The sequence below is a fragment of the bacterium genome, from assembly GCA_035691305.1.
In the GTDB taxonomy this organism is placed as follows: domain Bacteria; phylum Sysuimicrobiota; class Sysuimicrobiia; order Sysuimicrobiales; family Segetimicrobiaceae; genus DASSJF01.
Map to the genome: position 1 here is coordinate 1 of DASSJF010000063.1, position 44,631 is coordinate 44,631.

Annotated in this window: 42 protein-coding genes and 1 tRNA gene; 36 read left to right on the forward strand and 7 right to left on the reverse strand. The window is 71.2% G+C overall.

The window, feature by feature from the left end; all coding sequences use genetic code 11:
- The 15 genes from VFL28_11500 to VFL28_11570 form a co-directional block, all read left to right on the forward strand.
- Positions 1 to 441, forward strand: a 441-nt coding sequence (locus VFL28_11500) for a hypothetical protein (protein HET7265287.1), incomplete at its 5' end; no start/stop codon positions are given.
- A gap of 4 nt (positions 442 to 445) precedes the next feature.
- Positions 446 to 1,582, forward strand: a complete 1,137-nt coding sequence (aroC, locus tag VFL28_11505; GenBank protein ID HET7265288.1) for a chorismate synthase — start codon at positions 446 to 448, stop codon at positions 1,580 to 1,582.
- Positions 1,579 to 3,339: a 3-dehydroquinate synthase gene (aroB, locus tag VFL28_11510; GenBank protein HET7265289.1), complete on the forward strand. Its 1,761-nt coding sequence runs from the start codon at positions 1,579 to 1,581 to the stop codon at positions 3,337 to 3,339. Before aroC ends, aroB begins: the two co-directional genes overlap by 4 nt.
- Complete coding sequence (gene aroQ / locus VFL28_11515; protein ID HET7265290.1) at positions 3,332 to 4,336, forward strand: type II 3-dehydroquinate dehydratase; 1,005 nt, start codon at positions 3,332 to 3,334, stop codon at positions 4,334 to 4,336. The genes aroB and aroQ overlap by 8 nt, the downstream gene beginning before the upstream one ends.
- Entirely contained in the window at positions 4,336 to 5,613 is a 1,278-nt protein-coding gene (aroA, locus tag VFL28_11520) for a 3-phosphoshikimate 1-carboxyvinyltransferase (GenBank protein ID HET7265291.1), read from the forward strand. The genes aroQ and aroA overlap by 1 nt, the downstream gene beginning before the upstream one ends.
- Entirely contained in the window at positions 5,613 to 6,356 is a 744-nt protein-coding gene (locus VFL28_11525) for a sulfite exporter TauE/SafE family protein (GenBank protein HET7265292.1), read from the forward strand. The genes aroA and VFL28_11525 overlap by 1 nt, the downstream gene beginning before the upstream one ends.
- A 31-nt stretch (positions 6,357 to 6,387) precedes the next feature.
- The gene (locus tag VFL28_11530) at positions 6,388 to 6,888 is read left to right on the forward strand and encodes a DinB family protein (protein ID HET7265293.1); all 501 of its coding nucleotides are present in this window, start codon (positions 6,388 to 6,390) and stop codon (positions 6,886 to 6,888) included.
- Positions 6,889 to 6,992: 104 nt separating this feature from the next.
- Positions 6,993 to 7,517 (forward strand): pyridoxamine 5'-phosphate oxidase family protein, encoded by a 525-nt coding sequence (locus tag VFL28_11535; GenBank protein ID HET7265294.1) that lies wholly within the window; start codon positions 6,993 to 6,995, stop codon positions 7,515 to 7,517.
- Positions 7,514 to 9,541 (forward strand): molybdopterin-dependent oxidoreductase, encoded by a 2,028-nt coding sequence (locus VFL28_11540; protein HET7265295.1) that lies wholly within the window; start codon positions 7,514 to 7,516, stop codon positions 9,539 to 9,541. The genes VFL28_11535 and VFL28_11540 overlap by 4 nt, the downstream gene beginning before the upstream one ends.
- A gap of 37 nt (positions 9,542 to 9,578) precedes the next feature.
- Positions 9,579 to 10,538, forward strand: coding sequence for a carboxylating nicotinate-nucleotide diphosphorylase (nadC, locus tag VFL28_11545; protein HET7265296.1), 960 nt, complete (start codon positions 9,579 to 9,581; stop codon positions 10,536 to 10,538).
- Between the two features lie 11 nt (positions 10,539 to 10,549).
- Complete coding sequence (nadA, locus tag VFL28_11550) at positions 10,550 to 11,602, forward strand: quinolinate synthase NadA (GenBank protein ID HET7265297.1); 1,053 nt, start codon at positions 10,550 to 10,552, stop codon at positions 11,600 to 11,602.
- Positions 11,603 to 11,658: 56 nt separating this feature from the next.
- Positions 11,659 to 12,846: a GAF domain-containing sensor histidine kinase gene (locus VFL28_11555; GenBank protein HET7265298.1), complete on the forward strand. Its 1,188-nt coding sequence runs from the start codon at positions 11,659 to 11,661 to the stop codon at positions 12,844 to 12,846.
- Positions 12,843 to 13,472: a response regulator transcription factor gene (locus VFL28_11560; GenBank protein ID HET7265299.1), complete on the forward strand. Its 630-nt coding sequence runs from the start codon at positions 12,843 to 12,845 to the stop codon at positions 13,470 to 13,472. Before VFL28_11555 ends, VFL28_11560 begins: the two co-directional genes overlap by 4 nt.
- A 182-nt stretch (positions 13,473 to 13,654) precedes the next feature.
- Complete coding sequence (locus VFL28_11565; protein ID HET7265300.1) at positions 13,655 to 14,413, forward strand: SDR family oxidoreductase; 759 nt, start codon at positions 13,655 to 13,657, stop codon at positions 14,411 to 14,413.
- On the forward strand, positions 14,410 to 15,480 hold the full coding sequence (locus VFL28_11570) for an S-adenosylmethionine:tRNA ribosyltransferase-isomerase (protein ID HET7265301.1): 1,071 nt from the start codon (positions 14,410 to 14,412) through the stop codon (positions 15,478 to 15,480). Before VFL28_11565 ends, VFL28_11570 begins: the two co-directional genes overlap by 4 nt.
- On the opposite strand, the gene VFL28_11575 is transcribed toward VFL28_11570, so the two are convergent.
- Positions 15,477 to 16,142 (reverse strand): class II aldolase/adducin family protein, encoded by a 666-nt coding sequence (locus VFL28_11575; protein ID HET7265302.1) that lies wholly within the window; start codon positions 16,140 to 16,142, stop codon positions 15,477 to 15,479. The genes VFL28_11570 and VFL28_11575 overlap by 4 nt on opposite strands.
- Positions 16,143 to 16,638: 496 nt before the next feature.
- Between VFL28_11575 and aroF the strand changes: the two genes are divergently transcribed.
- From aroF to trpA, 10 genes are read left to right on the forward strand one after another with little or no spacing between them, the layout of a single operon-like run.
- Positions 16,639 to 17,661 carry a 3-deoxy-7-phosphoheptulonate synthase gene (aroF, locus tag VFL28_11580; protein ID HET7265303.1) on the forward strand — a complete coding sequence of 341 codons (1,023 nt, stop codon included), beginning with the start codon at positions 16,639 to 16,641 and terminating at the stop codon, positions 17,659 to 17,661.
- Positions 17,662 to 17,666: 5 nt separating this feature from the next.
- Positions 17,667 to 18,566, forward strand: coding sequence for a prephenate dehydrogenase/arogenate dehydrogenase family protein (locus VFL28_11585; GenBank protein HET7265304.1), 900 nt, complete (start codon positions 17,667 to 17,669; stop codon positions 18,564 to 18,566).
- A complete protein-coding gene (gene trpE, locus VFL28_11590; GenBank protein ID HET7265305.1) occupies positions 18,563 to 20,053 on the forward strand; it encodes an anthranilate synthase component I in 1,491 nt (496 codons plus the stop codon). Before VFL28_11585 ends, trpE begins: the two co-directional genes overlap by 4 nt.
- A 48-nt stretch (positions 20,054 to 20,101) precedes the next feature.
- Complete coding sequence (locus VFL28_11595) at positions 20,102 to 20,782, forward strand: aminodeoxychorismate/anthranilate synthase component II (GenBank protein ID HET7265306.1); 681 nt, start codon at positions 20,102 to 20,104, stop codon at positions 20,780 to 20,782.
- A gap of 4 nt (positions 20,783 to 20,786) precedes the next feature.
- Positions 20,787 to 21,806, forward strand: a complete 1,020-nt coding sequence (trpD, locus tag VFL28_11600) for an anthranilate phosphoribosyltransferase (protein HET7265307.1) — start codon at positions 20,787 to 20,789, stop codon at positions 21,804 to 21,806.
- A gap of 8 nt (positions 21,807 to 21,814) precedes the next feature.
- On the forward strand, positions 21,815 to 22,615 hold the full coding sequence (gene trpC, locus VFL28_11605) for an indole-3-glycerol phosphate synthase TrpC (protein ID HET7265308.1): 801 nt from the start codon (positions 21,815 to 21,817) through the stop codon (positions 22,613 to 22,615).
- Complete coding sequence (trpS, locus tag VFL28_11610; GenBank protein HET7265309.1) at positions 22,612 to 23,685, forward strand: tryptophan--tRNA ligase; 1,074 nt, start codon at positions 22,612 to 22,614, stop codon at positions 23,683 to 23,685. Before trpC ends, trpS begins: the two co-directional genes overlap by 4 nt.
- Positions 23,678 to 24,346, forward strand: a complete 669-nt coding sequence (locus VFL28_11615) for a phosphoribosylanthranilate isomerase (protein HET7265310.1) — start codon at positions 23,678 to 23,680, stop codon at positions 24,344 to 24,346. Before trpS ends, VFL28_11615 begins: the two co-directional genes overlap by 8 nt.
- A complete protein-coding gene (trpB, locus tag VFL28_11620) occupies positions 24,343 to 25,560 on the forward strand; it encodes a tryptophan synthase subunit beta (GenBank protein HET7265311.1) in 1,218 nt (405 codons plus the stop codon). The genes VFL28_11615 and trpB overlap by 4 nt, the downstream gene beginning before the upstream one ends.
- Entirely contained in the window at positions 25,557 to 26,411 is an 855-nt protein-coding gene (gene trpA, locus VFL28_11625; protein HET7265312.1) for a tryptophan synthase subunit alpha, read from the forward strand. Before trpB ends, trpA begins: the two co-directional genes overlap by 4 nt.
- 3 nt (positions 26,412 to 26,414) lie before the next feature.
- On the opposite strand, the gene VFL28_11630 is transcribed toward trpA, so the two are convergent.
- The 3 genes from VFL28_11630 to VFL28_11640 are packed head-to-tail and all read right to left on the reverse strand — an operon-like array spanning position 26,415 to position 30,776.
- Positions 26,415 to 28,037 carry an ABC transporter substrate-binding protein gene (locus VFL28_11630; protein HET7265313.1) on the reverse strand — a complete coding sequence of 541 codons (1,623 nt, stop codon included), beginning with the start codon at positions 28,035 to 28,037 and terminating at the stop codon, positions 26,415 to 26,417.
- 2 nt (positions 28,038 to 28,039) lie between these two features.
- The gene (locus VFL28_11635) at positions 28,040 to 30,310 is read right to left on the reverse strand and encodes a molybdopterin cofactor-binding domain-containing protein (GenBank protein HET7265314.1); all 2,271 of its coding nucleotides are present in this window, start codon (positions 30,308 to 30,310) and stop codon (positions 28,040 to 28,042) included.
- A gap of 1 nt (position 30,311) precedes the next feature.
- The gene (locus VFL28_11640; protein HET7265315.1) at positions 30,312 to 30,776 is read right to left on the reverse strand and encodes a (2Fe-2S)-binding protein; all 465 of its coding nucleotides are present in this window, start codon (positions 30,774 to 30,776) and stop codon (positions 30,312 to 30,314) included.
- 137 nt (positions 30,777 to 30,913) lie between these two features.
- On the opposite strand from VFL28_11640, the gene VFL28_11645 reads away from it, so the two are divergent.
- A complete protein-coding gene (locus tag VFL28_11645) occupies positions 30,914 to 32,080 on the forward strand; it encodes a citrate synthase (GenBank protein HET7265316.1) in 1,167 nt (388 codons plus the stop codon).
- A gap of 29 nt (positions 32,081 to 32,109) precedes the next feature.
- Here VFL28_11645 and VFL28_11650 read toward each other — a convergent pair whose 3' ends face one another.
- On the reverse strand, positions 32,110 to 32,901 hold the full coding sequence (locus VFL28_11650; GenBank protein ID HET7265317.1) for an SDR family oxidoreductase: 792 nt from the start codon (positions 32,899 to 32,901) through the stop codon (positions 32,110 to 32,112).
- Between the two features lie 108 nt (positions 32,902 to 33,009).
- On the opposite strand from VFL28_11650, the gene VFL28_11655 reads away from it, so the two are divergent.
- Both VFL28_11655 and VFL28_11660 read left to right on the forward strand, forming a co-directional pair.
- Positions 33,010 to 34,218, forward strand: a complete 1,209-nt coding sequence (locus tag VFL28_11655) for an FAD-binding oxidoreductase (protein ID HET7265318.1) — start codon at positions 33,010 to 33,012, stop codon at positions 34,216 to 34,218.
- Positions 34,219 to 34,230: 12 nt separating this feature from the next.
- The gene (locus VFL28_11660) at positions 34,231 to 35,064 is read left to right on the forward strand and encodes an SDR family NAD(P)-dependent oxidoreductase (GenBank protein ID HET7265319.1); all 834 of its coding nucleotides are present in this window, start codon (positions 34,231 to 34,233) and stop codon (positions 35,062 to 35,064) included.
- A gap of 91 nt (positions 35,065 to 35,155) precedes the next feature.
- Here VFL28_11660 and VFL28_11665 read toward each other — a convergent pair whose 3' ends face one another.
- Entirely contained in the window at positions 35,156 to 36,484 is a 1,329-nt protein-coding gene (locus tag VFL28_11665) for an amidohydrolase (GenBank protein ID HET7265320.1), read from the reverse strand.
- Positions 36,485 to 36,540: 56 nt separating this feature from the next.
- Between VFL28_11665 and VFL28_11670 the strand changes: the two genes are divergently transcribed.
- Genes VFL28_11670 through VFL28_11700 form a run of 7 tightly spaced genes read left to right on the forward strand, consistent with a single transcriptional unit; the run spans position 36,541 to position 43,666 of the window.
- On the forward strand, positions 36,541 to 37,326 hold the full coding sequence (locus VFL28_11670) for an ABC transporter ATP-binding protein (protein HET7265321.1): 786 nt from the start codon (positions 36,541 to 36,543) through the stop codon (positions 37,324 to 37,326).
- Positions 37,323 to 38,141: an ABC transporter permease gene (locus VFL28_11675; protein ID HET7265322.1), complete on the forward strand. Its 819-nt coding sequence runs from the start codon at positions 37,323 to 37,325 to the stop codon at positions 38,139 to 38,141. Before VFL28_11670 ends, VFL28_11675 begins: the two co-directional genes overlap by 4 nt.
- The gene (locus VFL28_11680) at positions 38,138 to 39,481 is read left to right on the forward strand and encodes an FAD-dependent oxidoreductase (protein HET7265323.1); all 1,344 of its coding nucleotides are present in this window, start codon (positions 38,138 to 38,140) and stop codon (positions 39,479 to 39,481) included. The genes VFL28_11675 and VFL28_11680 overlap by 4 nt, the downstream gene beginning before the upstream one ends.
- Positions 39,478 to 40,278, forward strand: a complete 801-nt coding sequence (locus tag VFL28_11685) for an enoyl-CoA hydratase-related protein (GenBank protein HET7265324.1) — start codon at positions 39,478 to 39,480, stop codon at positions 40,276 to 40,278. The genes VFL28_11680 and VFL28_11685 overlap by 4 nt, the downstream gene beginning before the upstream one ends.
- Entirely contained in the window at positions 40,278 to 41,483 is a 1,206-nt protein-coding gene (locus VFL28_11690) for a CoA transferase (protein ID HET7265325.1), read from the forward strand. The genes VFL28_11685 and VFL28_11690 overlap by 1 nt, the downstream gene beginning before the upstream one ends.
- A 46-nt stretch (positions 41,484 to 41,529) precedes the next feature.
- Positions 41,530 to 42,591, forward strand: coding sequence for an ABC transporter substrate-binding protein (locus VFL28_11695; protein ID HET7265326.1), 1,062 nt, complete (start codon positions 41,530 to 41,532; stop codon positions 42,589 to 42,591).
- A 22-nt stretch (positions 42,592 to 42,613) separates the two neighbouring features.
- Entirely contained in the window at positions 42,614 to 43,666 is a 1,053-nt protein-coding gene (locus VFL28_11700; protein ID HET7265327.1) for an ABC transporter substrate-binding protein, read from the forward strand.
- Between the two features lie 103 nt (positions 43,667 to 43,769).
- On the opposite strand, the gene VFL28_11705 is transcribed toward VFL28_11700, so the two are convergent.
- Positions 43,770 to 44,108, reverse strand: coding sequence for a DUF6616 family protein (locus VFL28_11705; protein ID HET7265328.1), 339 nt, complete (start codon positions 44,106 to 44,108; stop codon positions 43,770 to 43,772).
- Between the two features lie 73 nt (positions 44,109 to 44,181).
- On the opposite strand from VFL28_11705, the gene VFL28_11710 reads away from it, so the two are divergent.
- A tRNA-Lys gene (locus VFL28_11710) sits at positions 44,182 to 44,257 on the forward strand.
- The last annotated feature ends 374 nt before the right edge of the window (positions 44,258 to 44,631 follow it).

A 44,631-nucleotide genomic window follows, 5' to 3' on the forward strand; every position in this document is an offset into this window, starting at 1 on the left:
GCGGCGTCGGTCGTGATCGCGAACCGCAACTGGGATCGCGCGGCCGCGCTGGTCGCGGACCTCCGCCGGGCGCTCCCGGGAGGCGCCGCCGAGGCGGTGCCGCTTGACGGCGCGGCGGCGGCGCGCATCGCCGGCGCGACGCTCCTGGTGCAGGCGACGACCGTGGGCTCCGGCGCGCAGCGAACGCAGTCGGCGGTCCCGGAGGCCGTGCTTCACCAGGGACTCTCCGTCATGGACATGGTCTACGAGCCGCGCGAGACCGTGCTGCTCCGCGAGGCGCGGGCGCGCGGGTGCCGTGCGATCGAAGGGCGGTCGATGCTCGTGTATCAGGGGGCGCGCGCGTTCGAGCTGTGGACGGGGCGGCCGGCGCCGACGGGAGCGATGCGGCGCGCGGTCGGCCTGGCGGACGATACGCCGGTGGCGAAGGTCGGAGGGCGATAGGACGATGCTCCGGTTTCTGACCTCGGGCGAATCACACGGCCGCGGCCTTCTCGTCGTCGTGGAGGGGATGCCGGCCGGCGTTCCGGTGTCGGAGGACGGGATCAACGAGCAGCTGGCGCGACGCCAGCGCGGCTACGGCCGCGGCGGCCGCATGCAGATCGAACAGGACCGCGCCGAGATCTACACCGGCGTGATGGGCGGCACCACCATCGGGGCCCCCATCGGGCTCGCGATCGGCAACAAGGACTGGCGGAAGGACGAACCGCCGCTCACGCGGCCCCGGCCCGGGCACGCCGACCTGGCGGGCGCGCTGAAGTACCATTTCGACGACGTGCGGCGCGTGCTCGAACGCTCGAGCGCGCGCGAGACCGTATCGCGCGTCGCGGCGGGTGCCTTGGCGCGGACGCTGCTCGCCCAGTTTGGCGTGATGCTGTTCAGCCACGTCGTAGAGCTCGGAGGGATCGCCGCGGCGCAGCGGCCGGCGCGGATCGAAGAGATTCCCGCCGTTGCCGAGGCCTCGCCGCTGCGCTGCGCCGATCCCGATGCGGAGCAGCGGATGATCGCCGCCATCGACGAGGCGAAGGCGCGCGGCGACACGCTCGGCGGCGTTTTCGAAGTCGTCGCGCTCGGCGTGCCGGTCGGGCTCGGGACGTACGTGCACTGGGATCGCCGGCTCGACGGGCGGCTCGCCCAGGCGATGATGTCGATCAACGCGATGAAGGGCGTCGAGATCGGCCGGGGCTTCGAGGAAGCGCGTCTGCCCGGGTCGTCTGCGCACGATGAGATCCTCTACGAGGGCGGCCGCGGTTTCTACCGGCGCACCAATCAGTCCGGCGGCACGGAAGGCGGCATGACGACCGGCGAACCGCTTGTCGTGCGCGTGGCGATGAAGCCGTTGAGCACGCTGCGCAGCCCGCTTGCGTCGGTGGATATCGTGACAAAGGAGCGTGTCGAGGCGGCGGTTGTTCGCAGCGATGTGACGGCGGTTCCGGCGGCCGGTGTGATCGGTGAGGCGATGGCCGCGCTTGTGCTGGCCGACGCGATGCTCGAGAAGTTCGGCGGCGATAGTTTGGATCAGATGCGTGTCGCCTATGACGCGCATCGGGAGTGGGTTTTGCGCGGCCCGGGAGGGCGCGCGTGAGCACGGTGCCGGCCGATACCGGTAAAGGGAGCGGTGAGCGCGTGCCGGCGCGGCCCGCCGCGGCGGCACACGGGCGGCACAGCGTAGCGAACGGTCGTTCGCATACGAACACAGATACGGATGCGGTCATCAACATCGTCCTTATCGGGTTCATGGGCACCGGCAAGTCCGCGGTCGGGCGCCGCCTCGCGGAGCGCCTGGGCCGGCGCTTCCTCGACACCGACGCCCTCATCGAGGCGCGGGCGGGCCGCACGATTGCCCGCATCTTCGCCGAGGACGGCGAGCCCGTGTTTCGCGGTCTCGAGGCCGCCGCGGTCGCGGAGGCGGGCGCGTCCCGAGGCGCCGTCATCGCGACCGGCGGCGGCGTGCCGATGCGCCCCGACAACATGCGGCACCTGCGCCGTCACGGAGTGATCGTGGCGCTCACCGCGTCGCCGCGCACGATCCTGGCGCGCGTCGGCGGCGGCGCGGACCGTCCGATGCTCGGCGGCGATCCCGAATCCACCGTCCGCCGGTTGCTCGCCGAGCGGGACGCGGCGTACCGCGACGCCGACCTGGTCGTGGACACATCCGACGTGTCGGCCGAAGAAGCCGCCGATCGTGTGCTCGAATTCGTTCGCGCGCGCGCGTCCGGCCCCGCGCCGTCCGGCGGGTCGGCACACCGGCGGGTTCGCGTCGATCTCGGCGAGCGCGGGTACGACATCCACATCGGTGCGGCGCTCCTCCGCCGGGTGCCGGAGCTGCTCCGGGATGCCGGCGTCACCGGGCGCCTCGCCCTGCTCACGCATCCGCGTCTGGACGAGCGGTACGGCCGTCCGCTGGCGGACGCGCTGCGGGCCGCCGGGCGCGAGGTCGTGGTCGTGACCGTGCCGCCGTCGGAGTCGAGCAAGAGTCTGCGCGCGGCCGCGAAGGTCTACGACGCGCTTATCGACGCCCGGCTCGACCGGGGCTCCGCCGTCCTCGCGCTCGGCGGCGGCGTGGCGGGCGACCTGGGCGGGTTCGTGGCGGCGACGTTCCTCCGCGGCATCCGGTGGGTCGCGCTCCCGACGACGCTGCTGGCCCAGGTGGACGCTTCGATCGGGGGCAAGACCGCGGTCGACCACCCGCGCGGCAAGAACCTAATCGGCGCCGTGCACCAGCCCTCGCTCGTCGTCGCGGACGTGGAGACGCTCGGCTCGCTGCCTCGGCGTCAGCTGCGGTCCGGCATGGCGGAGGTCGTCAAGACCGGCGTGATCGGCGCGGCGGACTTGTTCGAATTCCTGGACGGGAACCTGCGCGCCGTGATGGCTCGGCGCCCGGCGGCGCTCGTCCACACGATCGAACGCTGCGCGGCGTACAAGGCGCGTGTGGTCGCCGCCGACGAGCGCGAGTCCGGCGAGCGGATGGTGCTCAACTACGGGCACACGATCGGGCACGGCATCGAAGCCGCCGCGGGCTACCGGGGCCTCACGCACGGCGAGGCGATCGCGGTCGGCATGACGCTCGAGGCGCGCCTGGCGGTGCGGCTCGGCGTCTGTGAACCCGCGGTCTTGGAAAAGCAGACGGCGCTGCTCGAGGGCGCCGGGCTGCCGGTCACTCTGGCCGCGCTTGGCGCGGCCCGGCCGCGCAGCGCGGCCGCGATCGCACAGGCGATGACGCTCGACAAGAAGGCGCGGGAGGGCCGGCTGCGGTTCGTTCTCCCCGCGTCGATCGGCCGGACGGTCGTCCGCGACGACGTGCCGCCGGCACTGCTCGAGGAGGTGCTCGCCGATGGCTAGAGTGCTCGTTCTGCACGGTCCGAACTTGAATCTGCTCGGCCGCCGCGAGCCTCACCTCTACGGGTCGGCGACGCTCGAGGACGTCGAGCGCGAGCTGCGGGCGCTGGCGCGGGAGCTCGGGGTGGAGATCGAGACCGCCCAGAGCAACCACGAAGGCACGCTGATCGACCGGCTGCAGACCGCCCCGGCGCGGTACGCGGCGGTCGTGTTTAACCCCGGCGGGCTGACGAACACCAGCATCGCCCTGCGGGACACGATCCTGGCGATCGGCATTCCGGTCGTCGAGGTGCATGTGACCAACATTCACGCGCGCGAGCACTTCCGCCACCATTCGATGATCGCCGGCGCGGCGGCGGGACAGGTCGCGGGGTTCGGCGTGCAGAGCTATCTCCTCGGGCTTCGCGCCGCGGCCGCGCTGGCGGCCGCGGCGGCGAAGCAGGCGGCCCAGGCGTCGGGCGACGGTGCCGGCGGGCGCGACGGCGCCCGCGCCAAGCCGATGGCGTCGCGGGCATCGAAGCCCGCCGCGGCCCGGCTCTCGCGCAACGGCGCGCGGCGGCGGGCGCGCCGGGAGCGGCCCGCCCGCGGAGGAGAGATCATGCGGTTTCGCGGCATCCGCGGAGCGATTACGGCCGACGCGAACACCGAGGCGGCGATTCTCGAAGCGACGGCCATCATGTTGAAGGCGATGGCCTCGCAGAACCAAGTCGACGCCGACGACATCGCCGGCGTCGTCTTTACCGTGACTCCGGATCTCAACGCGGTATTTCCGGCCGAGGCCGCGCGGCGGAATCTCGGGTGGCACCAGGTGCCGCTCATGTGCACGCAGGAGATTCCGGTCCCGGGCGCGCTGCCCCGGTGCGTGCGCGCGCTGATGTTCGTGAACACCACGAAGACCGCGGACGAGGTCCGCCACGTCTACCTCCGCGGCGCGGAGCGGCTTCGTCCGGACCTCACGGCGGCCGATGCGAAGGCCGGCGTAACCAAGCCCGGCGCCTGATGCCTCTCGTCGTCGCGCCGGGCGGCGCGCTGCGCGGCGCCGTGCGCGTGCCCGGCGACAAATCGATCTCGCACCGCGCCGTGCTGCTCGGCGCGATCGCGCGGGGCCGGACGCGCGTGGACGGCTTCCTCCGCGCGGAGGACTGCCTCGCGACCCTGCGGTGCGTGCGTGCGCTCGGCGTCGATGTCGAGGACGACGGCGAGCGCCTCGTGGTACACGGCGGGGCGCTCCGCGAGCCCGCGACCGCCCTCGACGTCGGCAACTCCGGCACGACGATCCGCCTGCTCACCGGCATCCTCGCCGGCCAGCCGTTCCCCAGTACGCTCACCGGCGACGCGAGCATCCGGCGCCGCCCGATGGACCGCATCGCCGAACCGCTCCGGCGCATGGGCGCGCGCATTTCCGGCCGCGACGGCGGCCGCCTCGCGCCGCTCACCGTGGAAGGCGGCGGTCTGCGGGCCATCGCGTACACGACGCCGGTCGCGAGCGCGCAGGTCAAATCGGCGATCCTCCTCGCCGCGCTCTTCGCTGACGGCGAGACCGCGGTGACGGAGCCGTCGCTCAGCCGCGACCACACGGAACGTATGCTGAGCGGCTTCGGGGTGGCGGTGGCGCGCGACGGGCTCACGGTGCGGCTCAGGGGTCCCGCCCAACCGGCGGCGGCGCCGGTCACCGTGCCGGGAGACATTTCCTCCGCGGCGTTCTTTCTCACCGCGGCCGCGATCGTGCCGGGCTCCGCGGTGACCGTCCGCGGCGTCGGCCTCAACCCGACGCGCACCGGCCTGCTCGACGTGCTGCGGGCGATGGGGGCCGCGGTCGAGATCGCCAACCGGCGCGACGAGGCGGGCGAACCGGCCGGCGACGTGACGGTCCGCGCCGCCGCGCTGCACGGGACGGCGATCGGCGGCGCGCTGATCCCGCGGCTCATCGACGAGCTGCCGGTGCTGGCCGTCGCCGCGAGCGTGGCGGACGGCGAGACGGTGATCCGTGACGCCGCTGAGCTGCGCGTGAAGGAGTCCGATCGAATCGCGGCGCTGACGCGCGAGCTCGGCGGGATCGGCGCGCGGATCGAGGCGCAGCCGGACGGGCTTGCCATCCGCGGGGTACCGAAGCTGCGCGGCGGCCGCGCGGCGAGCGGCGGAGACCACCGGGTCGCGATGGCGCTGGCGGTCGCGGGCCTCCGGGCGGAGGCGCCCGTGACCGTGGACGACACCGATTGCATCCGCACGTCGTTTCCGGGTTTCGAAGAGACGCTCCGTGCGCTCACCGGCGCCTGATGCCCGACCTCCCGCAGCTGCTCCTGATCCTGGTGGTGATCGCGGGCGCGTCGACGGTGAAGGGCGCGATCGGCTTCGGATTTCCGCTCGTCAGCATCCCGCTCTTGTCGGCGATCATCGGGCCGCGCGCGGCCGTCCCGATGATCGCGATCCCGACGCTCCTCAGCAACGTCATCATGGTAAGCCGCGGCTCGGCGAGCCCCGCCAGCACGCACCTCATGCTGGCGATCGCGGGCCTCGTCGTCGGTACGGTCGCCGGCGCGGCCGCCATCAAGCTGCTCGACCCGCGGCACTTGTCGATCCTCGTGGGCGCCGTCGCGCTCGGCTACGTGGTCGCGACCGCGTTCCGGCTGACGGCGCTCGTGCCCGAGCGGGCCGGCCGCCGCGCGGCGCCGCTGGTCGGGCTCGCGGCCGGGCTCATGGGCGGCGCGACCGGCATCTTCGCTCCGCTGCTCGCGAGCTATCTCCATCTGCTGCAGCTGGCCAAGCGGGACTTCGTCTTCTGGCTCACGATCATGTTCTTCGTGAGCAACGCCGTCCAGGTCGCGAGCTACGCGCACCTCGGCCTCTACGCGGGTCCCGTGCTCGCGCTGGCGCTGATCGGCTGCGTGCCGATGGCGATCGGTACCTGGTCCGGCATGGCGCTCCAAGACCGCCTGGATCCCGAGGTGTTCGGCCGCGTCGTCCTCGCCATCGTGTTCCTCGCGTCGCTGGACCTGCTCGGTCGCGGGCTGCTCCGATAGGGCGGCCCGCACTGCGGAGTGGAGGTGGAGGGTGAAGACGAGTCAGATGGACGTCATGAGCTGGATCGCTGAACGGTTCGAGCTGACGAACAAACTCGGCAACTTTGCCGCGCACGGGGTCGCGCCGGCGCTCGCGGGCGTCACCGTCGAGATGGCCAACTGGCGTCCGGCGCCGGACCAGCACACGATTGCCGAGACGATCGGGCATCTCGCGTACCATCGAGAGCTGGTTGCGCTCCGGCTGACCGGCGATCCGAAGCCGTACCGGGCCGACGACGACTGGCAGGCCGGACCACCGACCGAAGAAGGCCTGGCCCGTGTGCGCGCCCGGCTTGATCGGTCACATCAGGATGTCGCGGCGGCTCTCGCCGCCGTCACGCCCGACGACCTCCTCAAGCCGGTGATGGCCTCGTGGCTCTCGCGGAAGCGGGTCACGCGGACGATCGATCTGGCCGTCGACATCGCGACACACGATCTCTACCACGCCGGGCAGATCTTCGTTCTGAAACGGCTGTACGCGGCCCGCGGCTGAGGCGGCTGTGCACCTGAACGCCCGGTGCGCTTAGGAATATTGACCGCGGTCGCGCTCCGAGATAAATAGAGAGACAACGACGCAGGTGAGCGAGGAGGCGCGGCATGGGCGCACTGACCGACGAGATGCAACGCATGGTTCGCGAACAGCGGCTCGGGTTCGTCGCCACGGTGTGCGCGGACGGGACGCCCAACCTGTCGCCGAAGGGCACGACCACCGTCTGGGACGAGGATCATCTGATTTTCGCCGATATCTGCTCCCCGGGCACCGTCGCCAATCTCGCCCATAACCCCTCGGTCGAAGTGAACGTCGTCGATCCAATTAGCCGGCGGGGGTACCGCTTCAAGGGGCGCGCCGAGATCCTCGACCGCGGGCCGCTCTTCGACCGGGCGATGACGTTCTACCGCGACACGTACGGGCTCAGCGCCGCGCTGGCGCGGCGGGTCGCGCGGGTCGTACTGATCGAGGTGCTGCACGCCGCCCCGCTCGTCTCACCGGTCTACGATACCGGCGTTTCTGAAGACGAGGTCGTGCGCCGCTACGCGCAATACTATGATGAGGTCAGACGGCGGCGGACGCCCTCGCCCTCGGGAACGGGCGGCGGGGCGACCGCGGGAGGCGGGACGTGAAGACCGTCATTCGGACCGTGTGCGCGCACGACTGTCCCGACATGTGCTCGCTTTTGGTGCACGTCGAGGACGGCCGCATCACGCGCGTACAGGGCGATCCCGATCAGCCGTTCACGGCGGGCTTCGCCTGCGCCAAGGTCAGCCGCGAGCACGAGATCGTGCACTCGCCGGAGCGGCTCGCGCAGCCGCTGCGCCGGACGGGTCCCAAAGGGAGCGGCGCCTTCGCGCCGGTCGGCTGGGACACCGCGCTCGACGAGATCACGGCGACGTGGCGGGCGATCATCGAGCGAGACGGGCCGCTCGGCATCCTCGGCTACTGCTACAGTGCCCACCAGGGCGTCTTCAACCGCGGCCTGCTGCTGGCGCTGTTCCACGCGCTCGGCGCGACCCGCCTCGTCGCCGGCACGGTCTGCGACTCGTGCTCGGACGAGGCCTGGGAGGCGACGCTCGGCCCGGTCGGCGGCGCGGATCCCGAGTCCGTGCATCTCTCGGACCTCGTGATCGCCTGGAGCGCCGACCTCGTGACGACCAGTGTCCACTTCTGGGCGAAGGTTGAGGAGGCGCGCCGCGGGGGGACCAAGCTGGTCGTCATCGATCCGCGCCGCAGCCGGACCGCGGCGCACGCCGACTGGCACCTGCAGCCCAGGATCGGCACCGACGCGGCGCTCGCGCTTGGCGTGATGCACGTGCTCGTTCGCGAGGGGTTGTGCGACCGCGACTACCTCGCGCGAAAGACGACGGGGTTCGAGCGCCTCGAGCGCGAGGTGTTGCCGCGGTTTTCGCCGGCGCGCACCGAAGCGGTCACCGGGATCGGCGCGACGGACGTCGAGCGACTCGCGACGATGTACGGTCGCGCCCGCGCTCCGTTCATCCGCATGGGCTGGGGCATGTCGCGCAGCGTTCAGGGCGGCCAGGCGATCCGGGCGGTCGCGCTGCTGCCCGGCGTCACCGGCGCCTACGCGCGGCCGGGCGGCGGCGCGCTGCTCAGCACGTCGCAGAGCTTCGGCTTCTCGCTCGATCCGATCCGTAAACCCTCCGGGCCCGAGACCGTGCGCAGCGTCAACCACTCGCGCCTCGGCGAGGCGCTGCTGACGCTCGCCGATCCGCCGATCCGCGCGCTGTTCGTGGCCGGCAACAATCCGGCCGTGACGTGCCCGGACGCCGGCGCGGTGCGGCGCGGGCTCGCGCGCGAAGACCTGTTCACGGTGGTGCACGCGCCGTTTCTCTCGGACACCGCCAAATACGCGGACGTCGTGCTGCCGGCGGCGACCTTCCTCGAGACCGAGGACTTCTACCGCGCGTACGGCGCCTACTACGTGCAGTTCGGGCCGCGCGCGCTCGAGCCGGTCGGCCAGGCATGGCCGAACGTGAGGCTGGCGCAGGAGCTCGCCCGCCGCCTCGGCCTGCGCGACGCGGTTTTTTCGATGACGACCGACGAGCTGCTGCGCACGCTGTGGAGCCGCGCGGAGGGGCCGGCCGCGGCGGTCGACCCCACGTCCGTGCGCGGCGCCGGCCCGATCAAGATCCAGGCGAACGGCGGCGGCCAGCGGTTCGCGACGCCGTCCGGCAAGCTGGAGTTCTACTCGTCCCATCTTGCGGCGCGCGGCCTGCCGCCGATGCCGGACTGGGCGCCCGACGCCGGCGAGGCGGCGGACGCGGCCCGCTGGCCACTGCGCCTCCTGACCGCGCCCGGTTACTATCAAGCCCATACCGCGTTTTCAGGAAACGAACGGCTTCGCCGCCGCCAGGGGCCGCCGGTGGCGATTCTGCATCCCTCCGACGCCGATCGCCGAAAGTTGCGCGAAGGGGATGCGGTGGAGCTCTACAACGACCGGGGCGCCGTCGGCTTGATGCTGCGCGTCAGCGACGAGGTGCCGGCCGGGGTCGTGCTGGTTCCCGGCCAGCGTCCGAGCGGCGAGGCGCGTCACGGCACGGTCAATCTGCTATGCTCCGACCGGTACACCGACATCGGCGAGGGGGCTACCTACCAGAGTACCTTCCTGGACGTCCGCCCGGGGCAATAATCGGCGCCACGGCGGCGTTTCTCGAAGAGGGAACGTGGTGCCCGGGCGCCGTTCGTCGGCGCACCGCGCCGCGGTGCTCCCCAAAGGACTGATCATGGCGCAGCCAATCGCAGATCCGACCGCCACCTCTCCATCCGCCGACATGGAAGAGATTGCCTCGATCGTGCGGCGCGCGTTGGCTGAGGATTTCGGCCGCGGGGACGTCACGACCGACGCCGTGGTGTCCGATGGGACGGTCGCGCACGGCCGGTTCATCGTCAAGGCGGCCGGCGTGATTGCGGGCTGGGGCGCGGTGTCGGCGGTGTTTGCGGCGCTCGACCGGCGCGCCGCGGTTCGCCCGATCGTGCACGACGGCCGGGACGTTCGGCCCGGCACCCTGATCGGCACGGTGGACGGACCGGCGCGGGCGCTGCTGAGCGGCGAGCGCGTCGCGCTCAATTTCTTGCAGCGGTTGTCCGGGATCGCGACGATGACCCGGGCGTTTGTGCGCGCCGTGGAAGGCTCGCGCGCCGTCGTTCTCGATACGCGGAAGACCGCGCCCGGTCTGCGTGTGCTGGACCGGCTCGCCGTGCGGCTCGGCGGCGGGACCAACCACCGCTTCGGCCTCTTCGACATGGGGCTCATCAAGGAGAACCACGTCGCGGCCGCGGGCGGCATCACCGCCGCGGTGCGGCGTTTCCGCGCGAATGCGCCCGCCGGCGTGCCGGTTGAGGTAGAGGTCCGTACGCTCGACGAGCTGCGCGAGGCGCTGGGCCTCGCACCGGACCGCATTCTGCTCGACAACATGGACGTCGCACGGATCCGGGAGGCCGTGCGGCTGGCCGCGGGCCGCGTTCCGCTGGAAGCCTCCGGCGGCGTGAATCTGGACACCGTCGCCGAGATCGCGAAGACCGGCGTCGACTACATTTCGGTGGGCGCGCTGACCCACTCGGTTCGCGCCCTCGACATCAGCCTCGAGCTCGACACCGCCGCCCCCGCCACGGCGAGGGAGAGGTAAAGGAGCAGACGATGCCCGCGTCCACGCTCTTGTACGAACGCCTGAAGGACCGGCTCCACGACGTCGTGCCGGACGTGGAGCTGCGGTATAAGGCGGAGCTCGCGGACGAGATCAACCGCCTCAAAGCCGAGCGCGACGCCGTGATCCTCGGCCACAACTACATGGAGCCCGCGCTGTACTACTCGATCGCAGACTACACCGGCGACTCGCTCGAGCTGTCGCGGCAGGCCGCGAAGACCGACAAGTCCGTTATCGTCTTCTGCGGCGTGCGCTTCATGGCGGAGACCGCGAAGATCCTCAATCCGGGCAAGACGGTGCTCGTGCCCTCGGAGCGCGCCGGCTGCTCGCTCGCGGCCAGCATTACGGCGGCCGACGTCCGCGCGCTGCGCGCGCGGTTCCCCGGCGTGCCCGTCGTCGCGTATGTCAACACCTACGCCGACGTCAAGGCGGAAGTCGACGTCTGCTGCACGTCGAGCAATGCGGCGGCCGTGGTCAACTCGCTCGGCAGCGGCGCCGTCATCTTCCTCCCGGACGAATACCTCGCGCGCAACGTGGCGCGGGAGACCGGACGGCGCATCATCATCGCGCAGCCGGGCGGCGCCGCGGCGCCGGTGAGCCCCGCGGGTTCCCCGACGGCCGGCGCGTCGCTTGTCGGCTGGGGCGGCCGCTGCGAGGTGCACGAGAAGTTCACGGTCGGCGACATCGTGGACGTGCGCCGGCAGTTCCCCGACGCCGTCGTGCTCGCCCACCCCGAGTGCAGTCCCGAAGTCGTGGCGGCGGCGGACTTCTCCGGGAGCACCACCGCGATGGTGCGGTTCGTCGAGCGGTCTCCGGCGCGGCGGTATCTGCTGCTGACCGAGTGCGCGATGGGCGACAACGTCGCCGCCGCGAACCCGGGCAAGGAGATGCTGCGGCTCTGCAGCGTCCGGTGCCCGCACATGAACCAGATCACGCTCGAAGACACGCTCGAGGCGCTGCGGCAGATGCGGTACGCGGTCGAGGTGCCCGAGGAGATCCGCGTGCGCGCGGCCCGCGCCGTCGAGCGGATGGTGGCGATCGGCTGACGCCCCCGGCGGTCCGCCGGAAGCGCTCGACCGCCGCCCGCCGGCCGGCCGCCGCGGTGCCGCCCACCGACATCCGCCACGTCCGCGAGCTGCGCGTGCTGGCGTCGATCGCCGAGGCCCTCAACAGCGCGCCGGACGTCGAGCGCGCGCTCGACCGCACGCTTTCGATGGTGGCCGATCTCCTCGGCCTCCGCACCGGCTGGGTGTGGCTGATCGATCCCGAATCCGGCCGCTGGTATAACGCCGCGGCCCGGCACCTCCCGCCGTACCTCCGAAAGCCGGTCCGCATGGCCGGGCGCTCGTGCTGGTGCATCGAGGCGTTCCGCGAAGGTGAACTGACGCCCAAGAACATCGACGTCATCGAGTGCAGCCGGCTGCGCCCCGCGGTCCGGCAGCAGGCCACCGAGCTGACGCGCGGTCTGGCGTACCACGCCAGCATCCCGCTGTACTTTCAGGAGCGCCCGCTCGGCATCATGAACGTGACCGGGCCCGCCTGGCGGCGCCTCACCGCCGTAGAGTTGCGGCTGCTCTCCACGATCGGCTACCAGGTGGGCATCGCGATCGAACGCGCCCGGCTTGCGGAGCGCAGCGCGCGCCTCGCGCGCGCCGAGGAGCGCACGCGGATCGCCCGCGAGATTCACGATACTCTGGCCCAGTCGCTCACCGCGATCGCGCTGCAGCTCGAGGGCGCCGTCCGCGCGGCGGACGCGAACCCGGAGCGGGCGAAGGCGCGTGTCGGACGCGCCCTCGAGGTGGCGCGCGCCGGGCTCGAGGAGGCGCGCCGCTCGGTTCTCAACCTCCGCGCCGCGCCGGGCGCCGGTACCCCGCTGCCGGAGGCCCTCGCCGCGCTCGGCCGCGCGGTGACCGCGGAGACGGGCGTGCGCGTGCACGTGCGGACGGCCGGCGGCCGTCCGGTGCCGCAGCCCGTAGAGCCGGAGTTGTTCCGCATTGCGCAGGAAGCCCTCACCAACGTGCGGCGCCACGCGAACGCCACCGAGGTGGCGGTGACGCTGTCCAGCACCTCCCGCGGCATCCGGCTGTCGATCCATGACGACGGCAGGGGCTTCACGCCGCGGGCGGTCCCGGCGGGACGGCTCGGGTTGGTCGGGATGCGCGAGCGCGCGGAGCTGCTCGGCGGCCGTTTCCGCGTGTCGAGTTCGCCGCGCCGGGGCACGACGGTCGCGGTCGCGGTACCGGCGGGCCGCCTCGCCGCGGTGCCTGAGCCGTCGGGGGCGCGCCGGTGATCAGGGTCCTCATCGTCGACGACCACCCGGTCGTGCGTGAGGGCCTCGTCGCGGCGCTCGAGGACGAGCCGGACATCCGGATCGTGGGTGCGGCCGGCTCGGCCGAGGACGCGCTGCGGCTCGCGCCGTCGGCCCGTCCGGAGGTCGTGCTCCTCGATCTGGAGTTGCCCGGCCTCGGCGGGATCGAGGCGATTCCGAAGCTCGCGGCGGTGCTGCCGGCTGCCGGCATCATCGTGCTGACCGCGTACGATACGGACGAACGGGTGCTGGGCGCGGTACAGGCGGGCGCGCGCGGCTATGTCCTGAAGGGCGCGTCCGTCGAGGAAATCACGCGGGCGATCCGCGCGGTGCAGGCCGGCGGCTCCTACCTGGCCTCGCCCGTCGCGGCCAAAGTCCTCGGGCACGTGCGCTCGCCGCGCCGCACCACGATCCTGAGCGGCCGGGAGCGCACGGTCCTCCGCGAAGTGGCGGCCGGGCGGTCGACCAAGCAGATCGCACGGTCGTTGGGGATCACCGAACGCACGGTCAAATTCCACGTCAGCTCGATCATGAACAAGCTGGGTGCCGGCACCCGCGCCCAGGCGGTCGCCGAAGCGGCCAAGCGCGGGCTCCTCGATCGCGGCTAGGCGCCGCCCCGCGCCGGCGCGCGCTCCCTCTCGGTGAAGCCGAGGCGTTCGATCGGCCCCTGTGCGTGGGGACAGGATCCCCGCTGTCCCAACGTCACGCAGTCCGCTGCGCTTCGGTGCGGGTTCCCCGCGTTCGCGGAAGCGCACACTGCATCCAGGACAGCCGACGGGAGGCATCCCCCATGCAGATCGCTGATGCGGTTGTGCTGATTACCGGCGCCTCGCGCGGGCTCGGGCGGGAGATCGCGCGCCTCTTCGCCGTCCGCGGCGCGCGCCTGATCCTGACGTCGCGCGACCCCGAGGCACTTGAACAGGCCGCCTCGGACCTCCGGGCATCCCGCGGTCCGGACGGCCGCCGGCCCGACGTGCTCGCCGTGCCCGGCGACGTGGCGGACGAGGAACACGCCGAGCGCCTCGTGTGGCTCGGCCTCTCGCGGTTCGGGCGCATCGACGTGCTGGTGAACAACGCCTCGGCGCTCGGCGGAAGCCCGATGCCGCGGCTCGAGGCCTTGGATGCGCGCGCCTTCGAACAGACGCTCCGCGTCAACGTGACGGCGCCGCTCCGGTTCACGCAGCTTGTGCTGCCGCAGATGAAGGCCCGCGGGCGCGGCGTGATTCTCAACGTCACATCGGACGCGGGAGTGGAAGCCTATCCCGGCTGGGGCGGCTACGGCGCCGGCAAGGCCGCGCTGGAGCATTTGAGCCGCATCCTCGCGGCCGAACTGGCCGGCACGGGCGTCCGGGTCTACGTCGTCGATCCGGGCGAGATGAATACGCGGATGCACCGGGACGCGGAGCCCGGGGTAGATCTGTCGCGCCTGCCGTCGCCGGCGGTGCCGGCGCCCGCGTTTGTGCGCCTGGTCGAAGAGGAGCCCGCCGAATCCGGCCGGTTTGTCGCACAGCAGCTGATCGACGGGCGTGTGCCGGAGCCGGTCGCATGACGCCGGTAGCGACGCTGTCCGAGGCGATGTCCGTTCGGACGGCGCCGCCGAGGGCGCCATCCGGGTTGCCGGAGTTCGTCCTGCCTCCCGAACTCGAGGCGCACAAGCCGCCCGAGGCGCGCGGACTGCTGCGCGACGAGGTGCGCCTGCTCGTCACCCACCGGGACGGCCACCGCATCATCCACCGGCGGTTCACAGATCTTCCCGACCTGCTGGCGCCGCGCGATCTCCTGGTCGTGAACGACTCCGCTACCTTGCCGGCGGCGCTCGCGGCTCGCCGCGCGTCCGGCGGCGCTCCGGTGGCGCTGCACCTCTCGACGGCCCTGACCGCCTCGCTCTGGATCGTCGAAGCCCGGCAGACGCGCGTCGAGGCCGGTGACGTGTTGATGCTCGCCGCCGGCGGCAGCGCCCGGATTCTCGCGCCGTATCCCGGTTCGGAACGCCTCTCGATCGCGCGGCTGCGCCTCCCCGAGCCGACGCTGGAGTATCTCCGCCGATTTGGACGGCCGATCGCGTACCCTTACGTGCGCGGCGAGTGGCCGCTGGCGGCGTATCAGACCGTCTACGCGCGGGAGCCCGGATCGGCGGAGATGCCCTCGGCCGGCCGCGCCTTCACCCCGGCGGTCCTCTCGCGCGCGGCCGCGCGGGGGATCGGGCTCGCCCGCATCACGCTCCACACGGGCGTGGCGAGCCTCGAGCGCGACGAGCCCCCGATCGAGGAGTGGTACCGGGTTCCGGCGGAGACCGTCTCGGCGATCGACGCGGCGCGCGAAGCCGGCGGACGCGTCGTCGCGGTCGGGACGACCGTCGTGCGGGCGCTCGAGAGTGCGTCGGACCCGCGGGGCAGGGTCCGCGCGTCGGAGGGGTGGACGGATCTGATCGTCACGCCGGCGCGGGGCATCCGTACGGTGGACGGCCTGCTTACCGGTTTCCACGAGCCGCGGGCGTCGCATCTCGCGATGCTGACCGCGTTTGCGGGTCGCGCGCACCTCGAGCGCGCCTATCGCGCCGCCCTCGAGGCCGGCTATCTATGGCATGAGTTCGGAGATCTGCACCTGATCCTCTAGCGCCGCGACCCGTGCTCCGCCATGTGCGCGCGCTCCCATTCGAACGCGCCGTGCGGGAACGGTTTCTCGCCGCCGAGCGTCCGCGCCCCGATGACCGCTTCCGCGCCTTCTTCCATGACGACGATGAGGCGCACGGTGCTGAGCGGATCGTCGTCGAAGGCCAGTAGACCGTGGTTGCCGAGCAGCACCGCGGGCGACTCCGGGTGGCCGCGCATCTGGTCGACGATGTTCGCGACCGATTCCTTGGAGCCGCGCGGCGCCCACGGCGCCACCGGCACTTCGCCGGCGAACCCGAATCGCAGCATCGCCTCGTAGGCGTTCGGCAGCGGCTTATTCGCGACCGCGAAGCTCGTGACGGCGGGCGAATGGGTGTGGATCACGGAGCCGACGGCGTCGCGCGTCCGGTAGACGCCGGCGTGCATGCCGACGATCTCGGCCGCCACCGGATCCAGCCGGCCCTCGACGACTTTGCCGCCGAGCGTGACGACGGCGAAGTCCTCCGGCGTCAGCGTGCGCATCGTTCCGGCCGAGGTGATCACGATGCGGTCCGCGTCGACGCGCGCCGACATGTTGCCGTGCCCGCTGTGCGACATGACGCCGGCCTCGAAGAGCGCCTTCGACGCCTGGATCAGCCGCAGCTTGACGTGGTCGACACTCGCCATAGCCCGCCTCCGCGGTGGTGCGATCGCCGGTCGCGGGAGCCTTCGCCAGCCTGCGACCGCGGCCTGCCGGCGGTTGGTGCGTACGTCCGAGGCCTAAGCGAAAGCTCGATTATACCGACGGCGCCGCCCGATATTGACTCTCGGAACCGTAGTGGTACTATAGGGCGTGCCAAACCTGATGACCGGGAAGAGTAGGCCGGGCAGCACGATTTGAGCGACCCGCGCGGCGTGCGGTGAGAGCGCGGGACGGGCGCCCGGACCGAATGGACCCGTGAGGGGCGGCACGAAAGGCGGCGGAGCCCGCTGAGTAGTCGCCGCCGGAACCCTCCGCCGTAATCCGGAGGCCGGGATCGAGCGTGCCGTTCGTGCGGCGGCTCCGTCCCGCCGAGGGCCCCGGTTCGAACCGGGGAAGTGGGGTGGTACCGCGGGGGTTCTCTTGAGCCTCCCGTCCCGAAGGGACGGGGGGCTTGCGTATTTACAGGGGAGGCGGAGCGCGATGATTGTGGTGATGCAGCCGGGACATACCCGGGCCGAGCGCGACGCGGTGGCGCAGCATATCGAGGAAGCCGGCCTCCGCACCAACATCATGGAGGGCGTCGAGCGCACGGTCATCGGCGTGATCGGGGACAGCCACACGAAGGAGTTGCTGCGCGAGAGCCTCGAGACGCTGCCGGGCGTCGAGAGGGTGGTCCGCATCCTGCAGCCATACAAGCTCGTCCACCGAGAGTTTCACGGCGGCAAGGACTCGGTCGTCTGGGTGCGGGACGTGGCGATCGGCGGGGGCCGCGTCGTCGTGATGGCGGGCCCGTGCACGGTCGAAACCCGCGGGCAGACGATGCAGACGGCGCGCGCGGTCAAGGCCGCGGGCGCCCAGATCCTGCGCGGCGGCGCGTTCAAGCCGCGCACGTCGCCGTACTCGTTCCAGGGGCTCGAAGAGGAGGGCCTCAAGATCCTGGCCGAGGCGCGCGCGGAGACCGGAATGCCGCTCGTCACCGAAGCGATGGACCACCATCAGCTCGAACTGGTGCTCGAGTACGCCGACATGGTGCAGATCGGCGCCCGCAACATGCAGAACTACCCGCTGTTGCGCGACGCCGGCCGCTCGGGCCGTCCGGTGTTGTTGAAGCGCGGGCCGAGCGCCACGATCGAAGAGCTGTTGCTCGCCGCCGAGTACATCATGGCCGAGGACAACCCCAACGTGGTCCTGTGCGAGCGGGGCATCCGCACCTTCGAGAACTACACGCGCTACACGCTCGACATCACCGCGGTGCCGGTGCTGAAGACCTTGACGCACCTGCCGGTCGTCGTCGATCCGTGCCACGGGCCCGGTAAGTCGCGTCTCGTCATCCCGATGGCGCGCGCCGGCGTCGCCGCGGGCGCGGACGGCCTCTTGGTGGAAGTGCATCCGGAGCCGGATCACGCGCTTTGCGACGGCCCGCACCTGCTGACGCCGGAGGCGTTCGGCCTCTTGATGCAGGACCTCGACGGCATCGCGCTCGCCGTTGGGCGGAGGATGTAGGGCCGATGGCGTCGTTCAACCGCGCGGCCGTCATCGGCGTGGGCCTGATCGGCGGCTCGCTGGGGATGGCCATGCGCCGGCGGCGCCTCGCGCGCGAGGTGGTCGGCGTGGCGCGGGTGTCGGAGACGATCGGCGCGGCGCGGGCGCGCGGCGCGATCGACCGCGGCACGACCGATCCCGTCGACGGCGTGGCCGGCGCCGACCTCGTGGTGCTGGCGACGCCGCCCGAACTGGTGGTCTCGATGGCGCGCGAAGTGCTGCCGTATCTCCGCGCGGGTGCGATCGTCACCGACGTCGCCAGCGTGAAGGGCTCGATCGTGCGTGAGATCGAGGGGGCGCTCGACCCGAGCCGGGGCGCCCTGTTCGTGGGCGGGCATCCCATGGCCGGCAACGAAGGCCGGGGCATCGCCGCGGCCGCGGAGGATCTATTCGAAGGCTCCGTCTATCTAATCACGCGCACTCCGAAGACCGACCCGACCGCCGCGGACCGCATCGCCGCGCTCGCGCGGTCGCTCGGCGCCCGACCGATCGTCATGGATCCCGACGCCCACGACCGGGCCGTCGCGCGGGTGAGCCACCTGCCGTATCTCCTCGCCGCGGCGCTCATGGGCGCGGCGGAGGGCGAGACCGCGGCCGCCGGCCCGTCGTTCCTCGGCGCGACGCGGGTCGCCGGCAGCCCCGTGTCGATGTGGGCGCAGATCTGCCGGCTCAACCGCCGCGAGATCGTCGACGCGCTGCGGGCGTTCCGCGGGCGGCTGGACCGGCTCGAGACCGCGCTGGCGGACGGCGGCGAGCTCGACGCGCTCCTCGACGACGCTCGCCGGGCGCGCCTCAAGCTGTCGCCGCGCACCGAGCAGCACCTGCCGTTGCCGCGCGGAGCCGGATCGCGGAGCGACAATTCGTGAACGCCGCCCGCACCCTCGCGCCCACCGTCACCGAGTTCGACCGCCGTGCGCGGGAGGGCAATCTCGTGCCGGTCTCGTGCGAGATCATGGCGGACCTCGACACGCCGATTTCGGCGTTTCTCCGGATCCGGCACCTGCCGTACCCGTTCTTGCTCGAGAGCGCGGAAGGCAGCGAGAAGATCGCCCGCTACTCGTTCCTCGGCGCCGCGCCGCGGCTCGTCCTGCGCGCCTTTCGGGACCGCGTCGAGATCGAGGAGGGCGGCGCCATCCGCCGCCTCGATGAAAGCCCGCTCGCCGCCGCGCGCGACGTGCTCGGGCGATACCGTCCGGTCGCCGACCCGACCCTGCCGCGATTTTACGGCGGCCTGGTCGGGTACTTCGGATACGATCTGATCCGCACGATCGAACGCCTGCCGCACCAGCCTCCCGACGATTACGGTCTGCCGATTATGAGCCTTGCCCTCGCCGACACCGTGGTGATCTTCGACCACGTCCGCCACCGCATCCGCATCGTCGCGAACGCCTGCGTGGACGGCGGCGCGGAGGCGGCCTACCGCGAGGCTCAGGAACGGATCGGGCGGTGGATCGACCTGCTGCGCGCGCCGATGCCGGAGATGCCGGCCGGCGGACCGTACCCGCCGCTGCGCCTCCGCTCCAACATGACCCGCGAACGCTACCTCGCCGGGGTCGCGCGGTGCCGGGAGTACATCCACGCCGGGGACGCGTTTCAGATCGTGTTTTCGCAGCGGTTTGCCGCCGACGTCGGCGATCTCGACCCGTTCGCGGTCTACCGCGCCGTGCGGGCGATCAACCCGTCGCCGTTCATGTTCTATCTCGGCGGGGCCGGCGGGGAGGACGCGACGCTCGTGGGCGCCTCGCCGGAGCTGCTGGTGCGCCTCGAAGGCGACCGGATCCAGATGCGGCCGATCGCCGGCACGCGGCGGCGCGGTCTCGACGACGACGAGGATCGGCGGCTCGAGCAGGAGATGCTCGGGAGCGAGAAAGAGCGGGCCGAGCACGTGATGCTGGTCGACCTCACCCGCAACGACGTCGGCCGCGTGGCCCGCTACGGCACGGTGCGCGTGCCCGAACTGATGACGGTCGAACGCTACTCTCACGTGATGCACATCGTGAGCCTCGTGGAGGGCCGCCTGCGGGAGGGGCTCGACGCGTTCGACGTGCTGCGGGCGGTGTTCCCCCACGGCACGGTGAGCGGCGCCCCGAAGGTGCGCGCGATGGAGATCCTCGACGAGCTCGAGCCGACGACGCGCGGCCCCTACGCGGGCGCGGTCGGCTACGCCGGTTTCGGCGGGGCGCTCGACACCTGCATCGCCATCCGCACGCTCGCGCTGCGGGGCGGCGCGGCCTACGTGCAGGCGGGCGGCGGCATCGTGGCCGACTCGGAGCCGGCCGCGGAGTACGACGAGACGGTCAACAAGGCCAAGGTGCTGGTCCGCGCGCTCGAGATGGCGCGGCGCGGGTTGTAGGCATGAGTGCGGTGACGGCCGGCCGGCCGCCGGCCTGAGGAGACGGCGATGATTTTGGTGATCGACAACTACGACTCGTTCACGTACAACCTCGTGCAGTACCTCGGGGAGCTCGGCGAGATGCTCGAGGTCCGCCGCAACGACGCGGTCACGGTCGGCGAGATCAAGACGCTCGCGCCGGAGGCGATCGTGATCTCCCCCGGCCCATGCACGCCGGCGGAGGCGGGGGTGAGCGCGCCGCTCGTCCAGGCGCTGGCCGGACGCGTGCCGATCCTCGGGGTCTGCCTCGGCCACCAATGCATCGGGGCCGCCTGCGGCGGGCTCGTGGTCCGCGGCGGGGCGCCCGTGCACGGCAAGACCGCGCGCATCCACCACGACGGGCGCGCGATCTTCGCCGGCCTGCCGACGCCGATCACCGGCACGCGCTACCACTCGCTGGTCATCGATCCCGATCGCCTGCCGGAGACGCTCGAGATCTCCGCCCGCACCGAGGACGGCGTGATCATGGGCGTGCGGCACCGCTCCGCGATCGTCGAAGGAGTGCAGTTCCATCCGGAGTCGGTGCTGACCGAATACGGCCACGCGATGCTCCGCAACTTCCTGGCGATCGCACGGGGGCAGGCGCCGCCCGGGCTCGCCGGCACGCTGCCGCCCATGCCGGCAGACCGCCTGACGGCGAAATCAAAACCGGGCGCGGCCGCCGCACGCCGGCCGGCCGAAGCGAGGTAGGGACATGCCGCTGCGGCCCGCGATCGCGAAGATCGCCGCCAAAGAGACGCTCACCGAGGCCGAGGCCCAGGCCGCGATGAGCACGATCATGGACGGGGAGGCCACCCCCGCCCAGATCGCCGCCTTCATCACGGGGCTCGCCATGCGCGGCGAGACGGTCGAGGAAATCACCGGGTTCGCGCGGGCGATCCGCGAGCACGCGGTGCCGATCGCGCCGCGGACGGACCACCTCGTGGACATCGTCGGCACCGGCGGCGACCGGCTCAACACGTTCAACATCTCGACGACCTCCGCGTTCGTGATCGCCGGCGCCGGCGGCCACGTCGCCAAGCACGGCAACCGCGCCGTCGGCAGCAAGAGCGGCGCCGCCGACGTGCTCGAGGCGCTCGGCATCAACCTCGAAGCCTCGCCCGAGGTCGTCCAGACCTGCATCGACGAGGTGGGCTTCGGCTTCTTGTTCGCGCCGCGGTTTCACCCCGCGTTCAAGTACGCGATGCCGCCGCGCCGCGAGATCGGGATCCGCACCGTGTTCAACATCCTCGGTCCGCTGACGAACCCGGCCCGCGCGCGGCGGTACCTGCAGGGCGCGCCGAGCCCCGCGCACACCGAGGTGATGGGCCGGGTGCACGCGCTGCTGGGCGCGGACCGGGCGTTCGTCGTGCACGGCCTCGACGGCATGGACGAGATCACGTTGTGCGCTCCGACCCAGATCACCGAGGTCGAAGGCGGCGCGGTGCGGACGTACACGATCGCGCCCGAGCAGTTCGGGTTCAGGCGCGCGGCGCTCGAAGACCTGCGCGGGGGCTCCCCTCAGGAAAACGCGGCGATGGCCGTCGCGATCCTGGACGGCAGCGCGCGCGGACCGCGGCGCGACATCGTGGTCCTCAACGCGGGCGTCGCGCTCGTCGCCGCCGGCGTCGCGGAGACGATCGAGGACGGCGTCGGGCGTGCGCAGCAGAGCATCGAGGCGGGACGGGCCTACGAGCGGCTCGAGGCGCTCCGCCTGCGGACGAAGTTCGGGTAGCCGGGAAGATGGGCGTGCTCGACCGGATCGTGGCGCATAAGCGCGAGGAACTGGCCGGCCGCGTGCGGCGGATGCCGCTCGCGGAAATGCGCAGGCGGGCCGCCGACGCCCCGCCTGCCCGGCCGTTCCACGATGCGCTGCGCCGCACGCCCGGGGGCCCGGCGCGCCTGATCGCCGAGGTCAAGGGCTCGTCGCCGTCCGCGGGCACGATCCGGGCGGAGTTCGATCCGGTTGGAATCGCGCGGACGTACGCGGCCGCGGGGGCATCGGCGGTTTCGGTGCTGACCGATGCGCGGTTCTTCGCGGGCGCCGACGAGCACCTGGTGCGCGTCCGCGGCGCCGTGGAGGTTCCGGTCTTACGCAAGGACTTCACCGTCGATCCCTACCAGGTCTACGAGGCGCGGGCGATCGGCGCCGACGCGGTCCTGCTGATCGCCGCGGTGCTGGGCGCGAGCGCCTTGGCGGATCTCGGGGCGCTCGCCGCGGAGCTCGGGATGGCCGCGCTCGCCGAGGCGCACACGGAGGCGGAGCTGGACGCGGCCCTCGCGGTCCGCGCCCCGCTCGTCGGCATCAACAACCGCAACCTGGACACGCTCGAGACCTCGCTCGAGGTCACACGGCGCCTCCGGCCGCGCGTGCCGGCCGGCGTGACCGTCGTGGCCGAGAGCGGCATCGAGCGCCGCGGGGACGTCGCGGAGATGGAGCGGCTCGGGGTGGACGCGATCCTGGTCGGCACCGCGCTGATGCGGGCGGCCGATCCCGGCGCGCGGGTCCGCGAGCTCCTGGGCGCCAACGAGGAGGCACCATGACGACGCGGCACGGCAAGAGGCGGATACTCACCGGCGACCGGCCGACCGGCCGGCTGCACCTCGGCCACTACGTCGGCTCGCTCGAGAACCGGCTGCGGCTGCAGGATGAATACGAGTGCTTCTTCATCGTCGCGGACTACCACGTGCTGACGACCGCGGCGGAGCGCAGCCGGGAGATCGGCCCCAACATCCAGCAGCTGCTCCTCGACTATCTCAGCATCGGCATCGATCCGGGGAAGAGCACTATCTACGTGCAGTCCCTCGTGCCCGAGGTGGCGGTGCTCCACCTCATCTTCTCGATGCTGACGACGGTGCCGCGGCTGCAGCGCGTGCCGTCGCTCAAGGACGTCATGCGCGACCTGAAGCTCGAGACCGCGACGGTGGGCCTCTTGACGTACCCGGTGCTGCAGGCCGCCGATATCCTGATGGTGCGCGCCGACGCCGTCCCGGTCGGCAAGGACCAGGCGAGCCATCTGGAAGTGACGCGGGAGACCGCGCGCCGCTTCAACGAGCTGTACGGGCCGGTGTTTCCGGAGCCGGAGACGATCATCGGCCGGGTCGGCACGCTTGTGGGCACCGACGGGCAGGCCAAGATGAGCAAGTCAATCGGCAACACGATCGACTTGGCGGACGACGCGGAGACGGTGCGGCGCAAAGTGATGAGCATGTACACCGACCCGACGCGCATCCACCCGACCGATCCGGGGCACGTCGAAGGCAACCCGGTGTTCATCTACCACGACGCGTTCAACAAGGACAAGGCCGAAATCGAGGGGCTGAAGGAGCGCTATCGCAAGGGCACCGTGGGCGACGTGGAGGTGAAGAAGCGCCTCGTGCGCGCGATCAACGAGTTTCTCGAGCCGATCCGCGAGCGGCGGGCGGTGTGGGAGGCCCGGCCCGATCGGGTGCGCGAGATTGTCGTTGAAGGCAGCCGGGTCGCGCGCCGCGAGGCGCAGACGACGCTCAACCTCTGCCTCGCGCAGATGGGAATGGACTACTTCCACGAAATGCGCGACGGCGCGCCCGCCGCGGCCGCAACCGGCGCCCGTAGGACCGGCGAGGATGAGTGAGTTTGTCCGCGTCAAGATCTGCGGCATCCGCCGCCTGCCCGACGCGCTCGCGGCCGTGGACGCCGGCGCCGACGCCGTCGGCCTGAACTTCTGGCGGCCGGGCCGCCGGTACGTGCCGCCGGAAGTAGCGCGCCAGATCGCGCGGGCCCTGCCGCCGTTCGTGAGCAAGATCGGCGTGTTCGTGGACGAGGATCCGGAGAAAGTCCGGGAGATCGCCTCGCTCGTCGGCCTCGACGGGCTGCAGCTGCACGGCGCGGAGACCCCCGAGGGATGCGCCGCCTTCGCGCTGCCGGTGATCAAGAGCATCAAGGTGCGCGGGCCGGAAAGCCTCGCCGGTTTGGGGCGGTACCGGGTCGCCGGCTTCCTGCTGGATACGCACGTGCCCGGGGCGCAAGCACCCGGCGGGTCGGGGCAGACCTTCGATTGGCAGCTCGCCCTGCGGGCGCGCGAAGCGGGGCCGGTCATCCTCTCCGGCGGCCTGACCCCGGACAACGTCGAGGAGGCGATCCGCCAGGCGCGGCCCTACGCGGTCGACGTGGCCTCCGGCGTCGAGACGGATGGCGAGAAGGATCCCGGCAAGATCCGCGCGTTCGTCGCGCGCGTGAACACCTGGAACGCGGCCCACCAGGCCGCGAGTCCGACGAGGGGGATGCAGCGATGACGGCGCCCGCGCAGACCGAGCTTCGTACCGCGGCGACGGGGTGGTTCGGCGACTACGGCGGCCGGTTCGTGCCCGAGACCCTGGTGCCGGCGCTCGACGAGCTGGAGGCCGCGTACCTGGCGGCGCAGCACGATCCGGAATTTGCCGCCGAGATGGATCGCTACCTCCGGACGTTCTGCGGGCGCCCGACGCCCGTGTACTTCGCGGGGCGGCTTACCGAGACGCTCGGCGGCGCGCGCATCTACCTCAAGCGCGAGGACCTGCTGCACACCGGCGCCCATAAGATCAACAACGCGATCGGCCAGGTGCTGCTGGCGCACCGGATGGGCAAGCGCCGCATCATCGCCGAGACCGGCGCCGGCCAGCACGGCGTGGCGACGGCCACCGCGGCCGCGGCCTTCGGTCTGCCGTGCGAGGTATACATGGGGACCGAAGACATGCAGCGTCAGGCGCTCAACGTCTTCCGGATGCGCCTCCTCGGCACCAAAGTCGTGCCGGTCGACAGCGGCAGCCGTACGCTCAAGGACGCGATCAACGAAACGCTGCGCGACTGGGTCACGAACGTGGCGTCGACGCATTACGTCATCGGCTCCGTGGTCGGCCCGCACCCGTTCCCGATGCTCGTCCGCGACCTGCAGTCGGTGATCGGCCGGGAGGCGCGCCCGCAGATGCTCGCGGTCGAGGGACGGCTGCCGGACGCGGTCGTGGCATGCGTCGGCGGCGGCAGCAACTCGATGGGCGCATTCCATCCATTCAAGGACGACGCGGGCGTGGCGCTGATCGGCGTGGAGGCCGCCGGCGAAGGCGTGGCGTCGGGCCGGACGGCCGCGACGCTCGTCGCGGGAGCCCCCGGCGTGCTGCACGGAGCGATGAGTTACCTCCTCCAGGACCGTCAGGGGCAGGTCCTCGCGACCCACTCGATCTCGGCGGGTCTGGACTATCCCGGCGTAGGCCCCGAGCATTCGTATTTCAAGGACAGCGGCCGCGCCACGTACGTCGCCGTCACGGACAAGGAGGCGCTCGAGGGCTTCCACCTCCTCTGCCGGATGGAAGGCATCATCCCGGCGCTCGAGTCGTCCCACGCGATCGCCCACCTCCGGACGCTCGCGCCGCGGCTGGGCCGCGACAAGGTCATTCTCGTCTGCCTGAGCGGCCGCGGCGACAAGGACGTCGATACCGTCGCCAAGGCGATGGGCGAGGAGTTCGGGAAGTGACGGCCGGCCGAGGGCAAGCGGCGGCGGAGCCGGCGGCCACCGCCCCGCTCGAAGCCAACCGGCTCGTCCGGGCGTTCCGCTCCCTCCGCTCTGAGCGGCGCCGTGCGCTCATTCCTTACATCATGGCGGGCGATCCGGACGCCGCGACAACGGAACGGTTCGTCGAGGCGCTCGTCGGCGCCGGCGCCGCCGCGATCGAGTTGGGCGTGCCGTTCAGTGATCCGATCGCGGACGGCCCGATCAATCAGCGCGCCGGCCTGCGGGCGATGGCGCAGGGGATGACCATCCGCGCGGCGCTCGACCTGGTCGCGCGCCTCAGGGCGCGCACGCAAGTCCCGCTCCTCATCATGACCTATTACAACCTGATCCTCCGGTACGGCCCGGGGACGTTCGCGCGCGACGCCGCCGCGGCCGGACTCGACGGTCTCATCGCCCCGGACCTCCCGCCCGATGCGGCCGGGGGGCTCATCGGCGAGGCGCGCGAGCGCGGGCTGGCGACGGTGTTCATGGCGGCGCCGACCAGCACCCCGGAGCGGATCCGCGCGGTCGCGGCCGCGTCCACCGGGTTCGTCTACTGCGTCTCCCGCACCGGGGTCACCGGCGTCCGGGACGCGCTGCCCGACGGCCTTCCCGACCTGGTGCGCCGGATCCGCGCCGAGACCGAGGCGCCGGTCTGCGTCGGGTTCGGCATCAGCCGGCCGGCCCAGGCCCGGGAGGTCGCGAAGGTGGCCGACGGCGTCGTCGTCGGGAGCGCCTTGGTCCAAATGGTCGAAGAGACGCCCCGCGACGTCGCCCGTATTGCCGGCTTCGTGCGCGATCTGGCGGCGGCGATCGCCGGGATCGAACGCTAACCGCTACTTCTGAAGGTACGTGTCGCTCAGCGCCGGGTAGCTCGAGTAGTTGTACTTCACGTTCTTGACGTTGTCGCGGATCGCCCACACCGACAGCTTGTCCATCATCGGGATCGCCACGGCCTGGTCGAGCAGTATGTGCTGCACCTTGAGGTAGATCGCGCGGCGCTTCGCCGGGTCCAGCGTCGCCCGGCCCTGGTCGAGCAGCGTGTCCACCTCGCGGTTTGAATAGCAGGACCAGTTGAAGTTGCTGCCGATCGTTGCCGAGTCGAACAGGGCGTAGAGGGCGTCCGGCTCGTTCGTGCGCAGGAAGATCGAGCCCATGTTGGTCGCGCAGCGGTAGTTGTCGTCGACCCAGGCCGGCGCGGCCGAGCTCTTGATCCGCGCGTCGACGCCGAGCCCGAGGAACTGCCCCTGCACCAGTTCGACTTCGGGGAAGTTGCCGCCGCCGTAGTTGAGCGAGTTGATGACGACGGTCAGCGGTTTGCCGTCCTTCATCCGCACGTTGTTGGGGCCCATCTTCCAGCCCGCCTCGTCGAGCAGCTGGGCCGCCTTGGCCGGGTTGTGCGGGTAGTACGAGCAGGCCTCGGGGTCCCGCAGCATCGACTGGCTCAGCAGGCCGCAACCCACGTCGTCGAGCCCTTTGTACACCGAGCCGACGATGGCGGCGCGGTTGATGGCATAGCTGAGCGCGCGCCGAACCTGCACGTTGTCGGTCGGTGGCAGCTTCACGTTCACCCACCAAAAGTACGACGATCCGGGAAACGGCCGCGTCTCGATGCGCAGCGCCTTGTTGCGCTGCAGCTGCGCGAGCGCCGAGCCGGGCGACGAGTACAGATAGATCATCTGCGTCTCGCCGGTCTCGACCGTGACGCTGCGGCTGTTGCTCTCCGGGATGTCGCGCCAGACGATCCGGTCCAGGTAAGGCGGTCCCTGATGGTCGCTCCACGGCTCGCGCCGGTTGAACGCGCCGTTGCGCACGAGCGTGATATGGTCCTGCGCCGCGTACTCGGAGACCGTGAACGGCCCGGTGCCGACGGGCCGCTTGGCCACGTCGGTGCCCTGTCCGGGGGTGGTCTTGGGCGAGAGCATCGCCAGCACCCCGACGGCGGCGTAGGCGAGGAACGGCGCGTACGGCTCCTTGAACGCGATGCGCACGGTGCGGTTGTTCACCACGGTCGTGCCGGCGTAGCCGACGAGCGCGTTGATCGCGCCGCCAGGCTTGAACGACGGGTTCACGATGCGGTCGAGGTTCCACTTCACCGCTTCCGCGTTGAGCGGCGCCCCGTCGCTGAACGTGACGTCGCCGCGCAGCACGAACGTGAACGTCTTCCCGTCGGGCGAGATCGCATAGCTCTCGGCGAGCCAGGGGACGAGCCGCCCGTCGGGCAGCTGATAGACGAGGCTCTCCGTTACCTGCATCGCGGCGATGAGATAGCTGATCGCCGCGGTCGACGCGTGCGGGTCCAGCGTCGCCGGCTGCGAATCGATGCCGACGACGAGCGTTCCGCCGCGGACCGGCGCCCCGGCGACCGGGAGCATGGCGGCCGTGGCCGGCGCAAGCAGGGCCGCGAGCACCGCCGCGGTCCATCGGTGGCACTGCCGTCGCGAGCATTGCGGACGCATCGTCATCCCCCCTTGGTATCGAGTCCGGCCTTGACGCGCTCGGCGCGCAGCGGCACCGTGCGAAACCGCACGCCGGTCGCGTCGAACACCGCGTTGCCGAGCGCCGCGGCGACCGGTGCCGACGCCGGCTCGCCGACGCCGAGCGGCGGCTGATCGAGCCGTTGGATCAGCTCCACCTCGATCGCCGGCGCCTGCGGGAATCGAAGGATGGGGTAGCTCTGCCAGTCGAGACTGGTGACGCGGTCGCGATTCCAGCCGACCTCTTCGTAGAGCGCACGGCTGAGGGTTTGGACGATGCAGCCCTCGACCTGATTCTGGACGCCGTCGGGATTGATCATCAGGCCGCAGTCGTGCACGCACACGACGCGCGTGACCTGGATGCGGCCGGAATGCCGCTCGACCTCGACCTCCATACCCATCGCGACGTAGTTTTCGGCGTCCTTGTAGTGGACGTACGACAGGCCGCGGCCGGCCAGCAGCGCGGCCGCCTGGTTGATCTTGCGCGGAGACGGCCGCGCGTCCCAGCGCATCCGAGCGCCGAGCCGGCGGAGGACCTCGACGGCCCGCGGGTCCGCGAGGCGGCGCAGGCGGAACTCGAGCGGGTCCGCGCTCGTCCGGGCGGCGATTTCGTCCACGAACGACTCGACCGCGAAGGTGTTGCCGGGCTTGCCGGGAGACCGCAGCTGTGAGGTACGCAGCGGCGGATCGCCCAGCCAATGAATGACGGCACGCACACCGCCGACCGCGTACGGCGGCTCCAGATGCTGCGAGATCAACCCGGTCGAGACGCCAGGATGCTGCGAGATGCCGGCCTCGTCGGGCGCCAGCAGCGGCACGTTCGGAAGGCCCCGGCTCGCGGCCGGGAGCCAGGCCTGCGTCTCCCATGCCTGGACCTCCCCGCCGGCGCCGAGCACGGCGCGGAGATCGAGCAGCTGTGCCGGCCCCTTCGGATCCCACCCGTGCTCGTCGTGGCGCATCCACTGCACGCGTACCGGCCGGCCGGTGGCCCGGGACAAGAGCGCCGCCTCGCACGCGGCGTCGTCGCTGCCGTTCATTCCGTAGCTGCCCGCCCCGTCGAGATAGACGAGGCGCACCCGCTCCGGCGGCAGCTTCAGCATCGCGGCATACGTGTCGCGGAACCGGTGCGTCGCCTGGGAGGCGGTCCAGATCGTCGCCCGATCGGGGCGCACGTCCGCGACCGCGCATCCCGGGCCGAGCGATCCGTGCGACTGCATCGGCCAGCGGTACGTGGCTGAGAGCGTGCGGCCGTCGGGGGTGGCCCCGGGTGCGAGGGCGGACAGATCCCCGCGCGAGGCGAGCGTCTGGTCGCCAAGCACGCGGGCGGCGCGGATGCCGTCCCAGAGGGTGTCGTGCTCGGGCAGACCGCGCCCCGGAGACCACTGCGCGCGAAGCATGCGGGCGGCGCGCACGGCGGACCACTCGCGGTCCGCCACGACCGCGAGGAAGCCGCCGATGCGAACGGCGCGGGCGCCCGGGATCGACGCGATGGACGATGCGTCGACGGACCGCAGCGTCGCCCCGACGGCCGGCGGCCGCAGCACCCGTGCGTGCAGCATGCCGGGGAGCACGACGTCGTGAACGTAGACGTGCCGGCCCGTGCACTTGGCCGCGACGTCCGGACGCGGCACCGAGGTACCGACGATCCGGTACGCGCGCGGATCTTTCAGCGGCGCGTTCGGGTCGAGCGCGAGGGTCAGGCGGCGCCCCCCGACGAGCTCGCCGTACGACACGCCGCCGGTCCGCGGCGACGCCCCGTTCGATCGCGGCCGGACCACGCCGTCGGCCACTTCGAGATCTTCCACCGGATGCCCGAGACGCTCCGCGGCGAGCCGCAGCAGCGCTTGGCGCGCGGTCGCGGCCGCCTGCCGGATCTGCACGCCTCCGCGAACGATCGTCGAGCTGCCGCCGGTGCCGCCCTGGTCGGGCGTCAACGCCGTGTCGCCGTCGACGATGGTCAGGCGACCGATCGTCACGTCCAGCTCCTCCGCGGCCATCTGCATGATGCCGGCGCGAATCCCGGTCCCGAGATCGACCTTGCCGCTGAACACGGTGACCGCGCCGTCGGGATGGATCGCGAGGAAGCCGTCCACGGCGTCCGAGGCGACCGTCTTGCCGAGGTATTGGTCGGGGCCGGGCGCCTGCGCGGACGCCGCGGTCGGGCGCAGCGTCCACCCGACGAGCAGCACGCCGCCGGCGCGCAGCAGGTGGCGCCGGGTGAGCCGCGTCCGGGCGGCGGCCGGGTGGGTCGCCATCTCAGCGGCCTCCCGCGGCCCGCATCACCGCGCGAATCACGCGCGTGTGGGTGCCGCAGCGGCACAGGTTGCCGGCGAGCGCCTCGCGGATCTGTTGGGCGTTCGGGTGCGGATTCTCCCGCAGGAGCGCCCGGGCCGCGACGACCATGCCCGCGGTGCAGTACCCACACTGCGCGGCGGCCTCGGCGATGAACGCGGCCTGCACCGGATCCGGCCGCGCCGGCGATCCGAGTCCCTCGATCGTCACGATCTCGTGCCCGGCGAGCGCCCGCGCCGGTGTTACGCACGAGCGCACCGGCCGTCCGTCGACCAGCACCGTGCACGCGCCGCACTGGCCCAAGCCGCAGCCGAACTTCGCGCCGCGGAGGCCGAAGCCGTTTCTCAATACGTAGAGCAGCGGCTCGGCCGGATCGTCGAGGTCGACGGTCCGCGCCGCCCCGTTTACCCGCAACGTCAAGGCCCCCACCGGAACACCTCGAGGCTTGGGCGTATAGGGTCTCGATCGCCGGGCTCTTTTCGTGCGGGTCTCCCGACTCCCTCCGGGGCAGGGAACCGGAACTTCGATTCATTGACGGCCCGGCGCCCGCGGATTACGGTGAGGGCATGACGGCATCTTCCGGCGGTCCCGCGTCTTCGCGCGGCGGCCCCTCCACCCAGGTCGCCGAAGGTCTCGAAGGCATCGCCGCGGCCGAAAGCCGCATTTGCTTCGTCGACGGCGTCGAGGGCCGGCTTATCTACCGGGGCTACGACATCCACGACCTGGTCGCGCACGCCGGCTTCGAAGAAGTCGCCTATCTGCTCTGGCACGGGGACCTGCCCACGCGTGCGCAGCTCGACGCGTTGAACCGGGACCTGATCGCGGCCCGCACCCTGCCGGGGCCGATGATGGACCTGCTGCGTGGGTTTCCGCGCGACGTGCTGCCGATGGACGCGCTGCGCACCGCGACCTCCGCGCTCGGCATCTACGATTCGGAGTCGCGCGACAACTCCCGGGCCGCCAACCTGCGGAAGTCGGTGCGGCTCACCGCCCAGACCGCGACCATCGTGGCCGCGATCGGCCGGTGCCGGGAAGGCAAGGATCCGGTCGCGCCGGATCCATCGCTCGGCCACGCGGCGAACTTCCTCCACATGCTCTGGGGCCGGCGGCCGGACGACACGAGCGTCAGGACGGTCGAGATCGCGCTGATCCTCCACGCCGACCACGAGCTCAACGCCAGCACCTTCGCCGCGCGCGTGACCGCGGCGACCCTCGCCGACATGCACTCCGCGATCACCTCGGCGATCGGGACTCTCAAAGGACCGCTCCACGGCGGCGCCAACGAAGCAGTGATGCGGCTGCTGCTGAGCATCGGCGACCCCGCCAACGTCATCCCCACCGCGCGCGAGATGCTCGCGGCGAAGCAGAAGATCCCGGGCTTCGGGCACCGTGTCTACCGGACGGAAGACCCCCGCGCCACGCATCTCAGGAAGATGTCGGAGGAGCTGGGGCGCCGCCGGGGCGAGCCGAAGTGGTTCGAGATGTCGCGGGCGCTCGAACAGTTCATGTTGTCGGAGAAGAAGATCTACGCGAACGTCGATTTCTACTCGGCGACGTCCTACTATTATTTGGGGATTCCGCTCGAGCTCTTCACGCCGTTCTTCGCGGTCAGCCGCATCAGCGGCTGGACCGCGCACGTGCTGGAGCAGCTCGCCGACAACCGCATCATCCGGCCGCGCGCCGAGTACGTCGGCCCGCGCAACCGGAGCTACATGCCGATCGACAAACGGTAGCCCTCGGGGCCTGCGGTCCGCGGCCGGGGTTAACCGACGACCTCTTCGCCGCCGTCCACGCCGATCACGTTGCCGGTGATCCACTCCGTGCCGGGCCGGCAGAGGACCGCGATCGCCCTCGCGACGTCCTGCGTAGTCGTGAGCCGGCCGGACGGGTTGCGCCGCAGCGCGCCTTCCACAATCGCGGCGTTGCCCGGGATCTTGCGCAGCGCCGGGGTGTCGGTCACGCCGGCTCGGATGCCGTTGATCGCGATGCCCCGCGGGGCGAGCTCCATCGCCAGTTGGCGGATGTGGGACTCGAGCGCGGCCTTGGCCGCGGAGACGGCGCCGTAGTTCGGCAGCACCCGCGTCGCCCCCGCGCTCGTCATCGCGAAGATTTTGCCGCCGCGCCGCATTAGTCCCGAGTACACGAGATCCTGCGTCCAGTACACGAGGCTGTGCGCCATCACCGAAAGCGTCATGTCCATCTGCGCGGGCGTGATCGATTCCTCGGCCGCCGCCCCGATGTACGGCCGGAGGTTGCCGAACGCCAGCGAATGCAGCAGCACCGCAACCGAGCCGTGGGCGCCGGCCTCCTCGCGCGCCCGGGCCAGCACCTCCACGCGGCGCTCCGGGTCGGCGGCGTTGACGTTGAAGAAGACGACCGCGCGTCCTTCCGCCCGAACGGCGCCGATGACCTCCTCGACGTGCGGCATCGTCGTCTTGCGGTCGAGATGCACGCCGATGATGTCGTAGCCGGAGCGCGCGAGCTCGAGCGCGGTCGCCTCGCCGAAGCCGCTGCTCGCGCCGAGAATCAACGCCCACCGAGGTTCGTCCGCCATGGCCTCGCTACTTCGGTTCGGCGCAGGCTTCCCCTTGCCGTCGGCGCGACCCGCGTCCCGCGCCGCGCGGGAGGCGGCGCCGCGAAGCCCGTTGAACCACGCAGCACCATGCCGTCAACCGTGGACGTCGTCGTCGTCGGTGGAGGGGTCGTCGGCACGAGCGTCGCGTTTCACCTCGCGTCGCGCCGCGCCGGCCGGGTGGTGCTCTGCGAGCGGCGGTTTCTCGCCGCGGGGGCGACGGGCAAGTCGGGTGCGCTCGTGCGCATGCACTACGCGAACGAGCCGGAGGCGCGCCTCGCCTTCGCGAGCCTGCCCTACTTTCAGCACTGGAGCGACATCGTCGGCGCCGGCTCGAGCGGCTTCGTCAACACCGGGATGCTGCGGTTCGTCGCCGCGGCGCACGAGGCGAAGTTGCGGGCCAACGTGGCGATGCTCGAGCGGGTGGGCGTCAACACCGCGGTGATCAGCCGGGACGACGTGCGCGCGCTGGTGCCGTCGTGGCACGTCGACGATATCACCGCCGCCGCCTACGAGCCCGATTCGGGCATGGCGGACCCGGTGGGCACGACCCACGGTTTCGCCGCCCGCGCCGAGGCGCTAGGCGCCGACGTGCGGCTCGGAACGGAAGTACACGCGCTTCGGGTTGCTGGGGGCCGGGTGGAAGGCGTCGAGACGTCCGGCGGATACATCGCCGCGCCGTCGGTTGTGGTGGCCGGCGGAGCGTGGGCGCTGCCGCTGCTCCGCCCGGTCGGCGCGGCGGGGGACCTGACCGCGGTGCGCACGCAGGTCACTATCTTCCGGCGGACGCTCGAGCATGAGGCGCCGCACCCGATCTGCATCGACGGCGCGAACGATCTGTGGATGCGGCCCGAGGGCCCCGGCTTTCTCAGCACGCTCGTCGGGATTTCGACGCGGCAGGAGCTGCCGGATCCCGACGCACTGGACGAGGGCGTGGACGGCGACTACGTCGTCCGCGCCAAAGCCCGCCTGCTGAAGCGCATGCCCGCGATCGGCCGGGCACCGATGCGCGGCGGCTGGGCGGGGGCGATCACGATCACACCCGACGGCAAGCAGGTCATCGACCGCCATCCGGAAATCGAGGGGCTCTGGATCTGCACGGGCGACAACGGCTCGGGATTCAAGACGGCGCCGGCGGTCGGCGCGGCGCTCGCGGAGTGGATGACGGATGGCGCCCCCCGGACCGCGCCGCTGCGGCCGTTCCGCGCGACGCGGTTCAAAGAAGGCGAACCGCTCATCGGCGACAACGAGTACGGCGATCGCCTGAACGAGCCCGGCCGGGGGATCATGCTGGGCTAGCGGAGGCCGGTGATGACGGTCGGAACGCGAATGCAGGGCAAGGTTGCAATCGTCACCGGCGCGGCACGGGGCATCGGCCGGGCGATCGCGGTTCGCTTCGGCGACGAGGGGGCGCACGTCGTCGTCAACGACGTCGCGCCGGCGGGCGCCGAGGCCGTGGCGGCGGCGATCACGGCGCGCGGCGGATCCGCGGCGGCGGCGGCGGCCGACGTCTCCGTGCCGGCCCAGGTGGACGGCGTGATCGACACGGCGGTCCGCCGCTTCGGCACGGTCGACGTGCTGGTCAACAACGCCGGGCTGACCGACACGATGCGCCACTTCCTCGAGGCGGACGACGCCTGGTGGGAGCGCGTCATCGCCGTCAACCTGACCGGCGCGTTTTTGTGCAGCTCGCGCGCCGCGCGGATCATGGCGCGGAAACGCTCCGGGGTGATCATCCACATGTCGAGCGGCGGCGCCTCGCGCGCCCACCGCGGCAACGCGGCCTACGATGCGGCGAAGGGCGGCATCGAGGCGTTGACCCGGGCGATGGCCCTCGATCTCGGGCCGTACGGCGTGCGCGTCAACGCGCTCGTCCCGGGCTCGATCGACACGTCCAACATGCCCCCCGACGTCAAACGTTCGCGCGGCGAGCAGATCCCGCTCGGCCGCGTGGGCGAGCCCGAAGAACTGGCCGGCCCGGCGGTGTTCCTCGCCTCCGACGACGCCCGTTACATCACCGGCCACCTGCTCGTCGTGGACGGCGGGCTGCTCTCGCAGCAGCGGTCCGCGACGGTCGACATCTTTCCGCTCAGCCGCTTCCCGGCGATCGCCGAGGGCGTGCCGCCGGCGCCGAAGCGCTCCTAGCGCCGAAGAACTGGAATCCGTCTCCTGCGAAGCCCGCGACATCGACGCGCGGATCACGTCCCCGCCGACAAAGACCACGTCCGCCCATCCGTCATTTCCAAGCGGTCCCTCGCGCCCGCGAGAGGCCGGACTTCCGCAGCCGTTCCCAGATGCGCTCGACGTGCGCGTACACGTCCTCGACGTCCGCGTCGACCGGCCGCCGGTCGCGGACGAGGCACCGCCCGTCGACCCAGACGTGGCGCACGTCCATTCCCTTCGCCGAGTAGACCAGCGTGGCGGGGATGTCGTGCCACGGTTGCAGGTGCGGGCTGCCCATGTCGAGCGCGATCACGTCGGCCCGCTTGCCGGGTTCCAGGCTGCCGGCGTGCTCGTCGACTCCGAGTGCGCGCGCCGCGTCGATCGTGGCCATCCGCAGCAGCGTTCGGGACGGCAGCGCCGACGTGTCGTGCGAGGCGAGCTTGTTCAGGATGCCGGCGCTCTTCATCTCGTCGAACATGTCCATGCCGTTGTTCGTCACGGCCCAGTCCGTTCCGAGCGCCACGTGCCCGCCGGCCCGAACCAGCGCCGGGATCGGCGCGAGCCGTCCCTCGATCCGCGCCGCGCTGACCGGGCAGTGGCTGACCCACGTCCCGCTGTCGGCGAGAATCCGGATCTCGTCCTCGTCGATGTAGGTGCAGTGCGCCGCGACGACGTCGGGGCCGAGCAACCCGGTGGCCGCGAGGCAGTGCACCCCGCCGCGGTGGCCCCGCGGCCGCAGCGCGGCGAGTTCCGCCGGTGCCTGCGAGCAATGGATGAACACGTGCGCGCCCGTCTCCGTCGCCGTCCGGCGGATCCGCCGCTGCAGGTCGTCCGAGCAGGTATCGGGCGCGTGCGGTCCGATCCCGCAGTGGATGCGTGCGTCGGGGGCGGTGCCCCACCGGTCGATCAGCGCCATCGCGAGGTCCCACTCCAGCGGCTGCGTGATGTCCCGCAGGGTGTGGCAGACGACCGCGCGCATGCCGAGGCGGTCGAACGCCTCGGCGATCACCGCCATGTGCGAGAAGCGGTCGGCGGTGCACGTCGTGCCGCCCATCAGCATCTCGAGGCCGCCGAGCATCGTCCCCCAGTAGTAGTCGTCCGGCACGGCCCCCGCCATGTACGGCGGCGCAAACGCCGATGCGAACCACTCCTCCGGCGTCCGATCCTCTCCGAGCCCGCGAAAGAGGACGAACCCGGCGTGCGTGTGCGTGTTGATCAGGCCCGGCATGACGAGGTGGCCGCGGCAGTCGACGACCGTATCGTCCGGCCGCGGCGTCCCCTCGGCGCCGTCCCGGCCGACCGATGCGATGCGCGCGTCGTCGATGACGACCGCGCCGGGCGCGAGGATCTCGTCCCGCGGGTTCATCGTGACGACGGTGCCGCCTTTCAAGATCTGCCGCACGCGGTGCACCTCCGTTTGGAAAGGACTCCGTTCGCGAACCGCAGAACGCCTGTCAAATGTCCGTCATCGTGGATGCGCCGGCGATCGAGCTCGGCGACGTCGGTATGTCGTTCGCGCTGTCCGACGGCGTCCTCGAAGTACTTCGCGGCATCACGCTCACGGTCCGGCAGGGCGAGTTCGTCTCGCTGCTCGGGCCGTCCGGGTGCGGCAAATCGACCTTGCTGCGGGTGATCGCCGACATCCTGCCGCCGTCGCAGGGCCGCGCCGCGGTGCTGGGCACTTCGCCCGCGGAGGCCAGGCGTACCCGCGCGCTCGGCATGGTCTTCCAGCAGCCGGTGCTGCTGCCGTGGCTGAGCGCCGAGGAAAACGTCGCGCTCCCGCTGCGCATCGGCGGCTGGGGTGCGCGCCACACGCCGTCGGCCTCCCCGGACGCGCTCCTGCGGCTCGTCGGCCTGGAGAGTTTCAACCGCGCGCGGCCGGGCCAGCTGTCCGGCGGGATGCAGCAGCGCGTCGCCATCGCGCGCGCCCTCGTGAGCGACCCCAAAGTGCTGCTGATGGACGAGCCGTTCGGGGCGCTCGACGCGATCACCCGCGACCGGCTGAACGAAGAGCTCCTCCGGATCTGGGGGCAGGTGCGCCGCACCGTGGTGTTCGTCACCCACAGCATCGCGGAGGCGGTCTACCTCTCGATGCGCGTCGTCGTGATGTCGCCGCGTCCCGCGCGCATCCGCCGGGTCGTCGAGATCGACCTGCCGTATCCGCGGCAGCCGAAGATGAAGGACACCCCGGAGTTCACCCGCTACTCGGCCGAGCTCCGTGCCGCGCTCGAGGACGCCTCGTGAAGGCCGCCGGGGTGGCGGCCGTCGCCGTGCCGGGCGGGCCGGCCCGCGACCGCGACAACCCGCTGCGGCGAACGCTGCTTTCGATGCTCGGCATCGCCGCGGTCCTCGCGCTGTGGCAGGCCGTGATGGCCGTCTTCAAGGTGCCGCACTTCATCGCCGCGACGCCGGTCGAGACGATCGGCGCGCTCCGCGACCAGGCCAAGACGCTGGCGATCAACGCCTGGCCCACCATCATCGAGACGGTCGGCGGCTTCGTCGCCGGCAACGTCATCGCGGTGCTGATCGCGATCGGGTTCGTCCACAACCGCACGTTCCAGCACACGGTCTATCCGCTCGCGGTGGCCGTCCGCACGCTGCCGATCGTGGCGATCAGCCCGATCCTCGTGCTGCTGCTCGGGAACGGCTACGCGCCGAAGATCGCGATCGCCGCGCTGATCACGTTCTTCCCCACCCTCGTCAACATGGTCGACGGCTTGAACGCCGTGGAAGCGCAGGCGCAGGAGCTGATGCACGTGCTGTCCGCGACGAAGTGGGAGGTGTTCCGCTACCTGCGCTGGCCGACGTCGCTGCCGTACCTCTTCTCGGCGCTGCGCATCGCGAGCACCGCGAGCCTGCTCGGCGCGATCGTCGCGGAGTGGATCGGCTCCAACAAGGGCCTCGGCTACCTGATCCTGGCCGCGACCTACGACTACCGCACGCCGCTCCTCTACGCCACGATGGCGGTCGCGTCGGCGCTCGCGCTGGCGCTGTTCGGCCTGATCTCCCTGCTCGAGCACTACCTCGTGCCCTGGCGGCGCACAGGAGGGTCCCGGTGAAGACGGTACACGAGCCGGCGCGCGACGTCCCCGTGGTCGCCGAGGCCGACGTCGTCGTGGTGGGGGGCGGTCCCGCCGGCATCGCCGCGGCGGTCGCCGCGGCCCGGAACGGCGCCAAAGCGATGATCGTGGAGCGCTACGGCTACCTCGGCGGCCTCGCCTCCGGCGGCATGGTGCTCCTCCTCGACGACATGTGCGACCAAGGCGGGCGCACGGTCGGCGGCATCGGCCACGAGATAGTCGAGCGCATGGTCGCGGCGGGCGGCTGCGTCGTCCCGCCCCTCGAGGAGTGCTTCCGCCGGAGCGAAGAGCTCTGGTGGAAGTGGGCGCGGTGGGGGTTCGAGGACTTCTACGCCCGCGTGCTGCCGCATCCGACGACGTACGGGGCGTCGTTCGATCCCGAGGTCTGGAAGCAGATCTCGAACGAGATGGCGCTCGAGGCCGGGGTCGCGCTGCGGATGCATTCCTGGTTCTCGCGCCCCGCGGTCGAGGACGGCCGCGTGCGCGCGGTGGTGGTGGAGACGAAAGAAGGGCGGCAGGCGATCGCGGGCCGGCTGTTCATCGACGCCACCGGCGACGGCGACGTCTACGCGGGGGCGGGCGCGCCGCACATCAAGGGCGCCTACATGATGACGCTCGTCCACCGCCTCGCCGACGTGGACACCGCGCGCGCGACGCAGTTCGAGCGGGAGCATCCGGAGGAGGCGAAGCGGCTCAACCACCAGGTCAAGCAGATCTTCGGCGCGTCGTGGGACTTGTGGTGGCTGCGCACGCCGCGGGACGGCGTCGTCTGGTGCAACACGCCGCACGTCTTCGGGCTCGACGGTCTGAAGGTGGACGACCTCACGCGCCTCGAGGTGGAGTGCCGGCAGCGGTTTGTGAAGGCCGCGGCGTGGCTGCGCGAACACTTTCCGGGCTTCGAGCGTTCGTACATCCTGGACGCCGCGCCGCAGGCCGGTGTGCGGCAGACGCGCCTTCTGCTCGGCGAATACGTGCTGACCAAAGAGGACATCGTCGAGCGGCGGGCGTTCCCGGACGTGATCGGGCGCGGCCGCGACTACTACATGCCGTACCGCAGCCTGCTGCCGGTGGGCGTCGAGGGCCTGCTCGTCGCGGGGCGCCACTACTCCGCGACGCCGGAGGCGCAGAAGATCAGCCGCGAGATCCCGCCCTGCATGGTGATGGGCGAGGCGGCGGGGACCGCCGCCGCGATCGCGGTGGCGGCCGGCGTCGAGCCGCGGAGCGTCAACGTCGGCGAGCTCCAAGAACGCCTCACCGCCCGCGGCGCGATCCTCGGTTCGCCGATCGCCGCCGCGGCGCGGTACGGGGGCGGGTCGTGAACGACGCCGCGCGCCGCGAGGCCGGCATCCGCCTCACCAAGGACGGACCGCTCGCGCGGGTGACCATCGACCGGCCGCAGGTCATGAACGCACTGAGCCGGGCCGCGCACGCGGCGCTCTCCTCCATCTGGGACGACATCCGGGACGATGCGGACATCCGTGTTGCGATTCTCACGGGCGCGGGTACCCGGGCGTTCTGCGCCGGTACCGATCTCAAGGATCCCGAAGCAAAGAACGGCGTCCCGTACCTCTGGGACGGCCCGCGCCTCGGCGCCGGCGGCCTCTCGTTCCGGCGCGACCTCTTGAAGCCGGTGATCGCCGCGGTGAACGGCCTTGCGCTCGGGACGGGCTTTGAGCTGGCGCTCGCGTGCGATCTTATTATCGCGGCCGAGCACGCGGAATTCGGGTTTCCCGAGCCCCGCGTCGGCTACATGGCGCTCGACGGCGGCATCGCGATGCTGACGCGCCAGGTGCCGTACAAGATCGCGATGGGAATGCTGCTCACCGGCCGCCGCGTAAGCGCGCGGGACGGCCACGCCGCGGGATTCGTCAACGAGGTGGCTTCCTCGGACGGCCTCACGTCGGCCGCCGAGAAATGGGCGGCCGACGTCGTCGCCTGCGCGCCGCTGTCGGTGGAGGGCACCAAGCAGATCGCGATGGAAGGCCGCGACCTGCCCGGGTGGGCCGCGCCGCGGTGGTTTCCGCGCCGCGTCATGGAGGCCGTCGCCTCGGAAGATTCCGAGGAAGGCACGCGCGCGTTCCGTGAAAAGCGGCCGCCGCGGTGGAAGGGCCGGTAGTGGCGGAGCCCGCGGCCGCTTCCCACTCCGCTCCGCTGCCGCTCGAAGGCGTCCGCGTGGTCGACTTCACGCAGATCACCCTCGGGCCGATCGCAACGCAGATGCTCGGGGACTTCGGCGCGGACGTGATCAAGATCGAGCGCCCGGGCGCCGGCGATTTCCTGCGCACGACGCTTCCGCAGCCGGACGGCTCCAGTTTTCTCTTCATCGCCGGCAACCGCAACAAGCGGGCGATGACGCTGGATCTCCGGAAGCCGGGGGGCCGTGAGATTCTGGAACGCTTGCTGCGGCGGGCCGACGTGCTCGTACACAACTTCCGCCCTGGCGCGATGGAGAAGCTCGGCTACGGCTACGAACAGGTGCGCGGGCTGAACCCGCAACTTGTTTACGCGATGGGCAGCGGGTTCGGGCCGTCCGGCCCGTACGTCCTGAAGGGCGGGCAGGACTGGATCGCGCAGGCGATGGGCGGATCGTTGATGCGCCGGGCGGAGCCGGGCACGCCGCCGGAGCCGTTCACCGTGGCGGTGTGCGACTTCGCGGCCGGCATGCTGCTGGTGCAGGGCATTCTGCTCGCGCTCATGGCGCGCGAGCGGACCGGCCGCGGCCAGCTCGTCACCTCGTCGCTCTACGACAGCATGTTCTATATGCAGCAGCAGGAAGCCGCGTGCATGCTCAACGCCGGCCAGGAGATCAACTGGAGCCGGATGCCGCTCAACGGCCACTTCCAGACGCGCGACGGGAAGTGGATTCTCTTCCTCGGGGCCTTCAAGCAGGAGCCGCTGCGGGACATCTGCCGGGCGCTGCGGCTCGACCCGCTGCACGAAGACCAGCGCTTTGCGACCGAGCCCGCGCAGTTTGCTCACCGCGCCGAGCTGCAGGCGATCTTCCGGCGGCGGATCGCCGAGCTGACGCAGGGCGAAGCGCTGCGCGCGCTCGAGGGCCAGGACATCCTCTGCGCGCCGATCCGCACGCTCGCCGAGGCGCTCGCGGATCCGCAGCTCGCGCACAACGAGATGGTCGTCGATATCCCCGACGGGCGGCGCGGCCGGGTGAAGGCGATCGGCAATCCGGTCAAGCTCAGCGAGACGGCGGCCGCGGTGCGGCGGGGCGCGCCGGACGCCGGCGAGCACACGGACGAGATCCTCCGCGAGCTCGGCTACGGCGACGACGAGATCAAGCGGCTCCGCGCGGAGGTCGCGGTATGATCGCCGGTCCGGCGGCGGTGATGACGAACGGGGGTGAGGGGGGGACATGGCACGCGATCGAGTGACGTTGCTCAGTTCCACGATCGGCCGCCGCGAGATCTTGCGGTTGGGCGGCGGCGTTGCGGCGCTCGCGCTCGGGGCGGGCGCGGCGCTCGCCGGGCCCGCGTCCCGCGCCGAGGCGCAGGGAACGGCCGCGATGTCGATGCAGTTCGCGTGGTTCCTCAACTCGCAGGCGGCCGGCGAACTGGTCGCGATCGCCAAAGGCTACTACCGGGACGTCGGGATCGACCTCAAGATGCAGCCCGGCGGCCCCGCGCTCGACCCGATCCAGGTCGTGGCCGGCGGCGGGACCACCTTCGGCGATGTGGCGTCGATCGGCGTCCTGCTGAACGCGCGCAGCCGCGGCCTGCCGATCAAAGCCTTCGGGACGGTGCTGCAGAAGCATCCGTTCGCGTTCTTCTTCCTGAAGTCGTCGGGAATCCGGACGCCCAAGGATTTCGAAGGCAAGACGATCGGCATCCAGCCGACCGCGCGGCCGCTGCTCGACGCGGTGCTGCACAAGCACAACGTCCCGAAGGACCGGGTCAAGGTGATCTTCGTGGGCGGCGATATCGCGCCGCTGGCGACCCACCAGGTGGACGTGATCACGGGATGGGTGATCGACCGGCTGCCGCTGTTCGCCAGCCTCGGGCTCGCGACGCAAGTCGGCTACTTCCGGCTGTGGGATCTCGGCATCCGCCAGTACGCCTACACGTACTTCACGACCGATCAGGCGTACACGCAGCGCCGCGAGGTGCTGACGCGCTTCCTTTCGGCGAGCGCGCGCGGATGGCTCGACGCGCGTGACCATCCGGAGGAGGCGATCGACATCGTTCTCAAGAGCGCCTCCGGCCTCAACCGCGCGCTCGAGATCACGACGCTCAAGAACATGGGCGACTACTTCACGTCGATCGCGACGAAGCAGCACGGCTGGGGTTACATGGATCCGAAGGTCTGGGCGGAACTGAGCGACACCTATTTCGCGCTCGAGCAGATGCCGCGGCCGGTGAAGCCCGACGAGATCATGACGAACGACCTGGTGTCGGCGGCGAAGACTCCGAAAGTATAGCCAGCCCGAAGGAGGGTGCGACATGAAGCGGGACACGATCACGTTCTTTACGCAACCAATCGGGCGGCGCGGTCTACTTGCGGGCGGCGCCGCGCTGGGCCTCGCGGCGGCCGGCGGCCGCCTTCTTGGTCTCGCGTCTCAGGCGCGGGCCCAAGGCATGACGGGGCTGTCCGAGCAACTCGGCTGGCTCGCGAACGCGCAGATGGCCGGGGACTTTACGGCGATCGGCAAAGGCTACTTCAAGGACGCGGGCATCGACCTCAAGATCCAGCCGGGCGGGCCCAACATCGATCCGATTCAGATCGTGGCGGGCGGCGGGGTGCCGTTCGGCAACGTGTCCTCGGTCGCCGTGCTGGTCAACGCGCGGGCGCGCGGCCTGCCGGTCAAGGCGTTCGCGACCGCCCTCCAGCGGCATCCGTTCGCGTTCATGTTCCTCCGGAAATCGGGCATCCGCACGCCCCGGGACTTCGAGGGCAAGACGATCGGGATCCAGGCGACGGCCCGGCCGCTGCTGGAGGCCGTCCTGGCCAAGTACCAGATTCCGCCGGACAAGGTGAAGGTGCTGTTCGTCGGCGGCGACACGCGCCCGCTCGTGACCGGGCAGGTCGACGTGATCACGGGGTGGATCATCGACGCGCCGCAGGTCGAGGCCGTCCGGCAGGCGGGCGCCTTCGGCTACTTCAAACTTTGGGACCTCGGCATCCGCCTCTACGCCTACACGTACTTCACGACGGACCGCGTGCTCGCTGAGCGCCGCGACGTGCTTGTGCGGTTCCTCTCCGCGAGTGCCCGGGGCTGGATGTACGCCGCCGACCACCCGGACGAGGCGGTGGACTACGTGCTCAAAGCCGCGCCGGCGCTCAGCCGTCCGCTCGAGCTCCAAACGTGGAAGAACGAGATCCCCTACATGTCGTCGCCGTTGACAAAGGAGCACGGGTTCGGGTACATGGACCCGCAGGTCTGGAAAGCGATCAGCGACACGTACTACGGGTTGAAGCAGATCCCGCAGGAAGTGAAGCCGCCGGACGTGATGACGAACGAGATCGTGGAGGCGGCCAAGACGCCGAAAGCCTGACCGCTTTCAACGAGCCTGGCTACGCCGCGGCCGGGGCGCGCAGTTCCGCGCCCCGGCCGCGTGTCATCTCCCGCGGCGGGTCCGCCTACCGGCGCTGCGACCGCTACTTCTCCGGGTTGACCAGGTATGGGATCGCAACCTGCGGCGTCATCACTTCGCCGCCGGCGTCCCCCGGGTCGAAAAACGTGCGCCACCCGGCCCGCTCGAGCGCCGCCTCGATACGCCGAGCGAATTCCTTGGTGGGAACGCGCCAAATCCTCAAGAACCGGTCGGTCTTGTCGTGATGCCCATTATGATTGATACAGTAACCGACCAGTTCGGCGCCCTGATCAATCACGCTTTGGAGCGTCGGGCTGAGGTCGTAGAGAAACTTGCCGCGGTCCTCCGGCGTCATCGCGAGCCATTCGTGCCTTGGTTTCCACTCCTCAATGTAGTAACACATACGGAAGGTATATACCCCGAGAATCGTGCCGGCCTAGCCTCGGATTCGAACGGATGCTACACTGGCGTGCGGCGGGCCCTTAGCTCAGCGGGTAGAGCGCCGGGCTTTTAACCCGGGCGTCGGGGGTTCGAGTCCCTCAGGGCCCACCAGATTTAGTGGGTTTCGAAGTGATTGGTTGTCCTAAAGTGCCGAGCTTGCTAACGGATGCTACCGACTGGTGAGCCTAAAGGGCCTGGGCTTGAGGAAAGTGTAGGGACCGCATGTTGGAAGACATCCGGCCTCCCTCGTGCATTTCTCACTAACTCGCCGTCGCGACGGCCTCCGCTTCTGACTGTTCACAGGCAGCGACGATACGCGTGACTGTCTTAGTCCATTTGGGGGAATTGGAGATTATAGTGCTTGGTGGGGCGCCACCAAATGAACTACCAGCGCTTCCCGTCCCACAAGATGCCGTTCTAGACAAATAGAGCGGCGGTCAGAGGGACTCGCGAACGTCCCGACAAAAAATAGACTCTCATGACTC

Excerpts from the sequence above, each read along its gene's own strand:
- VFL28_11535 (HET7265294.1), top strand. The coding sequence starts at position 6,993 with ATGGGCGCACTGACCGACGAGATGCAACGCATGGTTCGCGAACAGCGG.
- VFL28_11695 (HET7265326.1), top strand. The coding sequence starts at position 41,530 with ATGGCACGCGATCGAGTGACGTTGCTCAGTTCCACGATCGGCCGCCGC.
- VFL28_11630 (HET7265313.1), bottom strand. The coding sequence starts at position 28,037 with ATGCGTCCGCAATGCTCGCGACGGCAGTGCCACCGATGGACCGCGGCG.
- VFL28_11645 (HET7265316.1), top strand. The coding sequence starts at position 30,914 with ATGACGGCATCTTCCGGCGGTCCCGCGTCTTCGCGCGGCGGCCCCTCC.
- trpS (HET7265309.1), top strand. The coding sequence starts at position 22,612 with ATGACGACGCGGCACGGCAAGAGGCGGATACTCACCGGCGACCGGCCG.
- VFL28_11575 (HET7265302.1), bottom strand. The coding sequence starts at position 16,142 with ATGGCGAGTGTCGACCACGTCAAGCTGCGGCTGATCCAGGCGTCGAAG.
- nadA (HET7265297.1), top strand. The coding sequence starts at position 10,550 with ATGCCCGCGTCCACGCTCTTGTACGAACGCCTGAAGGACCGGCTCCAC.
- VFL28_11570 (HET7265301.1), top strand. The coding sequence starts at position 14,410 with ATGACGCCGGTAGCGACGCTGTCCGAGGCGATGTCCGTTCGGACGGCG.
- VFL28_11670 (HET7265321.1), top strand. The coding sequence starts at position 36,541 with ATGTCCGTCATCGTGGATGCGCCGGCGATCGAGCTCGGCGACGTCGGT.
- VFL28_11650 (HET7265317.1), bottom strand. The coding sequence starts at position 32,901 with ATGGCGGACGAACCTCGGTGGGCGTTGATTCTCGGCGCGAGCAGCGGC.
- VFL28_11705 (HET7265328.1), bottom strand. The coding sequence starts at position 44,108 with ATGTGTTACTACATTGAGGAGTGGAAACCAAGGCACGAATGGCTCGCG.
- trpB (HET7265311.1), top strand. The coding sequence starts at position 24,343 with ATGACGGCGCCCGCGCAGACCGAGCTTCGTACCGCGGCGACGGGGTGG.
- VFL28_11660 (HET7265319.1), top strand. The coding sequence starts at position 34,231 with ATGACGGTCGGAACGCGAATGCAGGGCAAGGTTGCAATCGTCACCGGC.
- aroC (HET7265288.1), top strand. The coding sequence starts at position 446 with ATGCTCCGGTTTCTGACCTCGGGCGAATCACACGGCCGCGGCCTTCTC.
- VFL28_11635 (HET7265314.1), bottom strand. The coding sequence starts at position 30,310 with ATGGCGACCCACCCGGCCGCCGCCCGGACGCGGCTCACCCGGCGCCAC.
- trpC (HET7265308.1), top strand. The coding sequence starts at position 21,815 with ATGGGCGTGCTCGACCGGATCGTGGCGCATAAGCGCGAGGAACTGGCC.
- VFL28_11525 (HET7265292.1), top strand. The coding sequence starts at position 5,613 with ATGCCCGACCTCCCGCAGCTGCTCCTGATCCTGGTGGTGATCGCGGGC.
- VFL28_11565 (HET7265300.1), top strand. The coding sequence starts at position 13,655 with ATGCAGATCGCTGATGCGGTTGTGCTGATTACCGGCGCCTCGCGCGGG.
- aroA (HET7265291.1), top strand. The coding sequence starts at position 4,336 with ATGCCTCTCGTCGTCGCGCCGGGCGGCGCGCTGCGCGGCGCCGTGCGC.
- VFL28_11655 (HET7265318.1), top strand. The coding sequence starts at position 33,010 with ATGCCGTCAACCGTGGACGTCGTCGTCGTCGGTGGAGGGGTCGTCGGC.
- VFL28_11595 (HET7265306.1), top strand. The coding sequence starts at position 20,102 with ATGATTTTGGTGATCGACAACTACGACTCGTTCACGTACAACCTCGTG.
- VFL28_11585 (HET7265304.1), top strand. The coding sequence starts at position 17,667 with ATGGCGTCGTTCAACCGCGCGGCCGTCATCGGCGTGGGCCTGATCGGC.
- trpD (HET7265307.1), top strand. The coding sequence starts at position 20,787 with ATGCCGCTGCGGCCCGCGATCGCGAAGATCGCCGCCAAAGAGACGCTC.
- VFL28_11615 (HET7265310.1), top strand. The coding sequence starts at position 23,678 with ATGAGTGAGTTTGTCCGCGTCAAGATCTGCGGCATCCGCCGCCTGCCC.
- VFL28_11700 (HET7265327.1), top strand. The coding sequence starts at position 42,614 with ATGAAGCGGGACACGATCACGTTCTTTACGCAACCAATCGGGCGGCGC.
- aroF (HET7265303.1), top strand. The coding sequence starts at position 16,639 with ATGATTGTGGTGATGCAGCCGGGACATACCCGGGCCGAGCGCGACGCG.
- aroQ (HET7265290.1), top strand. The coding sequence starts at position 3,332 with ATGGCTAGAGTGCTCGTTCTGCACGGTCCGAACTTGAATCTGCTCGGC.